Genomic DNA, 55,563 nt, shown 5'->3' with positions numbered 1-55,563 from the left:
CGCACATATCCGCTGACCGTTGCGGTGTTGAGGACGGTACGGACGCCCGAGCCCCCTGCGGTGCCGCCCGCTCCCCCGATGCCCGGCCCCGGCTCCGGCTCCGGCTCCGGCCCCAGGCACCGGCCCCCGCTCAGGCCAGCGCGGTCCGTACGAGCGCGAGGTCGGCGTCGGACGCCAGCCCGGCGTGGTACAGCCGCAGTTCGGTCGCCCCCAGGCCCGCCGCGCGGGCGGCGTCCTCGGCCAGGGTGGCGGGGCTGCCGCCCATGCCGGAGACGACGGTGAGATTCGCCGCGAGCACCGTGCGCTCCGTGCGGTGCACGGCGAAGGGGGCCAGCAGGGTGGGTCCGCCGGTGCACGGCACGACCACACCGTCGGCGACACCGAGGATGTGCTCCGGGTCCACGCCCGCGTTCGCACCGCAGTGGTGGGCGGCCGGGTCGGCGTGCAGCAGCACCTGGAAGCCGGGGGGCGCCGCGGCCCGTACCGCGGCGACCGCACGCTCCTGGAGCGTCGCGGCGGTGCGGGTGCGCCACTGGAGCACGGCGGCCGCGGTGTCAGCCCCGAGCAGCTTCTCCACCGCCGAGCCGCCCGCGTCGGGCGTCCCGCCGGTCCACGCCGGCTCCAGCGCCCGGCGCACGGCCGCGCTCAACTCGTCCGCGTCCAGGCCGAGTCCGCCGTATCCCCGCGCACAGTCCGGGCAGAAGCAGAGCGACATCAGATACTGGCCCGCGTCACCGAGCCCCACTCCGGCGATCTTGTCGTGGGCGTGCAGATGGGCGAGGCCGTACCAGCCGAGGGACTCCAGTTCGGTGCCGTCGGCTCCGGGGCGCACCGCGGCCTCCACGGCCAGATCGGTGAGGTAGGCGCGGGTGGCGGGCTGGGCGATGCAGGGCGCCCACGGGTAGCGGTCGCCGTAGGCGTTGACCACCGAGGTCTCCGGATGCTCGGCGCCCAGGCGGGAGTTGTGCGCCAGGACCACCCAGGTGTGGACCTCAAGACCGGTGGCGGCCAGCGCGGCGGCGGCCTCTCCGTACGGATCGGGGGTGGCGGCCCAGGACCCGGCCGCGTAAGGACGCAGCTCCCGTCCGGCCCACCGCTCCCGTGACGGCGGGTAGAGCACGGACGCGTGTCCCGCGGTGACGATCCGGTGGCGGGGGTGGCGTGGCGTCAGCGCGCGGGTCGAGTGGTAGGCGGAGGCGAGGGTGACCTGCTGGACGCCGAGGTCCGCGACGCGGTCCGCGGCGTCCGGGTCGCCGACGACGTCCCACGGGTAGAGGAAGGCCGAGGTCTTCACGCCCGCTCCCCCGCGCCCGCCGCGCCCGCCGGGACGGCCAGCGCCGCCCGGCCCCGCTCGATGATGGCGGCCAGCCGCGCGATGTGCCCGGACGACGGCTCGCCGAGCGGCGGGCGGACCTCGCCGACGTCCAGTCCGCCGAGCCGCACCCCCGCCTTGATCAGCGACACCGCGTATCCGCGCCGCTGGTTGCGCAGCTCGACGAGCGGCCGGTAGAAGGTGTCGAGCAGCCGGTTGGCCGTCGTGTCGTCGCCCGAGCGCAGGGCGCGGTAGAAGGCGAGCGCGATGTCCGGGGCGAAGCAGAAGGCCGCGGACGAGTAGAGCGTGACGCCGATGGCGCGGTAGGAGAGCGCGGTGAGTTCGGCGGTGGGCAGCCCGTTGAAGTAGAGGAAGTCCCGGCCGGGCAGCTCGGTGCGGACCGCGCTGATGATGCGCTGCAGCAGATCGAGGTCGCCGTGCCCGTCCTTGAGCCCGATGATCCCGTCGACCTGGGCCAGGGCCACCACCGTCTCCGGGGTGAACACCGCGTTGTCGCGCTGGTAGACGATGACGTCGAGCGAGGTGGCGGCGGCGAGCGCCGTGTAGTGACGGACCAGTCCGTCCTGTTCCGCGGTGACGAGATACGGCGGCATGGCGAGCAGCCCGTCGGCGCCCGCCTCCTGTGCGGTCCTGGCGAACTGCACGGCGAGGGCCGTGCCGTATCCGGCGCCGGCGACGACGGGCACCCGGCCCGCGCTCACCTCGACCGCGGCGGCGACGACCGCGCCGAACTCCTCGGGGGTGAGCGCGTGGAACTCGCCCGTGCCGCAGCAGGCGAAGACCGCGGCCGCACCGGAGTCGATGCCGCTGCGCACATGCGCGCGGAAGACATCGAGATCGACGGCGCCGTCCGGCCCGTACGGAGTCACGGGGAAGAACAGCAGACCGTCGAGTCGGCCGGCGAGCGGGGCTGAGGACACGGGCGCTCCCTGAGTCATCCAGTCGTGCATGGTTCCGAGCTGTGCATAGCTCTGATCAGTGTCTATATTTCTGAACATCGCCACGCTAAGCCAGCCGGGCGGGGGCGGTCAAGACGAGAAACGCCATGACAGAAGGTGAAATCGGCAGGTGAAATCCGCAGCTCCGCGCGCCACTTGACGAGGCCCGGAGCGGCTCCCTACTTTGTCCATGCATGTGAATGCCATCCACTCATGGACACGCTGGTCACACTGAACCCACTCACCTCCGCCACCGCGGCCGGCCGGTTCCGATTCACCGAGGAGAGACCCGCTCATGCCCGCTCCCCGCACGATCCTGCTCACCGGAGCCGCCGGAGGGCTCGGCACCCTGATGCGGGGCCTGCTGCCCGCCTACGGCTATGAGCTGCGCCTGTTCGACGCCGTACCGGTCGAGGGCGCACCGGAGGCGATCACCGCCGACCTGGCCGACCGGGAGGCTCTGCGCGACGCGGTGCGGGGCGTGGACGCCGTCATCCATCTCGCCGGCATCTCCCTGGAGTCGTCCTTCGACAAGATCCTGCGGGCCAACATCGAGGGCACGTACAACCTGTACGAGGCGGCGCGCGAGGCGGGCACCGGCCGGATCGTCTTCGCGTCGTCGAACCACGCGGTGGGCTACACCCCCAGCCCGGGAAGCGAAGTCCCTGCCCCCGAGGGCGCGTTGATCCCGATCGACACCCCGCGCAGGCCGGACACGTACTACGGGCTCTCCAAGTGCTTCGGGGAGGATCTGGCCCAGCTGTACTGGGACAAGTTCGGCCAGGAGACCGTGTCCGTGCGGATCGGCTCCTGCTTCCCCGAGCCGACCTCCGTACGGATGCTCTCGGTCTGGATGAGCCCGCAGGACGGCGCACGGCTCTTCCACGCCGCGCTGACCGCCGACGGCGTCGGCCACTCGGTGGTCTACGGATCATCGGCCAACACCCGGATCTGGTGGGACCTCTCGTCGGCGCGGGCGCTGGGGTACGAGCCGCGGGACGACTCGGAGCCGTACGCCGCGAAGCTCATCGCCGAGCAGGGCGAGCTCGACCCGGGCAATCCGGCCCACTCCCACCTCGGCGGACCGTTCCTCACCGACCCGCCGATCTGGCCGCACTGACCGGCCGCCCGCCGGTCCACCACACTTCGGGCGCCCGCATCCGGGCGGTGAACGGGCCCGTCCGGTACGCCGGGCGGGCCTTCGTCATGCCCGGACGGGCACACCGCACCAGGTGGGGCGGGTGACAGCCATTTCGGAAACGGACAGAAACGGGCATGATCAGGCCCGTTCCTGCCCTGTTCACACCATGCGGGCGGCTGTACAACTCTCCACACAGCAAGCGGAAGCCGAGGAGAACCAGTGTCAGTGAGCGCGGAGCAGCGCCGGCGGGAGATCGTCCGGGCCGCCCGGAAAGCGGGCTCGGTCGATGTCACCGACCTGTCCGCGCGGCTCGGCGTGGCCAAGGAGACCGTACGCCGGGATCTGCGCGCGCTGGAGGACCACGGACTGGTCAAGCGTACGCACGGCGGGGCCTATCCGGTGGAGAGCGCGGGCTTCGAGACCACGCTCGACTTCCGGACGACGATGCACGTACCGGAGAAGCGGCGGATCGCCGAAGCCGCGGCCCAGCTGCTCGGCGACGCCGAAACGGTCTTCATCGACGAGGGGTTCACCCCGCAGCTGATCGCCGAGTGCCTGCCGCACGACCGTCCGCTGACCGTGGTCACCGCCTCACTGGTGACGGCGGGGGCGCTGGCGCTCGCCGAGCGGACGACGGTCCTGCTGCTCGGCGGCCGGCTGCGCGCGGGCACCCTGGCCACCGTCGACCACTGGACGACCCGGATGCTGTCCGGGTTCGTCATCGACCTGGCCTTCATCGGTGCCAACGGGATCTCCCGCGAACACGGTCTGACCACACCCGACCCCGCGGTCGGCGAGGTCAAGGCGCAGGCGGTCAGGGCCGCCAGGCGCCGGGTGTTCGCCGGGAACCACACGAAGTTCGGCGCGTCGAGTTTCTGCCGGTTCGCCGATGTCACCGACTTCGAGACCATCGTCACCAGCACCCTGCTGCCCGCACCCGAGGCACACCGCTACTCCCTGCTGGGACCGCAGGTCATCCGGGTCTGAGCCCCTCCCCTCCCCTCGTACACGCCCGCTTGCCTGCCGGTCAGAGCCACCACCCCACCCCGAGGAGCGATCCATGCGAAGCCCGAGCCGACGGAGGCCGCGCGCACTGCTCGCGCAGGCCGCATCGGGGGCGCTGCTCATCAGCCTGTCCGGCTGCTGGACCGGCGCCGGAGGAAACGGGTCCGGCGGGGACTCGATCAATGTGCTGATGGTCAACAACCCGCAGATGACGGAGTTGCAGAAGCTCACCGCAGCCCACTTCACCCGGGAGACGGGCATCAAGGTGAACTTCACCGTGCTGCCCGAGAACGACGTACGCGACAAGATCAGCCAGGACTTCGCCAACCAGGCGGGCCAGTACGACGTCGCGACGCTGAGCAACTACGAGATCCCGATCTACGCGAGGAACGGCTGGCTGCACGACCTCGGCCCGTACGCGGCCAAGGACACCGCGTTCGACCAGAAGGACATCCTGCCCGCGCTCACGCAGTCGCTCACCGGCGACGACAAGAAGCTCTACGGCGAGCCCTTCTACGGCGAGTCGTCCATGCTGATGTACCGCAAGGACGTCTTCGCGAAGAAGCATCTGACCATGCCGGCCCACCCCACCTGGCAGCAGGTCGCCGCGCTCGCCGCCAAGGCCGACGGTGCGAAGCCGGGGATGAAGGGCATCTGTCTGCGCGGCCTGCCCGGCTGGGGCGAGCTGATCGCCCCGCTGACCACCGTGGTCAACACCTTCGGCGGCACCTGGTTCGACAAGGACTGGAAGGCCAGGCTGGACTCCCCCGCCTTCAAGCAGGCCGTCAACTTCTATGTCCAACTGGTCCGTGAGCACGGCGAGTCGGGGGCCGCGCAGTCCGGATTCGCCGAGTGCCTCAACGACCTCACCCAGTCCAAGACGGCCATGTGGTACGACGCGACGTCGGCGGCCGGATCGCTGGAGTCGGCCAAGTCCCCGGTCAAGGGCAAGATCGGCTATGTGCCGGCGCCGGTCGACAGGACGGACAACTCCGGGTGGCTCTACACCTGGGCCTGGGGCATCCAGAAGACCTCCCGCAACCCCGACAAGGCGTGGAAGTTCATCTCCTGGGCGTCAAGCAAGCAGTACGAGGAGCTCGTCGGCAAGGTGAGCGGCTGGTCCGACGCCCCGGCGGGCAAGCGTGCCTCCACCTACACCGACCCCTCCTACCGCAAGGCGTCGGCCGCCTTCGGGGATGTCACGCTCAACGCCATCAGAAGCGCCAAGCCCGGCGATCCGGGGGTGCAGCCGCGCCCCGCGCCCGGTATCCAGTTCGTCGGCATCCCCGAGTTCACGGACCTCGGCACCAAGGTCTCCCAGGAGATCAGCGCGGCCATCGCCGGGCGCCAGTCCGTCGACTCGGCCATCGCCGCATCGCAGCGGCTCGCCGCGAAGATCGCGAAGGAGTACGAGGGACGATGACAGCGACCACTGCTCCGACCGCGCCCCGCGCGGTGTCCCCTCCCAGCCCCAAGGCCCCACCGGGCAACCGGCTGCGCGCCTGGGCCACCCGGGCCCCGCTGCTGCCGGCCCTGATCTTCATGATCGTGGTCACCCAACTGCCCTTCGTGGCCACCGTGGTGATCTCCTTCTTCAACTGGAACGCGCTGTACCCGAAGGCCCGGCACTTCACCGGCTTCGCCAACTACTCCGATGTGCTCACCGACCCGGATCTGCGCAAGTCGGTCCTCACCACGGTGCTGCTGACGGTCGCCGTGGTGCTCGTCAGCCTGGTGCTGGGACTCGTCCTGGCGCTGCTGCTCGACCGCCGGTTCAAGGGCCGCGGGCTCGTCCGTACGCTGCTCATCGCACCGTTCCTGCTGGTCCCGGTGGCGGCCGCGCTGCTCTGGAAGCATGTGCTCTACAACCCGGAGTACGGGCTCTTCAACGGGCTGCTGCACTGGGTGGGCGGCGGGGGCGCACCGCAGCCCGACTGGGTGTCGAACACCCCGCTGCTCGCCGTCGAGGCGGCGCTGATCTGGCAGTGGACGCCGTTCATGATGCTGATCCTGCTGGCCGGGCTGCAGAGCCGCTCACCCGAACTGATCGAGGCGGCGCGGATCGACGGAGCAGGCAGCTGGCAGATCTTCCGCCATCTGACCCTGCCCCATCTGCGGCGCTATCTGGAGCTGGGCGCACTGCTCGGCTCGATCTACATCGTGCAGAACTTCGACGCCGTCTTCACCATCACCTCGGGCGGCCTGGGCACGGCGAACCTTCCGTACACCGTCTACCAGGCGTTCTACCAGGCGCACGAGAACGGTCTCGCGTCCGCCGCCGGTGTCCTCGTCGTCATCGGCACGATCATCATCGCGACCTTCGCGCTCCGCGTGGTCTCGTCCCTCTTCAGCGAGGAGGCATCACGCGCATGAAGTCCGCAGACACGACGGCGCCACGGGGCGCCGGCCGTACCGGGGGCGCGCTCCTCGGCCTGGTGGCCTGGCTGGCCGGGATCCTGTTCTTCCTGCCGATCGCCTGGATGGCACTCACGTCCTTCCACGCGGAGGCCGACGCGGCGACCAACCCGCCGTCGCTCGCCGCCTCACTCACCCTGGACGGCTACCGCGAGTTCTTCGGGGCGGGCGGCGGCGCGAGCCCCTGGCCCGCGCTGGCCAACTCGGCCGTGGCGTCCATCGTCTCGACGCTGTGTGTGCTGGTGCTGGCGCTGCCCGCCGCGTACGCGCTGTCCATCAGGCCGGTCAAGAAGTGGACGGACGTCCTGTTCTTCTTCCTCTCCACGAAGATGCTCCCGGTGGTGGCGGGGCTGCTGCCCATCTATCTGTTCGCCAAGAACACCGGGATGCTCGACAACATCTGGATGCTGGTCATCCTCTACACCTCGATGAACCTGCCGATCGCGGTGTGGATGATGCAGTCCTTCCTGGCGGAGGTGCCGGTCGCGGTCATCGAGGCGGCGCGGGTCGACGGCGCGAGGCTGCCGGTGATCCTCACCCGCATCGTTGCCCCGATCTCCGCGCCGGGGATCGCGGCCACCGCGCTGATCTGCTTCATCTTCAGCTGGAACGAGCTGCTGTTCGCCCGGGTGCTCACGGGTGTGGTCGCCGAGACCGCGCCCGTCTTCCTGACCGGCTTCATCACCAGCCAGGGCCTGTTCCTGGCGAAGGTGTGCGCCGCGTCGCTCGTCGTCTCCCTGCCGGTGCTCGCCGCGGGGTTCGCCGCCCAGGACAAGCTGGTCCAGGGCCTTTCGCTGGGAGCCGTGAAATGAAGGCAGCCATCGTCGAAGCCGTCGGCAAGGTCGTGTACGGGGAGGTGCCCGACCCCACGCCCGGTCCGCGCGACGTGATCGTCGAGGTGGCCGCGTGCGGGCTGTGCGGTACCGATCTGCACATCCTCCAGGGCGAGTTCGCGCCCACCCTGCCGGTGGTGCCCGGTCATGAGTTCGCGGGTACGGTCGTGGCGCTGGGCTCCGATGTCACATCGCTGGCCGCGGGCGACCGGGTGGCCGTCGACCCGTCCCTGTACTGCTACGAGTGCCGCTACTGCCGTGTCGGCCACAACAACATGTGCGAGAAGTGGGCGGCGATCGGGGTGACCACGGCGGGCGGCGCCGCCGAGTACGCGGTGGCGCCCGCCGCCAACTGTGTGAAGCTGCCCGACCACGTGAGGACCGAGGACGCGGCCCTGATCGAGCCGCTGTCCTGCGCGGTACGCGGTTACGACGTGCTGAACAGCAGGCTCGGCTCCCATGTGCTGATCTACGGGTCGGGGACCATGGGGCTGATGATGCTGGAGCTGGCCAAGCGGACCGGCGCGGCCAGCGTGGACATGGTCGACATCAACGAGGAACGGCTGACCACCGCCCGCTCGCTGGGCTGTTCGGCCGCGGCCGGCGGTGCGGACGAGCTGGACCGGGCCGGGCACGGCTGGGACGTCGTCATCGACGCGACCGGCAACGCGGCGGCGATCCAGGACGGTCTGGGGCGGGTCGCGAAGGCCGGGACGTATCTGCAGTTCGGTGTCGCCGACTATGCGACGCGGGCGACGATCGACCCGTACAAGATCTACAACCAGGAGATCACGATCACCGGTTCGATGGCGGTGCTGCACAGCTACGAGCGGGCCGCCGAACTCTTCGCCGCCGGGGTGCTGGACCCGGCGGTCTTCATCAGCGACCGGCTGCCGCTGGAGAGTTACCCGGACGCACTCGACCGCTTCAAGGCTGGCATCGGCCGGAAGATCGTGGTGCTGCCGGGGAAGTGACCGGCCTGCCGGGTCGGGCGTCCGGGAGGCGGGCGAGATTCAAGGAACCGTAAAGCCCTGCCGCTCGTTCCTCCGGACATGACCGCAATGACCCCAGGCTCGAACATCCCGCTTCCGATCTCCCGCGTCGCGGTGGACGTGGCAGCTCCGGTGCGGCTCGACGTGTCGGGCCTGCTGCTCACCGCCGACGGCAAGGTGCGCTCGGACGACGACTTCATCTTCTACAACCAGCCGTCGGGCCCCGGCGTCGGCCACCGCTCCGGCGGCGGTTCGGCGCCGGACGCCATCGTGGTGGACACGGCCGCCGTCCCCGCGGGCATCGACAAGATCGTGATCACCGCGAGCCCGGACGCGGCGGGCCAGACGTTCCAGGGCATCGAGCCGACCGCCACCGTCCGCTCCACGGACGACGGCAGTGTCCTGGCCTCCTTCACACCGCCCCGGCTGGGCACCGAGACCGCGCTGGTCATCGTGGAGATCTATCTGCGCAACGGCGCGTGGAAGGTGCGCGCCGTGGGCCAGGGCTATGCGAACGGCCTGGCCGGAATCGCGACGGACTTCGGGGTCTCGGTCGAGGAACCGGCCGCACCTGCGGCCGCACCCGCGGCCACGCCCGCAGCAGCCCCGCCCGCGGCACCTGCGCCCCCGCCGATGCCGTCCGCACCGCCGGTGGATCCCCGGGTCGCCGTCGCGGCCCCGGTCGCACCGCCCGCCGCGCCGCCGGCGCCGCCCGCACCGCCCGTCGGCGGACGGATCAATCTGGACAAGGGCCGGGTCAGCCTCCGGAAGAACCAGACGGTGTCCCTGGTCAAGGGCGGCAAACCGCTGCTGTCCAAGGTGAAGATGGGCCTCGGCTGGGAGCCGGCCTTCCGCGGCAAGGACATCGACCTCGACGCATCGGTCATCGCCTTCGGCCCGCAGCGCAACCACATCGACAGCTGCTACTTCGGCAAGCTCTCGATCCTCGACGGCGCGGTCAAGCACTCGGGCGACAACCTCACGGGCGAGGGCGCGGGGGACGACGAGGTGATCGTGGTCGACCTCGGCAGGATCCCCGCGGAGGCCACCGCCCTGTTCTTCACGGTCAACTCCTTCACCGGCCAGAAGTTCACCGAGGTGGCCAAGGCGTACTGCCGGCTGATCGACGCGGAGAGCGGCGAGGAGCTGGTCAGGTTCGATCTGACCGGGGCCGAACCGCAGACCGGGGTGCTGATGGCGAAGCTGATCAAGCAGTTCTCGGGTGAGTGGGAGATGACGGGGGTGGGCGACTTCGTGAAGTCCCGTACGGCCCGTGGCATGGTCAAGCCCGCCGCGCAGGCGCTCTAGGCGCTCTCCGCACTCTCCGCACTCTCGGCGCTCTCGGCGCTCTCGGCGCGCTCTCGGCGCTCTCGGCGCTCAGGAGACCGTCCGGTGGAGACCGCCCCGGGGTGGTCTCCACCGGGCCCCGGGCGGCTCCGCCGGATGGCGCGTCACTGGCGGTAGCCCGCCAGGAAGCGTCCGATGCGGCTGATCGCCGCGTCCAGGTCGTCGGCGTGCGGCAGCGTCAGGATCCGGAAGTGGTCGGGGCGCGGCCAGTTGAAGCCGGTGCCCTGCACCACCTGGATCTTCTCGCGGAGCAGCAGGTCGAGGACGAACTTCTCGTCGTCGTGGATCCGGTGGACCTTCGGGTCGAGCCGGGGGAACGCGTAGAGCGCGCCCTTCGGCTTCACACAGGAGACACCCGGGATCTCGTTGAGCTTCTCCCACGCCCGGTCGCGCTGCTCGTGCAGACGGCCGCCGGGCGCCGTCAGATCCCTGATGGACTGGCGGCCGCCCAGCGCGGCCTGAATCGCGTACTGGGCGGGGGCGTTGGCACACAGCCGCATGGAGGCGAGCATCATCAGCCCCTCCAGATAGCTCTTCGCGTGCTGCTTGGGCCCGGTGACGACCAGCCAGCCGGACCGGAAGCCCGCGACACGGTACGACTTGGACAGACCGCTGAAGGTGAGGACGACCAGGTCGGGTGCGAGGGCCGCCGCCGTGTGGTGGACGGCGTCGTCGTAGACGATCTGGTCGTAGATCTCGTCGGCGAAGACCATCAGCCCGTGGCGGCGGGCGAGATCGAGGATGCCCTCGACGATCTCACGCGGATAGACAGCGCCGGTGGGGTTGTTGGGGTTGATGATCACCACGGCCTTGGTGCGGTCGGTGATCTTCGATGCCATGTCGTCGAGGTCCGGGTACCACTCCGCCGACTCGTCGCACAGATAGTGCACCGCCCGCCCGCCGGCCAGTGTGGTGACGGCCGTCCAGAGCGGGAAGTCGGGCGCGGGGACGAGGATTTCGTCCCCGTCCTCCAGAAGGGCCTGGACCGCCATCGAGATGAGCTCGGAGACACCGTTGCCGAGGAAGACGTCGTCGACGGTGACATCGGGCAGCCCGAGCGCCTGATAGCGCTGGGCCACGGCGCGCCGGGCCGAGAGGATGCCGCGCGAGTCCGTGTAGCCGTGCGCCTGGGGCAGCATCCTGATCATGTCCTGGACGATCTCCTCCGGCGCCTCGAACCCGAAGAGCGCCGGGTTGCCGGTGTTCAGGCGCAGCACGCTGTGCCCGGCCTCCTCCAGTGCGTTGGCATGGTCGATCACCGGGCCCCGGATCTCGTAGCAGACCTCACTCAATTTGTTCGACTGGCGGAACTCCATGCCGTGGCCCTCCCAGGTCTCACTTGCTTCACTTGGTTTTACCAAGCTCCAGCTTGGAAAGTCCAACTTTCTGTCTAGACTGCGGTGCATGCCACGCCGAAGTTACGACCAGTACTGCGCCGCCGCCCGCGCGCTCGACGCCGTCGGGGACCGCTGGACCCTGCTGATCGTCCGCGAACTCCTGGCGGGCCCCCGCCGCTACACCGACCTCCACGCCGATCTGCCGGGCGTCAGCACCGACGTCCTCGCGTCCCGGCTCAAGGACATGGAGCGCGAGGGGATCGCGACCCGGCGCAGGCTGCCGCCGCCCGCGCCGGCCTCCGTGTACGAGCTGACCCCGCGGGGCACCGCGCTGCTGCCCGTCCTCACCGCGCTGGCCGACTGGGGCACCCCCGCAATGGGCGAGCGGCGGCCGACGGACGCCCTGCGGGCCCACTGGTTCGCCGTTCCGCTCGCCCGGCACCTGGCGGGGCTCGGTCCCCGGGTGGTCGAGGTCCGGATGGACGAGGGCGTCTTCCACGTCCGTACGGACGGCGGGGAGCCGCTCTACGGCGACGGACCGGCCGAGCGCCCCGATGCCCGGCTGACGCTGGACGCCGACACCTGTGTCGCGATCGGGGGCGGCGGCCTCTCGCTCGACCACGCGGTACGGGAGGGCCGCGCCAGGCTCGAAACGGTGTCGCACGGCGCGCCGCGGGAGGCACCGGCCGGGGCGGGAGCGCAGGGTCCGGAGTGAGCTGGATCGCACCCTCGCGGGGCAACCCCGCGGGCCCGAACTCCGTCTCCATAAAGGCCCGTTAAGGCCGCCGGACCCTCCGGCACCGGGCACAAGTGACGGACAACACGCCCTTATCCGGAACACGTGACCGATACCACGCGCAGATGAGGGTTAACTGTCAGTGGCAGGCCGTAGCCTTGTTCGTATGTCCACCACCCCTTCCGCCTCTCAGGCCAACGACGCCATCCGAAGGCTCGTCGACGCCCAGACGACGGACGGCGAATGGCCATCGGAGGACTACGAGGTGCTGCTGCTCGAATGGGCGGCCGCGATACAGGGCGGGATCGAGCCCGCGGCTTAGGGCCCGCCCGGCCACGGGGAAACACCAGCGGGAAACACCGCTGGGACACCCCACTGCGACATCCGACTGGGACATCCGACTGGGACATCCCGCTTCGACATAACGGCCCGAACCGGCCGTCCGGTGCCTCAGTCCAGGCCGGGGAGCGGATCCTGGTCCACCCCGTGCCGACGGGTCCGGATATCGGGTCCCGCCGGGTGCAGTTTCGCGTCGCAGGCCGGGCCCAGCCCGGTGCGCCGTGAGGCCAGTCCCGTCAGCGGCCTGCCGCACATCGCGCACAGCACCGTCCGGTCACGCACCCCGTCGCGCGCCGCCCCGTCGCGCTCCTCCGATCCGGCCCCGTCCGCCGTCCCGGACTCCCGCCCGGACCCGGTCACGACCCCGGGCATGACCCCCGGCAGCTCCTCGGCCTTCCCGCCCGCCCGACCGCCCCGGCTCACAGCGACATCGCCCGCCGGTCGTCACCGCAGATCCCCTCGATCATCAGCACGAGACAGCGGCGCACATCGGGCGGCCCGTCGGCGCCCAGCTCGGCCGCCATGGCCACCGCGTGCGTCAGCCGCAGCATCTCCGCGGTCTCCAGATCGGCGCGCGCCGCACCCGCCTGCCGCGCCGCCGTGAGCAGCTCGCCCGCCGCGTCCGTGAGCCGGCCGCTGCAGCCCGAGATCACCGGGGTGCTGCCGTCGGCCATCGCGGCGCCGAGCAGCGCCCTGAGTCCGCGCAGGCGGATCAGCTGCTCCGCGAGCTTCTGCAGCCAGTCGGCCAGCGCCTGGCCCGGCGGCCGCCCCGACGCGCCGAACTCGACCGCCTGGTCGGCCAGTTCGTCGATACGGTCCGCATAGACCTCGCCGAGGAGGTCCTGCCGGGTGGGGAAGTGGCGGTAGAGCGTGCCGGAGCCGACGCCCGCGCGCTTCGCGATGTCGTCCAGGGAAGCGTCCACCCCGTGCTCGGTGAAAGCCAGGGCGGCCTCCTTCAGGAGGCGTTCGTAATTGCGGCGCGCATCGGCCCGCATCGGCTTCGGCATCAGCTGCTCCTCGCGGACCGGGGACGTCTCCGTATCGTAGAGGCAGCAACCGGGGACAGCCCCCGCTCAGCCGTGCCCGGGACCGTACGGAACGGTGACCCGGCATCCCACCGGGTCACCTCACGCGGCCCTCATGGCCAGGGGCCGACGGCCGGTCCTCGGCCGGCCTCCCCGTCCTCGGCCGGCCTCCCCGGCCTGTTCTCCCTGTCCTCGCCGGACTCAGAGCTTGGTCAGCTTGGCGTAAGGGCTGAGGATCCTCCCCTGACGCCCGGAGAAATCGATGAGCACAGCGTCATTGTCGCCCTCGATTCCGATGACTCTTCCGAGCCCGAACTGATCATGCGAAACACGGTCGCCCACATCGAAGATCTCGATGGGTGCGGCCGCTTGGGCCGGGCGGTTGAAGGGACTGGAGGGCAGGTGGCGCCGGGATCCGGCTGACTTAGTCATTGCGTTCAGTATGCGCCCGCGAGACCTCCTCACGCCATGTCTGTCCCGCCGCACGGCTCCGGAGCGGGGATTCCCCGTGCGGATTTTCCCTGCGATGATCAGGGGATGGAATTCCCGGCAACCGACCGTCGTGTGCTCATCACCGGTGCCTCCCGCGGCCTGGGCCGCGCCGCCGCGCACGCATTCGCCGCCAACGGAGACCGGGTGGCGGTGCACTACGGCACCCGGGAGGACGACGCCAGGCACACACTTGCGGCGCTGCCCGGTTCCGGCCACGTCCTGGTCGGGGGCGATCTCTCGGACCCGGCGGTGGCGGCCGAAGTCGCCGGGCGCGCGGCCGACGGGCTCGGCGGCATCGACGTCCTGGTGAACAACGCCGCCGTGAACGTCCGCCACCCGCTGCCAGGGACCCCGTACGAGGAGTGGGTGGCCGTCTGGCAGCAGCACGTCAGCGTCAATCTGCTCGCCACCGCACATCTCAGCCATCTCGCGGGGCGCCGCATGATCGACGCGGGGAACGGCGGCCGGATCGTGAACATCGGCTCGCGCGGCGCGTTCCGCGGGGAGCCCGACCATCCGGCCTACGGCGCGACCAAGGCAGCCGTGCACGCGCTCGGCCAGTCGCTGGCCGTCTCCCTCGCGCCGTACGGGATCGGGGTGGCGTCGGTCGCCCCCGGCTTCTTCGGTACGGAGCGGGTGGCGGACCGGCTGAGCGGCGCCGAGGGCGAGGCCATCCGGGCGCAGTCGCCGTTCGGCCGGGTGGCGACGCCCGAGGAGATCGCGGCCGCGGTGCTCTGGCTGGCCTCACCGGCCGCCGAGTGGTCGTCGGGCACGGTGCTCGATCTCAACGGGGCGTCCTACCTGCGGACTTGAGGACCGGCTGCCCGGCCCGAACGGCCGGCCGCCCCTCAGGCCCGTGACCTGGCCTTGAAAGCCGCCTTGCGCGCGTCCTTCGCCGCCTTGCGGTCCGGGTGCAGCCGCCCCATCGCCTCCAGTACATCGGCCGTCGCCGGGTGCTCCACCCGCCAGGCCGCGTCGAAGAAGCCGCTGTGCTGTCCGGTCAGCCCCTCCACGAGCCCCTGCAGCTCCTCGACCTCACCGTCCGCGTCCAGCTGTGCGGCCAGCGTGTCGATCGCCAGCCAGAAGATCATCGACTCCGGCGGCGCGGGCACATCGGCCGCACCCCGCTCGGCGAGCCAGACCCGGGCGAGCCCGCCGAGCTGTGCGTCGTCGAGCACCTCACGGACCTCGTGCTCCGCCGCGCCGTCGGCCACCAGCGAGAGTGCCTGCTGGCAGTGCAGCCGGCGCAGCGGCGCGCCGCTGTCCTCGCCCCGCGCGGCGGACAGCAACTCCGCTGCGGCGGCGGCCGGTTCACGGCCGTCCAGCCAGAGCACGGTCTCGGCGCGCGCCGCACCCTCGGGGAAGCGCGCGAGGGCGTCGAGCAGGGCGCCCGCGTCCTTGTCGGCGAGCTCGCCGACCGCCGGCGCGTCGACACCCGCGTCGAGCATCCGGGCCCTGATCCCGTACAGACCGAGCGGGGTGAGCCGCACCATGCCGTACCGGGAGACGTCCTCGTCGTCCACGGGCCGCCCCTGACCCCCGTGCTCCTCCGCGTTCTCCGCCTCTTCGGCCATCAGAGCCTCGTCGACGGGGTGGTACTCGACCAGGCCGATCGGTTCGAGCAGGCTGAACTGGTCGTCCAGCCGCATCATCGCCTCCGACACCTGCTCCAGTACGTCGTCCGTGGGCTCGCCCATGTCATCGGGGACGATCATCGAGGCCGCCAGCGCGGGGAGCGGCACCGGGGCGTCCTGGGCGCCGGTCTCCGTCACGGTGAGCAGATAGAGGTTTCCCAGCACGCCGTCGAGGAACTCCGCCTCGGCCTCCGGGTCCCACTCCAGCTTCCCGAAGTCGATCTCGCCGTCGTCGCCGACCAGGTCGGCGAAGTCGTCGAACTGCGGGGCGATGGCGTCGGCGTGCACGGTCTCCAGACCGTCCAGCCAGAGCGCGAGGATCTCCTGGGGGCTGCCCGACGTGATCAGCGCCAGGTTCTCGCCGGGGGCCGCCGTCCCCTCGCTCTCCTCGCCGTCCTCCGCGCCGTCGCCGCTCCCGTCGCTGCCGTCGTCTTCGTCGTCGGCCGGCTCGATGTCGACGAGGCCGGTGTCGACGGCGAGCCGCCACGCCTCGCTGGCCAGCGCCGCGCCGTCCTCGTCGGCGCCGAGACCGAGCTCCGCCGCGGCCGCGGGCAGCTGCTCGTCGGCCAGCTCGCCCCCCACGCCGACGCGCGTGCCGGGACCGGCCCAGCGGGCCAGCCGTACGGCCCGTGTGAAGAGGGGCGCGGCCAGCGCGTCACGTGCGAGCTCCGCTTCGGAGTTCAGCCGCACCGGCGGCAGGGTGGGGCGGTCTCCGGACATCGGTGGTTCTCCTCGGGGCTGAGACCGACCGGCGAGAGGGCGCGGTCTTCGGGCATACGGTTCGGGCGCCCCAGCGTAGACGCATTTCGACCTATGCAACCTGGTTCATGTACCCGTCAGCCTCCGTCCACCTCACGGCCCTTGACAACTCCCCTCCGTACACAAGAGATTGACGCGCGTAGAACGTAGTCCACGCTCCACTCCACCCTCACCTCCGGAGTTCTGCAGATGCGCGCTCTCCCCGCTTTCCCCCTCGCCGGACCGACGGCCGTCACCGCTGTGGTCATGACCGCGCTCGCCGCCGGTCTGCTCGCCGTCACCCCCGCTTCGGCCGGTGCGGCCGAGGTCAGGATCCACGACATCCAGGGCAGCACCCGCCTCTCCCCGCTGGCCGGGAAGGCGGTGACCGGTGTGCCCGGCATCGTGACCGGTGTGCGGACGTCCGGTTCCAAGGGCTTCTGGTTCCAGGACCCGCACCCGGACGCGGACCCCGCGACCAGCGAAGGGGTCTTCGTCTTCACCAGCTCGGCGCCGACCGTCGCCGTGGGCGACGCGGTCACCGTCTCCGGCACGGTCGACGAGTACATACCCGGCGGTGCGGCGTCCGGGAACCAGTCGGTCACCGAGATCGGCAAGCCGGCCGTGACCGTCGTCTCGTCGGGCAACCGGCTGCCCGCGGCGGCCGTCATCAACTCCCGTGACGTACCGGGCACTTTCGCCCCCGCCGGCGACAAGGCCGCGGGCGGCAGCATCAACGGCCTCACTCTGAAGCCGGAGAAGTACGCCCTCGACCGCTACGAGTCCCTGGAGGGCATGAACGTCAGGATCGGCACCTCACGGGTCACCGGCGCGACCGACTCGTACGGAGAGCTGTGGGTCACCGTGAAGCCGGACGAGCGCCCGACCCCGCGCGGCGGCACCCTCTACAACGGGTACGCGTCGCAGAACACCGGGAGGCTGATGGTCCAGTCCCTGGCCCCCGCGTCCGCCGGGGCGTTCCCGGTCGCGAACGTCGGTGACTCGCTGACCGGGACGACCGAGGGCCCGCTCGACTACAACCAGTTCGCCGGTACGTACACGGTCGCCGCCCGGCAGCTGGGGACCGTCAAGGCGGGCCGGACCAAGCCCGAGGCCACCCGCAGACAGAAGAAGGACGAGCTGGCCGTCGCCACGTACAACGTGGAGAACCTGGACCCGACGGATCCGCAGAGCAAGTTCGACAAGCTGGCGGCCGGGATCGTCGGCCATCTCTCGTCGCCCGACATCGTGGCCATCGAGGAGGTCCAGGACAACGACGGCGCCAAGAACGACGGCGTGGTGGCCGCGGACGTGACGGTCGGCAAGTTCATCGACGCGATCGTCGCCGCGGGCGGCCCGCGCTACCAGTGGCGCTCCATCGACCCGGTCGACCTGGCGGACGGCGGTGAGCCGGGCGGCAACATCCGCCAGGGCTTCCTCTACAACCCGGACCGTGTCGGCTTCACCAGCCGTCCCGGCGGTACGGCCACCAACGCCACCGGTGTCGTCCGGCAGGGCGGCAGGGCGGCGCTGACCTACTCCCCAGGCCGCGTCGACCCCGCGAACCCGGCCTGGAAGGACAGCCGCAAGCCGCTCGCCGGGGAGTTCACCTTCCGCGGCAGGAAGGTCTTCCTGGTCGCCAACCACTTCGCGTCCAAGGGCGGCGACCAGGCGATCGACTCGCAGTACCAGCCCCCGGCGCGCAGCTCGGAGACGGAGCGGCACGAGCAGGCCCAGGCCGTGAACACCTTCGTGAAGAAGATCCGTTCGGTGCAGTCCGACGCCGAGGTCGTGGTGCTCGGTGACCTCAACGACTTCGAGTTCTCCGACACCGCGAAGATCCTCACCGGCGGGAAGGCGCTGTCGGCCACGGCGTACTCGCTGCCGGCGAACGAGCGGTACTCCTACGTCTACGAGGGCAATTCGCAGATCCTGGACCAGATCCTGGTGAGCCCGGCGGTGCGGAAGTACCAGCTGGACATCGTCCACATCAACGCCGAGTTCGCCGACCAGAACAGCGACCACGACCCGAGCGTGCTCCGCTTCCGCCCGTAGCGCGGCAAGCCGGCCGGTCCAGGGGCATCCCGGACCGGCCGGAGGGGCGCCGGGCCGGTCCGGGATGTGCACGGGATAAAGGGGCGAACCGGGCCGGGCGGGATGCGTGCGAAGATCTGGGTGTAGTGAGCAGGCTCCCGGATGAAGTGAGGGTGGGGGATGTGACGGTCGGCACGGAGTCAGGCCAGGAGAGCGACGCGTCGGACGCGCGGGACTCGGGCCACGGCAGGGCCACCAGAAGCACCCGGAGTTCCTTCTGGAAGGAACTCCCGCTGCTCGTCGTCATCGCGCTGGTCCTCGCGCTGCTGATCAAGACATTCCTGCTGCAGGCGTTCTCCATCCCGTCGGACTCCATGCAGAACACCCTGCAGACCGGCGACCGGGTGCTGGTCGACAAGCTCACCCCGTGGTTCGGCGCCGAGCCGCACCGCGGCGAGGTCGTCGTCTTCCACGACCCGGACGGCTGGCTCGCGGACGAGCCCGCCGCGAAGCCCAACCCGGTCCAGAAGGGCCTGAGCTTCATCGGGCTGATGCCGTCCGCCAATGAGAAGGACCTGATCAAGCGGGTCATCGGGGTCGGCGGCGACACCGTGGAGTGCAAGGGCACCGGCCCGGTGAAGGTGAACGGCAAAGCGCTCAAGGAGCCGTACGTCTTCCCCGGCAACACCGCGTGCAGCACGGACCCGCAGGGCCAGTTCAAGGTCAAGGTGCCCAAGGGCCACCTCTGGGTCATGGGCGACCACCGGCAGTACTCGGCCGACTCCCGCTACCACCAGGACCAGAAGGGCGGCGGCTTCGTCCCGGTGAAGGACGTCGTGGGGCGCGCCGAGGTCATCGCCTGGCCCCTCAACCGGCTGGACAACCTGCCGGTCCCCGCCACCTTCGGCCAGACCGGCCTCAGCGCGGCCGCGAGTTCGGCGCCCGCGGCGGCCGGCCTGCTGGGCGCCGTGCCGCTGGTGCTGTGGCGCAGGCGCAGGCGCGCCCCGGAGCAGACCCGCCGGGCGGACACGCCTTAGGGCCGAGGCGCACCGGGGACCGCGTACTCCGGACGGCTCTGCCGGGTGGCCCGCCGCCGCGAGTCGCGGTCAGGTGGATCCGGCGGCCCGCTCCGGGCCGGCCACCAGCGAGCCGCCCTTCCGGCGGCCGACCGGAGGAGCCTCCATGAGGAGCAGCATCAGTACAGCGGCCGCCGTAGCCGCGGCCGGCCTTGTCGCCGTGGCGGTGAGCGGTTGTTCCAGCTCGGCCGGGTCGAAGTCCCAGTCCACCGGGGCCGGGCCTTCGCAGTCCGCCAGTATGTCGGCATCGAGCAGCATGTCGGCGTCGAGCAGCCCGTCGTCCGCGGCCGCGCTCAGGACGGTCATGGTCAAGGACACCCCGCTGGGGAAGATCCTCGTCACCGGGAAGGGCCGGACGCTCTATCTCTTCGAGGCGGACAAGACCAGCAAGTCGACCTGCTCGGGCCCGTGTGCCAAGGCGTGGCCGCCGCTGCTGGCCAAGACGAAGCCGACCGCGGGCACCGGGGTGCAGACCAAACTGCTCAACACCTCGACCCGCAGCACGGGCGGCAAGCAGGTCACTTACAAGGGGCACCCGCTCTACACGTACCAGGGCGACCACAAGCGCGGCGAGATGAACGGCCAGGGCCTCACCCAGTTCGGCGCCAAGTGGTACGTCCTGGGCCCCGACGGCAAGGCGGTCACCGCGATGCCGAAGGCCAGCAGCTCCCCGTCGAGCAGCGCAAGCGCCAGCGCAAGCGCCAGCGCCAGCGCCAGCGCGAGCTCCAGCGCCTCGCCGTCGAGCAGTTCCAGCAGCGGCACGGGCTACTGATCCGCCGCCCCACCCTGACTGTTCAGCCATGCTTCGCACTCACCCGAAGCAGAACTAAGTGGACCTTCACTCTCCGCTGAGGCAAGACTGCCGTCATGAGCCCTTCACAGCCCTTCGGGCGTGCACTCTGCGCAATGATCACGCCGTTCACCGCCGACGGTGAGCTCGACCTGGAGGGTGCGCAGCGGCTCGCGGCCCATCTGGTCGACGCGGGCTGCGACGGGCTCGTCCTCAGCGGCACCACCGGAGAGTCCCCCACCACCACCGACACCGAGAAGACCGCGCTGGTCCGGGCGGTCGCGGAAGCCGTCGGCGACCGCGCGCACCTCGTGGCGGGCGTGGGCAGCGCGTCGACCCGGCACACCGTGGAGCTGGCCCGGTCGGCCGAGAGCGCGGGCGCGGACGGCCTGCTGGTGGTGACGCCGTACTACAGCCGCCCGCCGCAGGAGGCCGTCGAGGCCCACTTCCGTACGGTCGCCGACGCCACTGGGCTGCCCGTGATGCTGTACGACATCCCCGGCCGCACCGGAACCCGGATCGGGACGGGGGCGCTGCTGCGGCTGGCCGGGCATCCGCGTATCGCGGCCGTGAAGGACTGCGCGTACGACCTGCTGGGCTCCACCAAGGTCATCTCCCGTACCGGGCTCGCCTATTACTCCGGCTGTGAGGAGCTGAACCTCCCGCTGTACGCGGTGGGCGGATCGGGCTTCGTCAGCACGGTCGCGAATGTGGCCCCCCGGCAGCTGCGGGCGGTGCTCGACGCGTACGACACCCCGGACCCCGCCGAGGCCGCGCGGCTCAACCGGCTCAACACTCCCCTGGTGGAGCTGATGATGGCGTCCGGCCTGCCGGGCACGGTGGCCGCCAAGACCCTGCTCGGCGCGGCCGGGCTGCCGTCGGGGCCGGTACGTGAGCCCCTGCTGCCCGCCGGCCGCGCCGCGGTCGACGGGCTGCTGGGGGCGTACGCGGAGCTGCTGCCTGCCGCCGGGTGAGACCGGCACCGGGCGGCGGCAGGAGCGGCGTCCGCCGGAGCGGCGTCAGTTGTGGCTGTGCAGGATCTCGTTCAGACCGCCCCAGACCGCGTTGTTCGGACGGGCCTCCACCGTGCCGGTGACCGAGTTGCGGCGGAAGAGGATGTTCGAGGCGCCGGACAGCTCACGGGCCTTGACGACCTGCCCGTCGGGCATCGTGACCCGGGTGCCCGCGGTGACGTAGAGCCCGGCCTCGACGACGCACTCGTCGCCGAGCGCGATCCCGACGCCCGCCTCCGCGCCGACCAGGCAGCGCTCACCGACGGTGATACGTACATTGCCGCCGCCGGAGAGGGTGCCCATGGTGGAGGCGCCGCCGCCGATGTCGGAGCCGTTGCCGACGACGACGCCCGCGGAGATCCGGCCCTCGACCATGGAGGTGCCGAGCGTGCCCGCGTTGAAGTTGACGAAGCCCTCGTGCATGACGGTCGTGCCGTCGGCGAGGTGCGCGCCGAGGCGGACCCGGTCGGCGTCGGCGATCCGGACGCCCTTGGGCGCGACGTAGTCCGTCATACGCGGGAACTTGTCGATCGAGGTGACCTGGAGGTGCAGGCCCTCGGCGCGGGCGTTCAGCCGCACCTTCTCGATGTCGTCCACGGCGACCGGGCCGAGCGAGGTCCAGGCGACGTTGGCGAGCAGGCCGAACATGCCGTCCAGGCTCTGGCCGTGCGGCTGGACCAGCCGGTGCGAGAGCAGGTGCAGCCTGAGGTAGGCGTCATGCGCGTCCAGCGGCTTGTCGTCGAGCGAGGCGATGACCGTACGGACGGCGACGACCTCGACACCGCGGCGCGGGTCGGGGCCGACGGCCTTCGGAGCGGCGTCGCCCAGCAGCTCGGCCGCGCGCTCGGCGGAGAGCCGCTCGGTGCCGGCGGGGCCGGGCTCGGCGGAGAGTTCGGGCGCGGGGAACCAGGTGTCGAGGACGGTGCCGTCGGCGGTGACGGTGGCAAGTCCGGCGGCCACAGCGCCGGTGGAGCGGGCAGGGGTCTGCGAGAGCGTGTCGGTCATGACCAAAACCTAACCGGCCGGGCGCCGCACCGGCGAACCGGTCTCAGCGGTCGGCCGCTCCTTTCGAGTTCCCAACGGGAACTCACTGTGGCAGCATGAGCCCGCACACGGGGGACGGACGACGGGGCCGGGACGGAGCGGACATGACACAGCGCACCCGGCTGGACGACGCGGCCTGCGCGATCGCCCAGGCCTTGGACGTCGTGGGTGACTGGTGGACCCTGCTGATCGTGCGGGACACCGCGCGCGGGGTACACCGGTTCGACGCGCTCCAGCGGGAGCTGGGGATGTCCCGCAAGGTGCTGACGGAGCGGCTGCGCCTGCTGGTGGACGAGGGGGTGCTGCGGCGCGAGCCGTACCAGGACCGCCCCGTCCGGTACGAGTACCGGCTCACCCCGCGCGGCAGCGCCCTGCTTCCGGTACTGATCGCCCTCCAGGACTGGGGGGACACCTGGGTCCTGGGAGAGGGAGCGACGATGGCGACGGCCGGCGAGGCATCGAAGGAGGCGGAGCGGGTGCGCGGCCTGATCGGCACTCGCGTCCCCGAGCTGCGGCTCACCGGCCCCGGCGGGCGGCCGCTGGACCCGGTCGATCCGGCCGCGGCGCACACCGTCCTCTACTGCTTCCCCTCCGCGTACGCCGAGCGTGCTTCCTATCCGCCCGGCTGGGCCGGGATCCCGGGAGCCTCCGGCTGCACCCTGGAGTCGTGCACGTACCGCGACCGGCTGGCGGAGTTCACCGCCGCCGGGGCGGCCGTGCACGGGGTGTCCACCCAGCGCCCCGACGAGCAGCGGGCATTCGCCGGGAAGGAGCGGCTGCGCTTCCCGCTGCTGTCCGACGCCGGCCTCGAACTGGCCGCCGCACTGCGGCTGCCGACCTTCCGCACGGCGGGTGTCAGCAGGCTGAAGCGGCTGACGCTGGTGGTGGACCGCGACCGGACGGTACGCGAGGTGCTGTACCCCATCACGGACATCGAGGAGAGCGTGCGGGCGGCGCTCGCCGCGGTCAGCCGCTGACGCCCGAATCACCGGAGGCCGTTACCGCGCACCGCCACGGGAGGCCGTTATCCGGATGCCGGGACATCCCTGCCGCCGATGATCCGGCCAAACGCCTCCCGTACCTCGTCCGGGTCGAACGCCCGCCCGGTCAGGAGGAGTTGGATCAGCAGCCCGTCGATCAGGGCCACCAGGGCGCGCGCCGTGGCTGCGTCACCGCCGACATGTGCCCGGACGACCTCCACACAGGCGTCCAGCCACTGGGCCGCGACGGGCGCGAGCGCGTCACGGCGCAGGGCGGCGAGATACAGCTCGTACTCCAGCCGCACCCGGCTCCGGTCCCCCGCGACGAGCCGCCCGAGCAGCGCGGTGAGCCGGCCGGCGAGCCCGGGGCCCGGCGCGGCGAGCGCCCGCGCCCAGCCCTCGACCCCGGTACGCGGCTCGTCGGTGACCTTGCGCAGGGCGGCGACCAGCAGTTCGTCGAGCGTCGCGAAGTGGTACGTCGTCGAGCCGAGCGGCACATCGGCCTCGGCGGCGACCGAGCGGTGGCTCAGCCCGGCGATGCCCTGGTCGCCGACGACCCGGATCGCGGCATCGATGATCCGGTCCCGGCGGCCGGGGTCGTAACGCCGGGCCATCAGTGCGAGCCGCCCAGATTGAGCAGCACGACCCCGCCGATGACCAGGGCGATGCCACCGAGCTTCGCCACGCTCATCGACTCCCCCAGGAAGACCATGCCGATGGCCGCGATGGCGGCGGTCCCGGTGCCGGCCCAGATCGCGTACGCGGTCCCCACCGACAGGGACTTCAGCACCTGGGCGAGCAGGACGAAGGCGAGCACATACCCGGCCGCCGTCGCCAGCGAGGGCCACAGCCTGCTGAATCCCTCGCTGTATTTCATGGCGGTGGTCCCGCCGACCTCTGCGGCGATGGCCGCGGCGAGCAGTACATAGGGCATGCGTACGACCGTACACATCAGCTACCGGTACGGTGTGCCGTCCGGCGGAATCCGGTACAGAAATCCGGGCGGACGGCGTGAAGGACGGAGTGACGGTGGCACAGGACTCGGGGTGGGCAGGGGCGTACGGAGGTACGCCGCACGGGGGGCCTCCGGGATGGGGGCCGCCCCCAGGGGGTCCGGTGTGGGGTGTCCCGCCGGCGCCCCGGGCGCCCAAGCCGGGCGTGATACCCCTGGAGCCGTTGCAGCTCAGCGACATACTCAACGGCGCGGTCTCCACGGTCGGCCGCTACTGGAAGCAGCTGCTCGGCATGGCGGCCGCGGCATACGGGGGCGCCGCCGTGATCGTCGCGGCGGCGCTCGGCGTCGTCTACGCCTCGTTCTCCGGCCGGATCCACGGGATCACCCACGCGCCGAAGGGGTCCGACGTCGGCTGGGACCAGGCGGGTCCCGTGGTGCTGGGGTTCTCCGGGGTGCTGCTGGGCGCCGCGCTGCTGACCACGCTCAGCACGGCCCTGGTCAGCGCGGGCTGCGCCACCGTGCTCCAGGAGGCGGTGCTCGGCCGGCCGACGACGTTCCGGGCCGTCTGGCGGCGGGCCTGGTCGCGGGTGTTCCCGGTGATCGGCGCCGTACTGCTGAGCGGGCTGATCGTCCTCGTACCGCTGCTGCTGATCGCGGGCGCTTCGGTCGGCGTCGTCGTGGCGGCGGTCGGCGCGCACAGCCCGGCCGTGGCGATCGTGGTGGGTGTGCTCGGCGGTCTCGCCCTGGTGCCGCCCGCCGTCTGGCTGTGGGTGCTCTTCAGCCTGGCCCCGGCCGCCGTGGTGTTCGAGCGCCAGGGGCCCATCGGCGCCCTGCGCCGGTCGGCCCGGCTGGTCCGGGGCTCCTGGTGGCGGATCTGCGGCGTCTCACTGCTGGGCCTGGCCATCGGCTCCACGGCGGGCTCCTTCGTCCAGCTCCCGTTCACCATGGTGGGGATGTTCAACGGCTCGATGCTCGGCCTGACCAGCGGGACGGACCCGGACCCGTCCCGGCTGGTGGCCGGCCTCACCGGCTATCTGGCACTCACCCTGCTGGGCCAGACCCTCAGCCAGATCGTGTCGGTGACCTTTCCGCAGCTCGTGACCGGACTGCTGTACATCGACCGCCGGATGCGCCGGGAGGATCTCGGCCCGGCGCTCGTCGAGGCGGCCGCGGAGGCGGCGGGCCAGCAGCCGCCGGACGTCACTTCCCCACGGTGAACCAGGTGGCGCGGGACTTCTTCCACTCGTCGTGGGTGAGGTCCTTCGCCTCCGTGCCGTCCCCGTAGAGGTCGGCCGATCCGTCGTCGGTGATCAGCTGGGCGCGCGCCCCGGCCGCGTTCAGGTCGGGGACGTCCACCGCGGCCTCCCAGCCGCCCGGGTCGCTGGTCGGCAGATCGGCCCGCTTCACCGGGGCGTGCCCGGCGACACCGTCCCAGGAGTAGAGGGCGTACGGATCGGAGTTGTCGTCGGCGGCCCAGGAACCGGCGACGATCAGATACTGGTCGGCGGCGTTCTTCCGGATGTCCCGGATGGCGAGCCCTCCGAGGTCCAGCTCGATCGGTGTGCCGAAGGCGGCCTTCTTGCCGGTGACGACCTTGTCGATGTTGGTGACCGGGACGACCAGCGCCTTGCCGCCGTTCTCCGGCGGCACCAGCGGGGCGCGGAAGCCGAGGTAGGCCGTGGTGGAGGAACCGGGCGCGAATTCGAGGCCCTCGATGTTGAAGCCGTCGATCTGCTTGGGGACCTGGCCGTCCTTGGTACCGGCGGCGAACCCGTAGCGGTCGCCGTTGGCCTTGTCCCAGGCGACCAGGTCGTCACGGAGCTTCGCGTACGAGCCGCCGAAGGCGAGCTGGGTGGCGGCGCCCGACCCGGTGACCTTGGTGGTGAAGATCCGGTTGCGGTCGGACTTGTACTCGCCGTCCTTGTTGTTGCCCAGCGAGCCCGTCCAGTAGACCGTGTCGCCGACCCGGGCCGCGGCCTCGATGTCGACCTCCTTCTTGACCCCGAGCTCATCGCTGAAGTCCCAGGTCCGCACGGGCGCCCCGGACGTCGAACCGTCGTACAGGCGCAGCGTGTTGGACTCGTCGTCGGCCACCACCACATAGCCCCCGCCGACCGGGACGGCGGCCGAGGCGTCGGACGAGCCGGTGAAGTAGAGGGTGTCCGCGCTGTGCTGGACCGCGGCGGACGCGGCGTAGTGCAGGGTCTTGGTGGTGCTCCTGCCGCCGAGGCCGGTGACCTCGATGGTCAGGTCGGTATAGCCCTGCGCGCGGGCGCCGACGGTGAGCCGCCGGGTGGCGCCGGTGCCCGTGACGGAGACATCGCCGGTGCCCGCGACGGAGGACTTGGAGCTGGCCGACGCGGCCACCGTGAGCGCCGACGCGTCAGCGCCGCTCTGGCCGACGGTGACGGTGACGGCGGGGTCCCCGGTGGCGCCGACCGCGCCGGAGAGATAGGCGGCCGAGAGGGAGACCGTGGGCGTGCCGTAACCCGCCGCGTGCGCCGGGGCGTTGGCGCCGGTGAGGGCCAGGGAGAACAGCCCGCTCGCGGCGACGGCCGCCGCGACGGTCCTGGGGCGGAACGAGCGGCGGAACGGGGTGGCGGAGATCTGCACGGGGGCCCTCTCGTCGTGGGGGGGGGGATCGCGGTGAGGTGTCGTCGACGAGAAGGCTCCGGTCTCCGCGCCAACGGGGCGCGCACACCGTACGTACGGAACGCGAACAGCACAATACGGCCCCGGTGCGCGGAGCACCGGGGCCGTACTGGCAGGACCGCGAAGGCTGTTGGGGCGGCGGGACGGATCAGACGTTGAAGCCGAGCGCGCGCAGCTGCTCGCGGCCGTCGTCGGTGATCTTGTCCGGGCCCCACGGCGGCATCCAGACCCAGTTGATCTTCAGTTCGTTGACGATGCCCTCGGTGGCCGACTTCGCCTGGTCCTCGATGACATCGGTCAGCGGGCAGGCCGCGGACGTCAGTGTCATGTCCAGCGTGGCGATGTTGGCGTCGTCCACGTGAATGCCGTAGATCAGGCCGAGGTTGACCACGTCGATCCCCAGCTCGGGGTCGACGACGTCGTACAGCGCCTCGCGGACCTCCTCCTCGGAGGCCGGCTTCATCGTGGCGGTCTCGTTGTCGCTCATGCGGTCTTCCCTTCGGACAGCGCCTGCGCCGTCGCGTCCTTCCACGCCATCCAGCTCAGCAGCGCGCACTTGACGCGCGCCGGGTACTTCGAGACACCGGCGAACGCGACGGCGTCCTCCAGGATCTCCTCCATCGCGTCGTCCGGCTCGATCTGCCCCCTGGACTGCATCAGCTCCAGGAAGGTCGACTGGATCTTCTGGGCGTCGCCCAGCTCCTTGCCGACCAGCAGTTCGTTCAGCACGGACGCACTGGCCTGGCTGATGGAGCAGCCCTGACCCTCGTACGACACATCCGCGATGCGGTCACCCTCGTACCGCACACGCAGCGTGATCTCGTCGCCGCATGTGGGGTTGACGTGGTGCACCTCGGCGTCGCCGTCCCGGAGGCCGCGCCCGTGCGGGTGCTTGTAATGGTCCAGGATCACTTCCTGGTACATCGAATCCAGCTTCACGATCCAGTCCCTACCCGATGTCCTCGTCCGTATGACCGGCCCTGTCCGGCCCGGCATGATCCGGCCTGATCCACCTGATCCAAACGAAATGCCCTAGCCGAAGAAATTCCGTACGTGCTCCAGCCCGTCGGCCAGTGCGTCGACCTCTTCGGGCGTGGAGTACAGATAGAACGACGCTCGCGTGGTCGCAGGAATTCCGTACCGCAGGCAGACCGGCCGTGCGCAGTGGTGGCCGACCCGGACCGCGATGCCTTCCTCGTCGAGGACCTGGCCCACATCGTGCGGGTGGATGTCACCGAGCGTGAAGGAGATCGTCGCGCCGCGGTCCAGGGCCGTGGACGGTCCGATGAACCGCAGGTCCGGGATGTCGGCGAGACGCTTCATCGCGTACTCGGTGAGCGCGTGCTCATGCTCGGCGATCTTGTCCATGCCGATCGCCGAGAGGTAGTCCACGGCCGCGCCGAGGCCGACGGCCTGGGCGATCGGGGGCGTACCCGCCTCGAACTTGTGCGGCGCGGGGGCGTACGTCGACGAGTGCATCGACACGGTCTCGATCATCTCGCCGCCGCCGAGGAACGGCGGGAGGTCCTCCAAGAGCTCCTGACGGCCCCAGAGGACGCCGATCCCGGTCGGGCCGACCATCTTGTGGCCGGTGAAGGCCACGAAGTCGGCCTGCAGCGCCTGTACGTCGAGCACCATGTGCGGTGCTGCCTGGGAGGCGTCGATGCAGACCAGCGCACCGACCTCCTGGGCGCGCCGGATGATCGTCTCGACCGGGTTGACCGTGCCCATCAGGTTGGAGACCAGCGTGAAGGAGACGATCTTCGTCTTCTCGGTGATGATCTCGTCGACGTTGGACAGGTCGAGCCGGCCGTCGTCGGTGAGGCCGAACCACTTCAGCTTCGCGCCGGTGCGCTGCGAGAGCAGCTGCCACGGCACGATGTTGGAGTGGTGCTCCATCTCCGTGATGACGATCTCGGTCTCGTGGTCGACCCGGTAGGGCTCGTCGGCCCAGCCGAGCATGTTGGCCACGAGGTTGAGCGACTCGGAGGCGTTCTTGGTGAAGATGACCTCGTCGCGGCTCGGCGCGTTGATGAAGGCGGCGACCTTGTCGCGAGCGCCCTCGTACAGCGCCGTGGCCTCCTCGGCGAGCACATGCACGCCGCGGTGGACGTTGGCGTTGTGCTGCTCGTAGTACTCGTTCAGCGCGTCGAGTACCTGGCGCGGCTTCTGCGAGGTCGCCGCGTTGTCCAGGTAAACGATCTTCTTCCCGTCGTGGACCACACGATCCAGCAGGGGGAAGTCCTTGCGGATCGCGTCGGTGTCCAGGAGGCCCGGCAGCTGTGTCACGCGACGTCCTCCTCCGGGTTCGCTCCGCTCACGGGGCCAACCTTCGTGTATGCCTCGTAGCCCTCGTTCTCCAGCTTGTCGGCGAGCTCGGGGCCGCCGGACTCGGCGATCCTGCCGTTCGCGAAGACGTGCACGAAGTCGGGCTTGATGTAGCGCAGGATGCGCGTGTAGTGGGTGATCAGCAGGGTGCCGACCTCGCCGCCCTCACGGACGCGGTTGACGCCGTCGGAGACCTGGCGCAGCGCGTCGACGTCCAGACCAGAGTCCGTCTCGTCGAGGATCGCGATCTTCGGCTTGAGCAGCTCCAGCTGGAGGATCTCGTGGCGCTTCTTCTCACCGCCGGAGAAGCCCTCGTTGACGTTGCGCTCGGCGAAGGCCGGGTCCATCTGGAGGGTCTCCATGGCCGTCTTGACCTCCTTCACCCAGGTACGGAGCTTCGGCGCCTCGCCGCGGATGGCGGTGGCCGACGTACGCAGGAAGTTGGAGACGGAGACGCCGGGGACCTCGACCGGGTACTGCATGGCGAGGAAGACACCGGCGCGGGCCCGCTCGTCGACGGTCATCTCCAGCACGTCCTCACCGTCGAGGGTGACGGTGCCGCTGGTGATCGTGTACTTGGGGTGCCCCGCGAGGGAGTACGCCAGCGTCGACTTGCCGGAGCCGTTCGGGCCCATGATGGCGTGGGTCTCGCCCTGCTTCACGGTCAGGTCGACGCCCTTGAGGATCTCCTTCGTACCGTTCTCGGTTTCGACGGAGACGTGCAGGTCGCGGATTTCAAGCGTTGCCATGGGTGACTCAGGACTCCTGGGATACGGAGACGAGCACATCGTCCCCTTCGATCTTTACGGGGTAAACGGGGACGGGGCGCGTCGCGGGAAGGCCGGACGGCTTGCCGGTGCGGAGGTCGAAACTGGAACCGTGCAGCCAGCACTCGATGGTGCAGTCCTCGACCTCGCCCTCGGAGAGGGAGACGTTCGCGTGCGAGCAGATGTCGTTGATCGCGAACACCTCCCCTTCCGTACGGACCACGGACACCGGCGTGCCGTCGATCTCCACCCGCTTCGGGGTGTCGTCCTCCAGCTCGCTCAGCGCACAGGCCCTGACGAAGGCGGCCATCAGACGGCTGCCTGCAGCTCGGCGTCGATCTTGTCGAGCAGGCGCTCCTCGACGTCCGGCAGACCGATCTGCTGGACCAGTTCGGCGAAGAAGCCACGGACCACCAGACGGCGGGCCTCGGCCTCCGGGATGCCGCGCGACTGCAGATAGAAGAGCTGCGAGTCGTCGAAGCGGCCGGTGGCCGACGCGTGGCCGGCGCCGGCGATCTCGCCGGTCTCGATCTCCAGGTTCGGGACCGAGTCGACCCGCGCGCCGTCGGTGAGGACGAGGTTGCGGTTCAGCTCGTACGAGTCGGTGCCCTCGGCGGCGGCCCTGATCAGGACGTCGCCGATCCAGACCGCGTGCGCGTCCTGGCCCTGGAGCGCGCCCTTGTAGGCCACGTTCGACCGGCAGTGCGGCGCGTTGTGGTCGACGAAGAGGCGGTGCTCCTGGTGCTGACCGTGGTCGGTGAAGTAGAGCCCGAGGAGCTCGGCCTCGCCGCCGGGGCCCGCGTACTGCACGCGCGGGTGGAGGCGTACGACGTCGCCGCCGAAGGTGACCACGACCGACTTGAGCGAGGCGTCCCTGCCCACCAGCGCGTTGTGCTGCGCCACGTGGACGGCGGCGGGCTCCCAGTCCTGGACGGAGACGACGGTCAGCTTCGCGCCGTCGCCCAGGATGTAGTCGACGTTGGCGGCGAGCACCGCGTCGCCGGTGTGGTCGATGACCACGAGGGCCTCGGCGAAGGCGCCCAGCTCGATGACCTGGTGGCCGTAGGCGACACCGCCGGCGCCGCGCACGGCGATCCGGATCGGCTCGCTGAGCACGGTCTCCTTGGGCACCGAGACGACCGACGCCTTCTCGAAGGAGGAGTACGCCTGGGCGGCGACGCGGTCCACCGGGGTGCCGGCCCGGCCGATGCGGGCGTCGTCACGGCCGACGGTCTCGATGTGGACGCCCTCGGGGGCGGACACCTCGATCTCGACGCCGGAGCCGGTCGCGACGGCGGTGCCGTCGTGCAGGCCCCTGAGCCGCTCCAGCGGAGTGAACCGCCACTCCTCCTCACGGCCGTGGGGGACCGGGAAGTCCGCCACGTCGAAGGACGGCGGCGCACTCATACGAGTGGCGACGGTGGACTCGGCAGCCACCGCGATGGACCCGGCGGTAGTGGAACCCGCAGGAAGATTCTGAGCCTCAGCCATGGCTGTCGTCTTGCTCGCTTTCTGATGAATACGTCGGGGTCGGGCGAGGGCGGGCGGCTGCTAGCCGACCGATCCCTCCATCTGCAGCTCGATCAGCCGGTTGAGCTCCAGGGCGTACTCCATGGGGAGCTCCTTGGCGATCGGCTCGACGAAACCGCGCACGATCATCGCCATCGCCTCGAACTCCGTCATCCCGCGGCTCATCAGGTAGAAGAGCTGGTCGTCGGAGACCTTGGAGACGGTCGCCTCGTGGCCCATGGACACGTCGTCCTCACGGACGTCCACATAGGGATAGGTGTCCGAGCGGGAGACCGTGTCGACAAGCAGCGCGTCACAGAGGACGTTGGACTTGGAGCCCTCCGCGCCCTCGCCGATCTCGATCAGACCGCGGTAGGAGGTGCGGCCGCCGCCTCGCGCCACCGACTTGGAGACGATGTTGGACGAGGTGTTCGGGGCCATGTGGACCATCTTGGCGCCGGCGTCCTGGTGCTGGCCCTCGCCCGCGAAGGCGATCGACAGCGTCTCGCCCTTGGCGTGCTCGCCCATCAGGTAGACGGCCGGGTACTTCATGGTCACCTTGGAGCCGATGTTGCCGTCGACCCACTCCATGGTCGCGCCCTCGTACGCCACGGCACGCTTGGTGACGAGGTTGTAGACGTTGTTCGACCAGTTCTGGATCGTCGTGTAGCGGCAGCGGCCGCCCTTCTTCACGATGATCTCCACGACGGCGCTGTGCAGCGAGTCGGAGGAGTAGATCGGGGCGGTGCAGCCCTCGACGTAGTGGACGTAGGCGTCCTCGTCGACGATGATCAGCGTCCGCTCGAACTGGCCCATGTTCTCCGTGTTGATGCGGAAGTAGGCCTGGAGCGGGATATCGACGTGCACACCCTTCGGCACGTAGATGAAGGAACCACCGGACCACACGGCCGAGTTCAGCGAGGCGAACTTGTTGTCGCCGACCGGGATGACGGTGCCGAAGTACTCCTGGAAGAGCTCCGGGTGCTCCTTCAGAGCGGTGTCGGTGTCCATGAAGATGACACCCTGCGACTCCAGCTCCTCGTTGATCTGGTGGTACACGACCTCGGACTCGTACTGGGCGGCGACACCCGCGACGAGGCGCTGCTTCTCCGCCTCCGGGATGCCGAGCTTGTCGTACGTCTTCTTGATGTCCTCCGGCAGGTCCTCCCAGGACTCGGCCTGCTTCTCGGTGGACCGCACGAAGTACTTGATGTTGTCGAAGTCGATGCCCGACAGGTCGGAGCCCCAGCTGGGCATGGGCTTCTTGCCGAAGAGCTTGAGGCCCTTGAGACGCAGCTTCAGCATCCACTCGGGCTCGTTCTTCTTCGCCGAGATGTCGCGGACGACAGCTTCGGACAGGCCGCGCTTGGCCGCGGCACCTGCCACGTCGGAGTCGGCCCAGCCGAATTCGTACGTACCCAGGCCCTCGAGTTCGGGGTGGGCAGTCTCCGTGGGGAGAGTCATGCGGGGTTCCTCCCGGCCGTGCTGGCGGATGCTGAATCAGTTGCCTGATGGGCTTGATGGGCGTTCTTGGGAATGAACGTCGTGCACACACCGTCGCCGTGGGCGATGGTGGCCAGACGCTGCACATGGGTCCCGAGCAGACGGGAGAAGACCTCGGTCTCCGCCTCGCAGAGCTGCGGGAACTGCTCGGCGACATGGGCCACCGGGCAGTGGTGCTGGCAGAGCTGCTCGCCGACCGGGGCGCTTCGCGCCGTAGCAGCGTACCCGTCGGCGGTCAACGCCTTGGCCAGGGCCTCGGCGCGGCTCTCGGGTGCCGCGGCCTCGATGGCCTCGCGGTACACCTCGGCGCGCGGGGCGAGCCGGTCACGGGCGAACTCCATGACGGCCTCGTCGCCGGAGCGCTGGGCGATCCACCGCAGGGCGTCGGCCGCCAGCTGGTCGTAGGACTGGTCGAAGGCGTCGCGTCCGCAGTCGGTGAGCGCGAAGACCTTGGCGGGACGGCCCCGGGTCCTGGCGCCGTACACCCGCTGTTCGCGGGCGGCGACCACATCGTCGGTGACCAGGGCGTCGAGATGGCGGCGGACCGCCGCCGCGGTGAGCCCGAGGCGCCCCGCGAGTTCGGTGACGGTGGACGGGCCGTGGTCCAGGATGGAGCGCGCGACCCGGTTGCGGGTGGACCGCTCACCGGTCGCGAGTTCCTCCTGCGGAGCCTCGCCGACGTTTTTCACAACGTCATTGTTGCGTAATTCACCGGCCCGCGACAAGTAAAGATCGCGGACTCCGGCGGTGTCCTCGATCACTTAGGGTTACCTAAACAGTGCTCGATGCCTGTTCCCCCAAGGGCTCCGGCCCCTGTACGATCCGCCCGCCGCGGGCTTCGTAGACTCCCCCGTATGAGTACAGATCCCGCCGTTGAGGTCCGCGGCCTCGTCAAGCGGTACGGCGCCAAGACCGCTGTGGACGGCCTGGACCTCACGGTCGGCGCGGGCACCGTCACCGCCGTACTCGGGCCCAACGGCGCAGGCAAGACCACCACCGTCGAGACCTGCGAGGGCTACCGGCGCGCCGACGCCGGCACGGTCCGGGTCCTGGGCCTCGACCCGGTGGCCGACGCGGCGCGGCTGCGCCCCCGGATCGGGGTGATGCTCCAGTCCGGCGGTGTCTACTCCGGCGCCCGCGCCGACGAGATGCTCCGCCACATGGCGAAACTGCACGCGCACCCGCTCGACGTGGACGCGCTGATCGAGCGGCTCGGCCTGGAGAGCTGCGGCCGTACGACGTACCGCAGGCTCTCCGGTGGCCAGCAGCAGCGGCTCTCCCTGGCGATGGCCGTCGTGGGCCGCCCCGAACTGGTCTTCCTGGACGAGCCGACCGCCGGCCTCGACCCGCAGGCCCGCAGGTCCACCTGGGACCTCGTACGGGAGCTGCGCGCTGACGGGGTGACGACGGTGCTCACCACGCACTTCATGGACGAGGCCGAGCAGCTCGCCGACGAGGTGGCGATCTTCGACTCCGGCCGTGCCGTCGTGCACGGCACCCCCGAGGAGCTCTGCCGCGGCGGCGCCGAGAACACCCTGCGCTTCGGCGGCCGCCCGGGTCTCGACACCGGCTCACTGCTGAAGGCGCTGCCGGACGGCTCGTCCGCCGCCGAGCTGACCCCGGGCAGCTACCGGATCACCGGTACCGTCGACCCCCAGCTGCTCGCCACCGTCACCTCCTGGTGCGCCCAGCACGGGGTGATGCCGGACCGCATCTCGGTCGAGCGCCACACCCTCGAAGACGTTTTCCTGGAACTGACCGGCAAGGAGCTGCGCGCATGAGCGCCGGTACGTACACCCCCCGGCCGGGCGCGGCCCCGCTGTGGCGCATGATCGCCGCGCAGACCGCCTTCGAGACGAAGATGCTGCTGCGCAACGGCGAGCAGCTGCTGCTGACCGTGATCATCCCGTCGCTGCTGCTGGTCCTCTTCTCCGCCGTCGACATCGTCGACACCGGGGCCGGCAAGTCGGTGGACTTCCTGGCGCCGGGCATCCTGGCACTCGCCGTGATGTCCACGGCCTTCACGGGACAGGCCATCGCGACCGGCTTCGAGCGCCGGTACGGGGTGCTCAAGCGGCTCGGCGCGTCCCCGCTCCCCCGCTGGGCCCTGATGACGTCCAAGACACTGTCGGTGATCGTCACCGAGGTCCTCCAGGTCGTCCTGCTGACCGTGATCGCGCTGCTGCTCGGCTGGTCGCCGCACGGCAACCCGTTCGCCGTGGTGCTGCTGCTCGTCCTCGGTACGGCCGCGTTCTCGGGCCTCGGGCTGCTGATGGCGGGGACGCTCAAGGCCGAGGCCACGCTGGCCGCCGCCAATCTGGTCTTCCTGCTGCTGCTGGTCGGCGGCGGGGTGATCGTCCCGATGGACAAGTTCCCCGGCGGCGTCAGGTCCGTACTGGAACTGCTGCCGGTCTCGGCGCTCTCCGACGGCCTGCGGGACGTCCTGCAGCACGGCGCATCGATGCCGTGGGGCGATCTGGGGATCGTCGCGGTGTGGGCGGTGCTCGGACTGGGCGCGGCCGCCCGGTACTTCCGATGGGAGTAGAAAGCGCCCCCTCGTGAAAGTACGCACAAGCGCCCGGCCTACGATGTCTCCGTGCCGAAACTGACCCGCGCCGAAGCCGTTCGCGCCGTGCGCAACCCGCTCGCCTTCATCGCCGACCACTGGACTCCGCAGGACAGGACCGTCCGGCGCGCGGCGCTCTCCGCCGTGGTCATGTCGGTCGTCATCGTCGTCACCGGCGGCGCGGTGCGGCTGACCAGTTCCGGGCTCGGCTGCCCGACCTGGCCCAAGTGCTCCGACCAGAGCCTGACGGCGACCAGTGAGATGGGCTTCCACAGCGCCATCGAGTTCTCCAACCGGATGCTCACGTACGTGCTGTGCGCGGCGGTCGGCTGGGCGATCATCGCGGCCCGCTCGGCGAAGCCCTGGCGGCGCTCGGTGACCCGGCTCGGCTGGGCCCAGTTCTGGATCGTGATGGGCAACGCGGTGCTGGGCGGCATCGTGGTGCTGGTCGGCCTCAACCCGTACACCGTGGCCGCGCACTTCCTCCTGTCCACCACGCTGATCACGGTCGCCGTACTGACCTGGCAGCGCATCCGCGAGGGCGACGAGGCACCGCGCCCCCTGGTGGGCAAGGCGGTCGTCCAGCTGACCTGGCTGCTCGTCGTGGCGGCGGGCGCCCTGATCGCGGTCGGCACGGTCGTCTCGGGAGCGGGCCGGCACGCGGGCGACTCCAGCGAGGTGGAGCGCATCCCGGTCGACTGGTCGATGATCGCGCAGCTGCACGCCGACTTCGCCTGGGTCGTGGTGGCGCTGACCGCGGCGCTGTGGTTCGTACTGAAGGCGGTGGACGCGCCCGTCGGACCGCTGCACCGGGCCCGTGACCTCTTCCTGATCCTGCTGGGCCAGGGCGTGATCGGCTACGTCCAGTACTTCACGCACACCCCCGAGATCCTGGTCGGGCTGCATATGTTCGGTGCGACGCTGGTGTGGATCGGGGTGCTGCGGGTGCTGCTCTCGCTCCGCGAGCGGCCGGTCACCGGCGCGGGGATCCCGGCGCAGTCCGAGGACGCCGCACTCACCGCCGTCTAGGGCCTTTCGGGCAGGCCGTAGACCCGGTGGGCGTTGCCCGCGGCGATCATACCGGCGACCCGGGTGGCGTCCGTACGGGACCAGGCGCCGTCGTCGACCCAGCCGCCCAGCGTCCGGCTCAGCGCCTCCCGGAACACCCGCGCCCGCACCACATGCAGTTCGGGAAGCCCCTGGGCGCCGCTGGAGAACAGCACCTTCCCGAAAGGCGCGAGCTCCAGGATCTCCGCGAGCACCGTGGCGGCCCGCGCCCCCGTGTGGGCCAGCGCCGGGCCGAGGTCGGCGTACACATGCGGGTGGACGCTCGCCAGCTGGGCGGCCCGCCGGTGGTACGGAGAGCCGTTCAGCAGCACCAGATCGGTGCCGAGCCCGGTCGCCGCGACGATGAAGTCCGTCAGCAGCAGCGGATCGCCCGCCCCGATGTGCAGCTGGAGCGGGCGGCCGGAGGCGACGGCGTTCCACAGCAGATGGCGCAGCAGCACCGGATCGGTGAGGCTGCCGCCGACCCGGCGGTCCGCGAGCCAGCGCCCCGCGGCGCCGCGCACCTCACCGGCGCCCGGCGGGTCGGGCGGGAGCGCGAGCCCGTGCCGTAACGAGGCCACCGAGCTGAACGCCACGGCGGATCCGGCCGCTCCGTGCACCGCCTCGGCCACGTTCGCCAGGAAGGAGTCGACGGTGCCCGAGGTGTCGGCGACCTGCTCGGCGAGGGGTTCGAGCCGGACGATCTCATGGGCGTCGGCGCCTGCGGCCGCCGCGATCTCGGCCGGTCCTGTGAGGTCGCCCGGCAGCCCGGTGTCCACCAGATAGGTACTGATACCGCTGGAGCGCAGCAGCCGTCTGTCCACTTCGAGGACGCCGAGCTCCCGGCGCCTGGCGAGGTAGCGCGCCGGCGCGCAGTGCGGTTCGAGCCCCAGCAGCGGCGGGCACCAGCGGCGCACCGCGAAGCCGGTCTGGGTGTCGAAGAAGGTGGTGCCGGGGGCGGGCGGCCCGGGGGCCTTGCCGAGGTGTGCCTCGAAGGTCCCGAGACCGAGCTCGGTGCGGAGCACGCCGTGGCAGGACTGGTCCACCAGGCTGGGTGTCTCGATCATCCGGGCCTCCGCTTCGGGCTGTCGTCCTCAAGCCTTAACGGGGAAACCCGCCCCCAGGTGTTGCCCTCGGACGTTGCGGACGTGCGTCGAGGGCGGCGCGGTCAGCCGCCGGCGCCGGCCCGGGAGCCGCCGAGCTGGATGCCGGCCATCCGCTTCCACTCGTACGGGCCGGTGCGGACCTTGGCCGCGAGATCGCCGTCGAAGGACTCGTGGACGGTGACGCCCGCCTGCTCGACCGCGCTCTGCGCCATGGCGTACGACGGTGCCACCAGGTCTCCCCAGCCGCCGTCCTCGCCCACCAGCACGATGCGGGCCCCGCGCTCGCCGATGTACGCGAGCTGTGCCTCGGCGCCGCCGTGCTCCCGGCCGAATGCCTGGATCCGCCCGGCGAGCCTGGCCGTCTGCCGGGCGAGCCCGGCCGCCTTGCGGTCGGCCGCGGCGTCCCGCTTCTCGTCAACCTGCGTGTCTGCCATGGCCGCATGCTACTAGCGGGTAGCCGCATAAGCGACGGGCGGGCGCAGTGGCGTGAACCACTGCACCCGCCCGTCGCGGGAAGAAACAGGAGGAGCAGGAAAAGCAGGAGGAACGGAAGAACTACCGCAGGAAGGGGTCCACCGCGACCGCCACGAAGAGCAGCGAGACATAGGTGATGGACCAGTGGAAGAGCCGCATCTCCTTGAGCTTCGCGCCCGTCACGCCGTTCTTGGCGCGGCCGCGCAGCGCGTGCGCCTCCCGCAGCCAGAAGGCACCGGCGAGCACGGCCACCACCGTGTAGAACCAGCCCGTGTAGCCGAGCGGGGTCAGCAGCAGCGAGACCACGACCATCGCCCAGCTGTAGATGACGATCTGCTTGGCCACGACCTGGTTGGTGGCGATGACCGGCAGCATCGGGACCCCGACGCGGGCGTAGTCGTCCTTGACCCGCATCGACAGCGGCCAGTAGTGCGGCGGCGTCCAGAAGAACATCACCAGGAAGAGGATGACCGGGGCCCACGACATGGAGTCGGTGACCGACGACCAGCCGATGAGCACCGGCATACAGCCCGCGATGCCGCCCCAGACGATGTTCTGCGAGGTCCGGCGCTTGAGGATCATCGTGTAGACGACGACATAGAAGAGGAGCGCGCCCAGCGAGAGCGCCGCCGAGAGCCAGTTGACGAGCAGTCCGAACCAGAGCGTGGAGACCGCGGCCAGGGCGAAGGCGAAGACCAGGCACTCACGGGGCGAGACCATGCCGGTGACCAGCGGACGCTGCGAGGTGCGGTCCATGACCGCGTCGATGTCGCGGTCGATGTACATGTTGAACGCGTTGGCACCGCCGGCGGAGAGGTAACCGCCGAGGCAGGTCGCCAGGACCAGCCAGAGATTGGGCACGCCCTGCTTGGCCAGGAACATCACCGGGACAGTGGTGATCAGCAGCAGTTCGATGATCCGCGGCTTGGTCAGCGCCACAAAACCCTTGACCCTGGCCCCGAACGGCCGATGGGCCCCCGGGCTGGGAGTCAGGACGACCCCTGCGGGTCGGGACTCGACGGCCGTCACGTACACCCCTGACAGAGAAATTCCCAGCAAGTTCCGGCCGTGAAGAGCCGGTAAAGACTTGCGCGTACCACGCCACTCTAGACGTTGCCCCTACGTCGCCATCCCCGGGGGTGCGGTCGTGTTGGGCCCGTGGTTCCGGGATGGTTCCGGGCCGGTTCCGGGACGAAAGGGTGGCTCTTACGAGCGGACGCGCGCTCTTCGACGGGCGGATCGGCGGCCGCGACCGCACCCTGGGAAGTGTCTGTCTGCCACCGGCGGGAACTCGAAAAGACGGGCGTTGCGGCGGGGGTAGGCTCGACAACGCCCGGTACACCGAACGTCACCGGGATCACATATGTGGAGAGGAGCCCTGACCCAGGGTGAGTACCAAGCCGACCACCACTGAACTCGCGTGGACCGAATTGGACCAGCGGGCCGTCGACACCGCCCGCGTGCTGGCCGCGGACGCCGTACAGAAGGTCGGCAACGGCCATCCCGGTACGGCCATGAGCCTGGCCCCGGCCGCGTACACCCTCTTCCAGAAGGTGATGCGGCACGACCCGGCGGACCCCGACTGGACCGGTCGTGACCGGTTCGTCCTCTCGGCCGGCCACTCCTCGCTGACCCTCTACACCCAGCTCTACCTGGCCGGATTCGGTCTGGAGCTGGCGGACCTGGAGTCGTTCCGCACCTGGGGCTCGAAGACCCCGGGCCACCCGGAGTACGGGCACACCGCCGGTGTGGAGACCACCACGGGCCCGCTGGGCCAGGGTGTCGCCAACGCCGTGGGCATGGCCATGGCCGCCCGGTACGAGCGCGGCCTCTTCGACCCGGAGGCTGCCCCCGGCACCTCCCCGTTCGACCACTTCATCTACGCCATCGCCGGCGACGGCTGCCTCCAGGAGGGCATCTCCTCCGAGGCGTCCTCGCTCGCGGGCCACCAGAAGCTCGGCAACCTCGTACTGCTGTGGGACGACAACCACATCTCGATCGAGGGCGACACCGAGACCGCGGTGTCCGAGGACACCTGCGCGCGCTACGAGGCGTACGGCTGGCACGTCCAGCGTGTGGCGCCGAAGGCGAACGGCGACCTCGACCCGGCCGCTCTCTACGCGGCGCTGCAGGCCGCCAAGGCCGAGACCGGGCGCCCGTCGTTCATCGCGATGCGCTCGATCATCGCCTGGCCCGCCCCGCACGCCCAGAACACCGGTGCGGCGCACGGCTCGGCGCTCGGCGACGAAGAGGTCGCCGCGACCAAGAAGATCCTGGGCTTCGACCCGGAGAAGTCCTTCGACGTGTCGGACGAGGTCCTGACGCACACCCGCGCCCTGCTGGACCGCGGCCGTGAGGCCAAGGCGGTCTGGGAGAAGGGCTTCGCGGCCTGGCGCACCGCCAACCCGGAGCACGCGGCCCGGTTCGACCGGGTCAGGGCGGGCGAGCTGCCCGAGGGCTGGACGAAGGAGCTCCCGGCGTTCGAGGCCGGCACCTCCATCGCCACCCGCGCCGCCTCCGGCAAGGTGCTCGAAGCGCTCGGCGGTGCCATTCCCGAGCTGTGGGGCGGCTCGGCCGACCTCGCCGGGTCCAACAACACGACGATCGACAAGACGTCGTCGTTCCTGCCCGAAGGCAACCCGCTGCCGGGCGCCGAACCGTACGGCCGCACGGTCCACTTCGGGATCCGCGAGCACGCCATGGCCGCGGAGATGAACGGCATCGCGCTGCATGGCAACACCCGCATCTACGGCGGCACCTTCCTGGTGTTCTCCGACTACATGCGCAACGCCGTCCGGCTCTCCGCGCTGATGCACCTGCCGGTCACCTACGTGTGGACGCACGACTCGGTCGGCGTCGGCGAGGACGGCCCGACCCACCAGCCGGTGGAGCACCTGGCCGCCCTGCGCGCCATCCCGGGGCTGAACCTGATCCGCCCGGCGGACGCCAACGAGACGGTCATCGCCTGGCGCGAGGTCCTCCAGCGCTACACCAAGGTGTTCGGCAAGGGAGCCCCGCACGGCTTCGCGCTGACCCGCCAGGGTGTGCCGGTGTACGAGGCGAACGAGGGCGTCGCCAAGGGCGGCTACGTCCTGTTCGACGCCGAGGGCGGCGCGCCCGAGGTCATCCTGATCGGCACCGGGTCCGAGGTGCAGCTGGCCGTGGACGCGCGTGAGCAGCTCCAGGCCGCGGGTGTGCCGACCCGGGTCGTCTCGATGCCGTGCGTCGAGTGGTTCGAGGAGCAGGACCAGGCGTACCGCGACTCGGTGCTCCCGCCGTCCGTCAGGGCGCGGGTGGCTGTGGAGGCCGGTATCGGCCTGACCTGGCACCGCTTCGTGGGTGACGCGGGACGGATCGTGTCGCTGGAGCACTTCGGCGCCTCCGCCGACGGCAAGCTCCTCTTCCGCGAGTTCGGCTTCACCCCCGAGGCCGTCGCCGACGCCGCCAGGGAATCGCTCGAAGCCGCAGCGCGCTGACGCTTATATACGACTAGTAGGAGATGCAATTCCCATGACAGACGCACTCAAGCGCCTCTCCGACGAAGGCGTCGCGATCTGGCTCGACGACCTTTCGCGCAAGCGCATCACGTCAGGCAACCTCGCCGAGCTGATCGACCAGCAGCACGTGGTGGGTGTCACCACCAACCCGTCGATCTTCCAGAAGGCGATCTCGCAGGGCGACGGCTACGACACGCAGCTCACCGACCTCGCGGCCCGCAGGGTCACCGTCGAGGAGGCCGTCCGCATGATCACGACGGCGGACGTCCGTGACGCCGCCGACATCCTGCGCCCGGTCTTCGACGCGACGGACGGCCAGGACGGCCGGGTCTCCATCGAGGTCGACCCGCGGCTCGCCCACAACACCAGGGCCACCACGGCCGAGGCCAAGCAGCTCGCCTGGCTGGTGGACCGCCCGAACACGCTCATCAAGATCCCGGCGACCAAGGCCGGTCTGCCCGCCATCACCGAGACCATCGGCCGGGGCATCAGCGTCAACGTCACGCTGATCTTCTCGCTCGAGCGCTACCTCGCGGTCATGGACGCCTACCTGGCGGGTCTGGAGAAGGCCAAGGCAGCAGGGCTGGACCTCTCCAAGATCCACTCGGTCGCCTCCTTCTTCGTGTCCCGGGTGGACACCGAGATCGACAAGCGGCTGGACGCGCTGGGCACCGACGAGGCGAAGGCCCTCAAGGGCAAGGCCGCCGTCGCCAACGCGCGCCTCGCCTACCAGGCGTACGAGGAGGTCTTCTCCTCCGACCGCTGGGCCGCCCTCGACAAGGCGCACGCCAACAAGCAGCGCCCGCTGTGGGCGTCGACCGGCGTCAAGGACCCGGCGTACCGCGACACGATGTACGTCGTGGACCTGGTCGCGCCCAACACGGTGAACACCATGCCGGAGGCGACGCTCGACGCCACCGCCGACCATGGCGAGATCACCGGCAACGCCGTTTCCGGCACCTACGAGCAGGCCCGCGCCGCGCTCGATGCCGTGGAGAAGCTCGGGATCTCGTACGACGACGTCGTACAGGTCCTGGAGGACGAGGGAGTCGAGAAGTTCGCGACCTCCTGGAACGACCTGCTCAAGTCCACTGAGGCAGAGCTCGAGCGCCTCGCCCCTTCGGAGGGCTGAAACCTTGTCAAGCAGCAACCCGCTGCGTGACGCTGCGGACCGACGGCTCCCGCGTATCGCGGGGCCGTCGGGCCTGGTCATTTTTGGCGTCACGGGTGATTTGTCCCGTAAAAAGCTGATGCCCGCTGTCTACGACCTGGCCAATCGCGGTCTGCTGCCACCGGGCTTCTCGCTCATCGGCTTCGCGCGCCGCGACTGGGAGGACGAGGACTTCGCCCAGGTCGTCCACGACTCCGTCAAGGAGCACGCGCGGACACCGTTCCGCGAGGAGGTCTGGCAGCAGCTCATCCAGGGCATGCGCTTCGTCCAGGGCGACTTCGACGACGACGCCGCGTTCGCCACCCTCAAGTCGACCATCGAGGAGCTGGACAAGCAGCAGGGCACCGGAGGCAACTTCGCCTTCTACCTGTCGGTCCCGCCCAAGTTCTTCCCCAAGGTCGTCCAGCAGCTCAAGAAGCACGGACTCGCCGACCAGAAGGACGGCTCCTGGCGCCGTGCGGTCATCGAGAAGCCGTTCGGCCACGACCTGAAGAGCGCACAGGAGCTCAACCAGGTCGTGCACGAGGTCTTCCCGCCGAACGAGGTCTTCCGGATCGACCACTACCTCGGCAAGGAGACCGTCCAGAACATCCTGGCGCTCCGCTTCGCCAACACCCTCTTCGAGCCGATCTGGAACCGGTCGTACGTCGACCATGTCCAGATCACCATGGCCGAGGACATCGGGATCGGCGGCCGCGCCGGGTACTACGACGGCATCGGCGCCGCCCGTGACGTCATCCAGAACCACCTGCTCCAGCTGCTCGCGCTGACCGCGATGGAGGAGCCCGCCTCCTTCGACGCCCACGCGCTGGTGGCCGAGAAGACCAAGGTGCTGGGCGCCGTCCGGCTGCCCAAGGACCTCGGCAAGGAGACCGTGCGCGGCCAGTACGCCGCGGGCTGGCAGGGCGGCGAGCAGGCCGTCGGGTATCTCCAGGAGGACGGCATCGACCCCAAGTCGACGACCGACACCTACGCGGCCGTACGGCTGGAGATCGACAACCGCCGCTGGGCGGGCGTCCCCTTCTACCTGCGCACCGGCAAGCGCCTCGGCCGCCGTGTCACCGAGATCGCGGTGGTCTTCCAGCGCGCCCCGCACTCCCCGTTCGACCACACGGCGACGGAGGAGCTGGGCCAGAACGCGATCGTCATCCGCGTCCAGCCCGACGAGGGCATCACCATGCGGTTCGGCTCCAAGGTGCCCGGCACCTCGATGGAGATCCGGGACGTGTCGATGGACTTCGCGTACGGCGAGTCCTTCACCGAGTCCAGCCCCGAGGCGTACGAGCGGCTCATCCTCGATGTACTGCTCGGCGACTCGAACCTCTTCCCGCGCCTGGAGGAGGTCGAGCAGTCCTGGCGGATCCTCGACCCGATCGAGGAGTACTGGGACACCCACGGAAAGCCCGCGCAGTACGAGTCGGGCACCTGGGGACCGGCCGAGGCGGACGAAATGCTCGCACGAGAAGGACGGAGCTGGCGTCGGCCATGAAAATCGATCTGACGGAAACCACAGCCAGCAAGGTCAACAAGGCACTGGTGGAGGGGCGCCGCGCCGTCGGCACCCCCGCCGTCGGCATGGTGCTGACGCTCGTCATCGTGACCGACGAGGAGAACGCCTACGACGCGCTCAAGGCGGCCAACGAAGCGTCCCGCGAGCACCCCTCGCGCACCCTCGTCGTCGTCAAGCGGGTCTCCCGCTCCCCGCGCGACCGGGCCACGGCCCGGCTCGACGCGGAGATCCGGGTCGGTACGGACGCGGGCAGCGGCGAGACCGTCGTCCTGCGGATGTACGGCGAGGTGCTGCACCACGCCCAGTCGGTGGTGCTGCCGCTGCTGCTGCCGGACGCCCCCGTGGTGGTCTGGTGGCCGGTCAACGCGCCGCTCGACCCCGCGAAGGACCCGCTGGGCGCACTGGGCCAGCGCCGGGTCACCGACTCCTACGCGGCCGAGCAGCCCATCGCCGAGCTCACCGGCAGGGCCGCCGCCTACACACCGGGCGACACGGACCTGTCCTGGTCGCGCATCACCCCCTGGCGTTCGATGCTCGCCGCGGCCCTGGACCAGGTGCCGAGCCGGGTCAAGGGCGCCGAGGTGGAGGGCGAGGAGTTCAATCCGAGCTGTGAGCTGCTCGCGATGTGGCTCGCCGACCGGCTCGACGTACCGGTGACCCGTTCCGTCTCGTCCGGCCCCGGTCTCACGGCCGTACGGATGCAGACGGACCACGGCGAGATCGTGCTGGACCGTCCCGACGGTTCGCTGGCCACGCTCTGCATGGAGGGCCAGCCGGACCGCGCGGTGGCGCTCAAGCGCCGGGAGACCTCGGAGCTGCTCGCCGAGGAGCTGCGCAGGCTGGACCCGGACGACACCTACGCGGCCTCGCTGAAGTACGGCGTTGACCGGCTGGTCACCCCCGCGCCGAAGCAGGCCGGCAACGGGTCGGCCGCCGGGTCCGACGAGACGGCCGATGAGCCGGGCAAGGCCGCGCCGGCCGGAAAGAAGGCGCCCGCGAAGAAGGCGGCGTCGAAGTGAGTACGCCACAGCTCGCCGTCCACCGGGACAAGGAGCTGATGGCCCACACCACGGCGGCCCGGCTGATCACGAAGATCGTGGACGCCCAGGCCGCCCGCGGCTCCGCGTCGGTGGTGCTGACCGGCGGGCGCAACGGCAACGGGCTGCTCGCGGCCCTCGCCGAGGCGCCCGCCCGGGACGCCGTCGACTGGTCGCGGATCGATCTGTGGTGGGGCGACGAGCGCTTCCTGCCGGAGGGCGACCCCGAGCGGAACGTCACCCAGGCACGGGCCGCGCTGCTCGACTCGGTCGGGGTGAACCCCGAGCGGGTGCACGCCATGGCCGCTTCGGACGGCCCGTACGGCAGCGATGTGGAGGCGGCGGCCGCGGCGTACGCGGCGGAGCTGGCCGCCGCGGCGGGCCCCGGGGACCACGGCGATGTGCCGTCGTTCGACGTGCTGATGCTGGGGGTGGGCCCGGACGCGCATGTGGCCTCGCTCTTCCCCGAGCTGCCGGCCGTACGGGAGTCCGTACGCACCGTCGTCGGTGTGCACGGTGCGCCCAAGCCGCCGCCCGTCCGGCTGTCACTGACGCTGCCCGCGATCCGGGCCGCGCGCGAGGTGTGGCTGCTCGCGGCGGGCGAGGACAAGGCCGGGGCCGCGGCTCTCGCCCTGTCGGGGGCCGGAGAGGTCCAGGCCCCGGCAGCGGGTGCCAGGGGCCGCAACAGGACGCTGTGGCTGCTTGACGCGGCGGCCGCCTCGCATCTGCCGCCGCAGCTCTACGCGCCGGCCACCGCCTGACGGCGGGCACCGCGACAGAGGACCGGCCCGCACCCCCCCTGCTGGGGGTGCGGGCCGGTCCTCTGCGTGTCTCCGTACCGCTGCCGCTACTGCTTGGCCCGCAGCGCGCGGTAGGTGTCCACCAGCGTGGCGGTGGAGCTGTCCAGGTCCGCGCCGCCCTTGCCGCCGGTCAAAACCGACTCGATCTTCTTGGCGAGCACCTTGCCCAGCTCGACGCCCCACTGGTCGAAGGAGTCGATGTTCCAGATGGCGCCCTGGACGAAGACCTTGTGCTCGTAGAGCGCGATCAGCTGCCCCAGGACGGACGGGGTGAGCGTGTCGGCGAGGATCGTGGACGTCGGGTGGTTGCCGCGGAACGTCTTGTGCGGGACCAGCTCCTCCGCGACACCCTCGGCCCGTACCTCGTCGGGGGTCTTGCCGAAGGCCAGGGCCTGGGTCTGGGCGAAGAAGTTCGCCATCAGGAGGTCGTGCTGGGCCGCCAGACCGGGCGTCAGGTCATCGACGGGCCTGGCAAAGCCGATGAAGTCCGCAGGGACGACCTTGGTGCCCTGGTGCAGCAGCTGGTAGTACGCGTGCTGGCCGTTGGTGCCGGGCGTCCCCCAGACCACCGGGCCGGTCTGCCAGTCGACCGGGACGCCCTCGCGGTCCACGGACTTGCCGTTGGACTCCATGTCGAGCTGCTGGAGGTACGCCGTGAACTTGGACAGGTAGTGCGAGTACGGCAGGACCGCGTGCGACTGGGCGTCGAAGAACGCGCCGTACCAGACGCCGAGCAGGCCGAGCAGCAGCGGGATGTTCTCCTCGGGCGGCGCGGTGCGGAAGTGCTCGTCGATCAGGTGGAAACCGTCGAGCATCTCGCGGAAGCGGTCCGGGCCGATCGCGATCATCAGCGAGAGGCCGATCGCCGAGTCGTAGGAGTACCGGCCGCCGACCCAGTCCCAGAACTCGAACATGTTGGCCGTGTCGATACCGAAGTCCTCGACCTTCTCGGCGTTCGTCGACAGCGCCACGAAGTGCTTGGCCACGGCTTCCTGACCGGCCCGCAGATGCGTCAGCAGCCAATTGCGCGCGGACGTCGCGTTGGTGATGGTCTCGATGGTGGTGAAGGTCTTGGAGGCGATGATGAAGAGCGTCTCGGCCGGGTCCAAGTCCCTTACGGCCTCGTGCAGATCGGCACCGTCGACGTTCGAGACGAAGCGGACCGTCAGCCCGCGGTCGGTGAAGGAGCGCAGCGCCTCGTACGCCATCGCCGGGCCCAGGTCCGAGCCGCCGATGCCGATGTTGACGACGTTCTTGATGGGCTTGCCGGTGTGCCCGGTCCACTCCCCCGACCTGACCTTCTCCGAGAAGGCGGCCATCTTGTCGAGCACGGCGTGCACGGCGGGCACGACGTTCTCGCCGTCCACCTCGATGACGGCGCCGCGCGGGGCACGGAGCGCGGTGTGCAGCACCGCGCGGTCCTCGGTGGTGTTGATCTTCTCGCCGCGGAACATCGCGTCGCGCAGCCCGGCCACCCCGGCAGCGGCGGCCAGCTCACGGAGCAGGCCCAGCGTCTCGCCGGTCACCAGGTGCTTGGAGTAGTCGAGATACAGATCGCCGGCCCGGAGGGTGTAGGTGCTCCCCCGCTCCGGATCCCTGTCGAACAGCTCCCGGAGACGCGTGTCGCCCAGCTGCTCCCGGTGCTTGGCCAGAGCGGTCCACTCGGGCATCTGGTTGAGCCTGGTACGGCCTGCTGCGTTCATCTCGGACATCAGTCCATTCTTCTCGTACCTGCGTACATGCCCCGCTCCACCCAACCTAATTGATCCGGCGGGCGAGTGCCGCGACCGGAGCTCCCGGCGCACGGGCAGCGGCCACTACGCAGTCCGGCCGGGCACCCGAGTGGGTTCCGGCCGGAAATTCAGAGTATTCAGATCTCGCCCCGGAGCTTCGCCAGGGCCTCGGCGAGGATCGCTTCGCCGTCCTCGTCGCTGCGCCGCTCGCGCACATAGGCGAGGTGCGTCTTGTAGGGCTCGGTACGCGGTGGGTCCGGGGGGTTGTCGCTGTCCTGACCTGCCGGGAACCCACAGCGCGGGCAGTCCCAGGTCTCCGGGACCTGCGCGTCGTGGGCGAAGCTCGGCTGCGTCTCGTGCCCGTTCGAGCACCAGAAGGAGATGCGGAGGCGCGGTGCGGACTCGCCCCGCTCGGCCTCCCCCATCGGCCCCGCTCCGACCCGGCTTCCCCGGATCGCGTTGCCACTTGCCACGGTCGTAACTCCCTGCGTGATGGTGCTCGAAGATGCCCCAGTCTACGTAAGGCCCAACGCGCGTCCAGTGATTGGAGTTACACCCCCGCGCGGAAACGCGGGCGACACGCGGCGAGAACGTGGATACGGACGGTCAGTTCTTCAGCTTCATCAGCAGGCCGAGCACGACGATGCAGGCGAACCAGCAGAGGCCGAGCACCACGGTGATGCGGTCGAGGTTGCGCTCGGCGACCGAGGAGCCGCCGACGGACGACTGCATGCCGCCACCGAACATGTCGGAGAGGCCGCCGCCCTTCCCCTTGTGCATCAGCACCAGCAGCATCAGCAGCAGGCTGAAGACGATCAGGGCGATCGAGAACCCCAGAATCACGGCTGGACCAACTTCCTCGGAACTCATAACGGACGACGGGGCCGGACGGCTGGTGCCAGCCGTCTCGGCCCCGCAAGGGTACGACGGATCCGCGCTAGCGCATACTCACTGGTCGCGGAAGCGGACGATCTTGACGAACTCGTCGGCGTCGAGGGCGGCGCCGCCGATCAGCGCACCGTCCACATCGGGCTGGGCCATGATCGCGGCGACGTTCCCGGACTTGACCGAGCCGCCGTACTGGATACGGACCTTGTCGGCCAGCTCCTGCGAGTACAGCTCGGCCAGCCGGCCGCGGATCGCCCCGCAGACCTCCTGGGCGTCCTCGGGGGTGGCGACCTCGCCGGTGCCGATCGCCCAGACCGGCTCGTACGCGATCACGACGGACTCGGCCTCGTCGGCCGGGATGTCCTCGAGGCCGCCGTCGAGCTGCTTGAGCGTGTACTCGACCTGCTGGCCGGCCTTGCGGATGTCCAGGCCCTCGCCGACGCAGAGGATCGGGGTGATGCCGTGCCGGTAGGCGGCCTTGACCTTGGCGTTGCAGACCTCGTCGGTCTCGGCGTGGTACTGGCGGCGCTCGCTGTGCCCGACGGCCACATAGGCGCACTTCAGCTTGGCCAGCATCGGCCCGGAGACCTCACCGGTGTACGCGCCGGAGTCGTGCGCCGAGATGTCCTGGGCGCCGTACTTGATCTTCAGCTTGTCGCCGTCGACGAGGGTCTGGACGGAACGCAGGTCCACGAAGGGCGGCAGGACCGCCACCTCGACGGCGTCGTAGTCCTTGTCGGCGAGGGCGAAGGAGAGCTTCTGGACGTGGGCGATGGCCTCGAGGTGGTTGAGGTTCATCTTCCAGTTGCCCGCCATCAGCGGGGTGCGGGTGCTCTGATTTGTCATGAGGTTTGTCAGTTCTCCAGTGCGGCGAGGCCGGGAAGCGTCTTGCCCTCGAGGTATTCGAGGCTGGCGCCGCCACCGGTCGAGATGTGTCCGAACTTGTTCTCGTCGAAGCCCAGGATGCGGACCGCGGCTGCGGAGTCACCGCCGCCGACGACCGTGAAGGCCGGGCTGTCGAGGAGTGCCTGCGCGACGGCGCGGGTGCCGTCGGCGTAGTCGGGGTGCTCGAAGACGCCCATCGGGCCGTTCCAGAAGACGGTGGCCGCGTCGGCGAGCTTCGATGCGTAGAGCTTGTTGGTCTCGGGGCCGTTGTCCAGGCCCATCTGCCCGGCCGGGATCGCGTCGGCGGGCACGGTCTCGGGGTGCGTCGGCGCCTTGGCCTTGAGGTCGGGGAACTCCGCGGAGACCACGACGTCGACGGGCAGCACGAACTCCACACCCTTGGCCTTGGCGCGCTCCAGATACTCACGGACCACCGGGATCTGGTCCTCCTGGAGGAGGGAGCTGCCGACCTCGTGGCCCTGGGCCTTGAGGAAGGTGTACGCCATGCCGCCGCCGATGAGGATGCGGTCGGCGCGCTCCAGGAGGTGGTCGATGACGCCGAGCTTGTCGGAGACCTTGGCGCCGCCGAGCACCACCGCGTACGGGCGCTTGACATCGGAGGTCAGCTTCTTGAGGACGCCGACCTCGGTGGCGATGAGGTATCCGGCGGCGTGCGGCAGGCGCGCCGGGAGGTCGTAGACCGAGGCGTGCTTGCGGTGCACGGCGCCGAAGCCGTCACCGACGTAGAGGTCGGCCAGCTCGGCGAGCTGATCGGCGAAGGCGCCGCGCTCGGCGTCGTCCTTCGAGGTCTCACCGGCGTTGAAGCGGAGGTTCTCGATGACGGCGACCTGGCCGTCGGCGAGAGCGGCGACGGTGGCCCTGGCGGATTCGCCGACCGTGTCGGTGGCGAACGCGACGTCGGCGCCGAGGAGTTCACCGAGGCGCGCCGCCGCGGGGGCGAGCGAGAACGCCGGGTCCGGGGCGCCCTTCGGGCGGCCCAGGTGCGAGGCGACGACGACACGGGCGCCGGCCTCCGCGAGCTTGGCCACCGTCGGCTGGACCGCGCGGATCCGGCCGTCGTCGGTGATGGTGGTGCCGGAGAGCGGCACATTGAGGTCGGCGCGGACGAATACCCGCTTGCCCGCGACCCCTTCGGCGAGAAGTTCGTCGATGGTCTTCATGAGTTCCTGGACTCCTTGGACGTTCTGGACAGGCCACGGGGCCCGGACCGCGCTTCCTCGCGCGTGTCCGAGCCCCGTGCTCACATCGAGGCGCCTACCGGCCCGTGATCAGAGCTGGTTGCCGACAAAGACTGTCAGGTCGACGAGGCGGTTGGAGTAGCCCCACTCGTTGTCGTACCAGCCGATGACCTTGACGCTCTTGCCCTGGACCATGGTCAGGGAGGAGTCGAAGGTGCAGGACGCCGGCCAGTTGACGATGTCCGAGGAGACGATCGGGTCCTCGGTGTAGTCGAGGAGCCCCTTGAGCTGGCCCTCGGACGCCTTCTGGAACGCGGCGTTGACCTCGTCCTTGGTGACCTCGCGCTCCAGCTCGATGACCAGGTCGGTCACGGAGCCGGTCGGGACCGGGACGCGCATCGCGATGCCGTCGAGCTTGCCCTCGAGCTCCGGGATGACCAGCGCGGTGGCCTTGGCGGCACCCGTGGTGGTCGGAATGATGTTCTCGGCGGCGGCGCGGGCGCGACGCAGGTCCGAGTGCGGGTAGTCCAGGATGCGCTGGTCGTTGGTGTACGCGTGGACGGTCGTCATCATGCCCTTGACGATGCCGAAGTTCTCCAGGAGAACCTTGGCCATCGGCGCCACACAGTTGGTGGTGCAGGAGGCGTTGGAGATGACGTGGTGCTTCGCCGCGTCGTACTTGTCCTGGTTGACGCCCATCACGATGGTGATGTCCTCGCCCTTGGCCGGAGCCGAGATGAGGACCTTCTTGGCGCCGCCGGCGATGTGCTTCTCGGCGTCGGCCTTCTTCGTGAAGAAGCCGGTCGACTCGATGACGATGTCGACGCCCAGCTGACCCCAGGGGATCTCGGCCGGGTTGCGCTCGGACAGCACCTTGATGGTGTGTCCGTCGACGGTGATGGTGTCTGCGGTGTGAGAGACCTCGGCCTTGAGACGGCCCAGAATCGTGTCGTACTTCAGCAGATGCGCAGTGGTCGCGGTGTCACCCAGGTCGTTGACAGCCACGATCTCGATGTCAGCACCCTGCTCCAGCAGCGCGCGGAAGTAGTTACGACCGATGCGGCCAAAGCCGTTGATGCCTACGCGGATCGTCACGAACTCGATCTCCTCGTTGGTACGCCGGGTTTCGACGCCACGGCGAGATGTATGGGATGTCCCCGACCGCCTCCGACCCTACCTCTCGAAAGCCCTCAGGGTCATATCGAACAGGACCGTAAGGAAATTCATCCGCGGCACACGGACACCCGTACTCATCAGTACATTCCCCGGGGCTCATACGACGCTGCCGGTGCCCATATGGGCACCGGCAGCGTCGCGTTGTTCTCCGCGGGATCACAATGCCGAAATACGGGAATCGGGAATAGCGGAAACAGCTGTATTCGGCGGCTCAGCCGACCAGGCTGTCGTCCATCTCCTCGGAAAGCGTGGACTCCGTACCGGGAATCCCCAGATCCTGGGCCCGCTTGTCGGCCATGGCCAGCAGCCGTCGGATCCGGCCGGCGACGGCGTCCTTGGTCAGCGGCGGGTCGGCGAGCGCGCCGAGCTCCTCCAGCGATGCCTGCTTGTGCTCCATCCGCAGCCGGCCGGCCGCGGCGAGGTGCTCGGGCACCTCGTCGGCGAGGATCTCCAGCGCACGGCCGACCCGGGCCCCCGCGGCGACCGCGGCCCTCGCCGAGCGGCGGAGGTTGGCGTCGTCGAAGTTGGCGAGGCGGTTGGCGGTGGCCCTGACCTCGCGGCGCATCCGCCGCTCCTCCCAGGCCAGGACGGAGTCGTGTGCGCCGAGCCGGGTGAGGAGGGCGCCGATGGCGTCCCCGTCCCGGACGACGACCCGGTCCACACCGCGGACCTCACGGGCCTTGGAGGCGATCTGCAGCCTGCGCGCCGCGCCCACCAGAGCGAGCGCCGCCTCGGGTCCGGGGCAGGTGACCTCGAGCGATGAGGAGCGGCCTGGCTCGGTGAGTGAGCCGTGTGCCAGGAAGGCGCCGCGCCAGGCCGCCTCGGCATCGCAGGTGGCCCCCGAGACGACCTGCGGGGGCAGACCGCGGATGGGGCGGCCGCGGCCGTCCACCAGGCCGGTCTGGCGGGCCAGCTGGTCGCCGCCCGCCACGACCCGTACGACAAAACGGCTGCCTCTGCGCAGTCCGCCGGGGGCCATCACGATCAGTTCGGAATTGTGTCCGAAGATCTCCAGGATGTCCCGCTTGAGCCTGCGCGCCGCCATGGCGGTGTCCAGCTCCGCCTCGATCACAATCCGCCCGCTCACCAGGTGCAGCCCGCCGGCGAACCGAAGAATCGCCGAAACCTCCGCCTTCCTGCAGCAGGTCCGGGTGACGGGGAGCCGGGAGACTTCGTCCTTCACCGCTGCCGTCATCGCCATGGGCCGATCCTTCCATGCATCCGAAAAATACGGTCGTACGCGGCGGCCAGCAGCTCCCTGTCGTGTGTCGGGGAGCCGTCGGGCGAGGCCACGGGCGCCAGCTCGACCGCCGCACCGAGCCCTTTGGCGGCTTCGGCGAGACTCGCACGGTCGGGCACGGCGGCCTCGTCGGCAAGCACCACGTCCAGGGCGAGTTTAGGGGCGTGTCGGGCCAAAACCTCCAAATGACGCTGCGGTGAGAAGCCACTGGTTTCACCGGGTTGCGGCGCGAGATTGAGCGAGAGCACCTTGCGCGCCTTCGTTTCGACCAGCGCGTCGTGCAGTTCGGGCACCAGCAGATGCGGGATCACCGACGAGAACCAGGAGCCGGGGCCGAGCACCACCCAGTCCGCGTCGAGGACCGCGGCGACGGCCTCAGGGACGGCCGGCGGGTCGTTCGGCACCAGGTGCACGGACTGCACCTCGCCCGGGGTGAGGGCGACCGTGGCCTGGCCGCGGACCGTGTCGACGTCGTCGGGGCGGGCCGGGTCGTGGCCGCGGACCAGGGCCTGGAGCTCCAGTGGCACCGCGGACATCGGCAGCACCCTGCCGTGCGCCCCGAGCAGCTTGCCGACCAGGTCCAGGGCCTGTACGTGGTCGCCGAGCTGCTCCCACAGGGCGACGATCAGCAGATTGCCGACCGCGTGCTCGTGCAGCTCGCCCTGGGACTGGAAGCGGTGCTGGATGACGCGGGCCCAGGTCTGCCCCCAGTCGTCGTCCCCGCAGAGCGCGGCGAGCGCCTTGCGGAGATCGCCGGGCGGCAGCACGCCCAGTTCCTCGCGGAGCCGGCCACTGGAACCGCCGTCGTCGGCGACGGTCACCACGGCGGTCAGGTCCCCGGTGATGCGCCGCAGCGCGGCGAGCGAGGCGGAGAGCCCCATTCCGCCGCCCAGTGCGACGACCTTCGGCTGGGTGCCGCGCCTGATCCGGCCCGGTACCAGCCGTACGCGCCGCAGCTTGGCGGTACTTCGGCCTGTCACTCGCGCCCCATGTCGCGGTGGACGAGCACCGTCTCGATCCCTTCCGACGCCAACCGGGCGGCGAGCTTCTCGGACATCGCCACGGAACGGTGCTTGCCGCCGGTACACCCGACGGCGATGGTCACGTACCGCTTGCCCTCGCGCCGGTAGCCGGTGGCGATGATCTGGAGCAGCTCGCTGTACTGGTCGAGGAACTCCTTGGCGCCCGGCTGGTTGAAGACGTACGCCGACACCTCCTCGTTGAGGCCGGTGAAGGGGCGCAGCTCGGGCACCCAGTGCGGGTTGGGCAGGAAGCGGCAGTCGACGACCAGGTCCGCGTCGACCGGGAGGCCGTACTTGTAGCCGAACGACATCACGGTCGCCCGCAGCTCGGGCTCCTCGTCGCCGGCGAACTGGGCGTCCATCTTGGCCCGCAGTTCGTGCACGTTGAGGCTGGAGGTGTCGATCACCAGGTCGGCGTCGCCGCGCAGCTCGCGCAGCAGGTCGCGCTCGGCGGCGATGCCGTCGGTGATCCGGCCGTCCCCCTGGAGCGGGTGCGGTCTGCGCACGGATTCGAAGCGGCGCACCAGCGCGTCGTCGGAGGACTCCAGGAAGACGATCCGCCGGGTGACCTGCTTGGCGGCGAGGTCGGCGAGGGACTGGCGCAGATTGTCGAAGAAGCGCCGGCCGCGTACGTCGACGACGACGGCGATACGGGCCACGTTGCCCTGGGAGCGGGCGCCGAGCTCGACCATGGTGGGGATCAGGGCGGGCGGGAGGTTGTCGACGACGAACCAGCCGAGGTCCTCCAGGCACTTCGCCGCAGTGGAACGCCCGGCGCCGGACATCCCGGAGATGATCACCAGCTCCGGAATGGCCGCTTCCGCGGTCTCGGCCGGTGTGCCGGTGGTCGCACCGCCGGTGGTCGCACCGCCCGTGCCCGCACTGCCCGTACTCACGTGTGCTCCGTCCCGTTCCTGCTCGTCACTCATGTGTGTCGCCCCCGTCGTCTTCAATGATCTCTCCTGTTGCCGTGTTCACGGCAGGTGCGGCCGGCGCTGTCCCTGCGAGCGCGGCGACCACCGACTCGGCCGTCCTGCGGCCTATGCCGGGCACTTCGCAGATCTGGTCGATTGTGGCCTGCCTCAGCTTCTTGACCGAGCCGAAGTGCTTGATCAGGGCCTGTTTCCTGGTCTCCCCCAGGCCGGCGACGGAGTCGAGCGGGCCCGCCTTGAAGCGCTTGGCCCGCTTGGCCCGCTGATAGGTGATGGCGAAGCGGTGGGCCTCGTCCCGCACCCGCTGGAGGAGGTAGAGCCCCT

General features: G+C 70.4%; 57 protein-coding genes (1 of these 57 only partly in view). 24 read left to right on the top strand and 33 right to left on the bottom strand.

The features are described from left to right. Positions 1–130: 130 nt before the first annotated feature. Positions 131–1,294, bottom strand: a complete 1,164-nt coding sequence (locus OG510_RS29680) for a hypothetical protein (RefSeq protein WP_406140828.1) — start codon at positions 1,292–1,294, stop codon at positions 131–133. Next, positions 1,291–2,253, bottom strand: a complete 963-nt coding sequence (locus tag OG510_RS29675) for a 5-dehydro-4-deoxyglucarate dehydratase (protein WP_406140827.1) — start codon at positions 2,251–2,253, stop codon at positions 1,291–1,293. The genes OG510_RS29680 and OG510_RS29675 overlap by 4 nt, the downstream gene beginning before the upstream one ends. Before the next feature lie 313 nt (positions 2,254–2,566). Here OG510_RS29675 and OG510_RS29670 point away from each other — a divergent pair, with 313 nt between their 5' ends. The 7 genes from OG510_RS29670 to OG510_RS29640 all read left to right on the top strand — a co-directional run bounded on the left by OG510_RS29670 (position 2,567) and on the right by OG510_RS29640 (position 9,965). Then, the gene (locus OG510_RS29670) at positions 2,567–3,391 is read left to right on the top strand and encodes an NAD-dependent epimerase/dehydratase family protein (RefSeq protein ID WP_406140826.1); all 825 of its coding nucleotides are present in this window, start codon (positions 2,567–2,569) and stop codon (positions 3,389–3,391) included. 246 nt (positions 3,392–3,637) lie between these two features. After that, positions 3,638–4,399 (top strand): DeoR/GlpR family DNA-binding transcription regulator, encoded by a 762-nt coding sequence (locus OG510_RS29665; RefSeq protein WP_164265810.1) that lies wholly within the window; start codon positions 3,638–3,640, stop codon positions 4,397–4,399. Positions 4,400–4,472: 73 nt separating this feature from the next. Then, the gene (locus tag OG510_RS29660; RefSeq protein WP_406140825.1) at positions 4,473–5,840 is read left to right on the top strand and encodes an ABC transporter substrate-binding protein; all 1,368 of its coding nucleotides are present in this window, start codon (positions 4,473–4,475) and stop codon (positions 5,838–5,840) included. Continuing rightward, the gene (locus tag OG510_RS29655) at positions 5,837–6,790 is read left to right on the top strand and encodes a carbohydrate ABC transporter permease (RefSeq protein WP_406140823.1); all 954 of its coding nucleotides are present in this window, start codon (positions 5,837–5,839) and stop codon (positions 6,788–6,790) included. The genes OG510_RS29660 and OG510_RS29655 overlap by 4 nt, the downstream gene beginning before the upstream one ends. Continuing rightward, positions 6,787–7,644, top strand: a complete 858-nt coding sequence (locus OG510_RS29650) for a carbohydrate ABC transporter permease (protein WP_406140822.1) — start codon at positions 6,787–6,789, stop codon at positions 7,642–7,644. The genes OG510_RS29655 and OG510_RS29650 overlap by 4 nt, the downstream gene beginning before the upstream one ends. Beyond that, entirely contained in the window at positions 7,641–8,639 is a 999-nt protein-coding gene (locus tag OG510_RS29645; RefSeq protein WP_164265806.1) for a zinc-dependent alcohol dehydrogenase family protein, read from the top strand. Before OG510_RS29650 ends, OG510_RS29645 begins: the two co-directional genes overlap by 4 nt. A gap of 78 nt (positions 8,640–8,717) precedes the next feature. Next, on the top strand, positions 8,718–9,965 hold the full coding sequence (locus OG510_RS29640) for a TerD family protein (RefSeq protein ID WP_406140820.1): 1,248 nt from the start codon (positions 8,718–8,720) through the stop codon (positions 9,963–9,965). 143 nt (positions 9,966–10,108) lie between these two features. Here the strand turns inward: OG510_RS29640 and OG510_RS29635 are convergent, their stop codons facing one another. Further along, positions 10,109–11,320: a pyridoxal phosphate-dependent aminotransferase gene (locus OG510_RS29635; protein WP_164267528.1), complete on the bottom strand. Its 1,212-nt coding sequence runs from the start codon at positions 11,318–11,320 to the stop codon at positions 10,109–10,111. A gap of 88 nt (positions 11,321–11,408) precedes the next feature. Here OG510_RS29635 and OG510_RS29630 point away from each other — a divergent pair, with 88 nt between their 5' ends. Further along, positions 11,409–12,056 carry a winged helix-turn-helix transcriptional regulator gene (locus OG510_RS29630; RefSeq protein WP_406140818.1) on the top strand — a complete coding sequence of 216 codons (648 nt, stop codon included), beginning with the start codon at positions 11,409–11,411 and terminating at the stop codon, positions 12,054–12,056. 187 nt (positions 12,057–12,243) lie between these two features. Continuing rightward, positions 12,244–12,399, top strand: a complete 156-nt coding sequence (locus tag OG510_RS29625) for a hypothetical protein (protein WP_203600932.1) — start codon at positions 12,244–12,246, stop codon at positions 12,397–12,399. A gap of 128 nt (positions 12,400–12,527) precedes the next feature. Here the strand turns inward: OG510_RS29625 and OG510_RS29620 are convergent, their stop codons facing one another. The 3 genes from OG510_RS29620 to OG510_RS29610 all read right to left on the bottom strand — a co-directional run bounded on the left by OG510_RS29620 (position 12,528) and on the right by OG510_RS29610 (position 13,873). Beyond that, positions 12,528–12,788, bottom strand: a complete 261-nt coding sequence (locus OG510_RS29620; RefSeq protein ID WP_406140817.1) for a DUF6011 domain-containing protein — start codon at positions 12,786–12,788, stop codon at positions 12,528–12,530. Positions 12,789–12,835: 47 nt separating this feature from the next. Beyond that, on the bottom strand, positions 12,836–13,423 hold the full coding sequence (locus OG510_RS29615) for a TetR/AcrR family transcriptional regulator (RefSeq protein ID WP_406140815.1): 588 nt from the start codon (positions 13,421–13,423) through the stop codon (positions 12,836–12,838). A 219-nt stretch (positions 13,424–13,642) separates the two neighbouring features. Next, positions 13,643–13,873: a CarD family transcriptional regulator gene (locus tag OG510_RS29610; RefSeq protein WP_164267523.1), complete on the bottom strand. Its 231-nt coding sequence runs from the start codon at positions 13,871–13,873 to the stop codon at positions 13,643–13,645. 105 nt (positions 13,874–13,978) lie between these two features. On the opposite strand from OG510_RS29610, the gene OG510_RS29605 reads away from it, so the two are divergent. Further along, positions 13,979–14,746, top strand: a complete 768-nt coding sequence (locus tag OG510_RS29605; protein WP_406140813.1) for an SDR family NAD(P)-dependent oxidoreductase — start codon at positions 13,979–13,981, stop codon at positions 14,744–14,746. Between the two features lie 35 nt (positions 14,747–14,781). Here the strand turns inward: OG510_RS29605 and OG510_RS29600 are convergent, their stop codons facing one another. Further along, positions 14,782–16,287, bottom strand: a complete 1,506-nt coding sequence (locus tag OG510_RS29600; protein WP_406140812.1) for a hypothetical protein — start codon at positions 16,285–16,287, stop codon at positions 14,782–14,784. Between the two features lie 228 nt (positions 16,288–16,515). Between OG510_RS29600 and OG510_RS29595 the strand changes: the two genes are divergently transcribed. Together OG510_RS29595 and lepB are read left to right on the top strand one after the other, a co-directional pair. Continuing rightward, a complete protein-coding gene (locus OG510_RS29595) occupies positions 16,516–18,360 on the top strand; it encodes an endonuclease/exonuclease/phosphatase family protein (protein WP_406140810.1) in 1,845 nt (614 codons plus the stop codon). Between the two features lie 152 nt (positions 18,361–18,512). Next, positions 18,513–19,376: a signal peptidase I gene (gene lepB / locus OG510_RS29590; protein WP_406140808.1), complete on the top strand. Its 864-nt coding sequence runs from the start codon at positions 18,513–18,515 to the stop codon at positions 19,374–19,376. A 69-nt stretch (positions 19,377–19,445) separates the two neighbouring features. On the opposite strand, the gene OG510_RS29585 is transcribed toward lepB, so the two are convergent. After that, positions 19,446–19,721 carry a hypothetical protein gene (locus OG510_RS29585; protein ID WP_406140807.1) on the bottom strand — a complete coding sequence of 92 codons (276 nt, stop codon included), beginning with the start codon at positions 19,719–19,721 and terminating at the stop codon, positions 19,446–19,448. On the opposite strand from OG510_RS29585, the gene OG510_RS29580 reads away from it, so the two are divergent. Together OG510_RS29580 and dapA are read left to right on the top strand one after the other, a co-directional pair. Continuing rightward, positions 19,720–20,187 (top strand): hypothetical protein, encoded by a 468-nt coding sequence (locus OG510_RS29580; RefSeq protein ID WP_406140805.1) that lies wholly within the window; start codon positions 19,720–19,722, stop codon positions 20,185–20,187. The genes OG510_RS29585 and OG510_RS29580 overlap by 2 nt on opposite strands. 95 nt (positions 20,188–20,282) lie before the next feature. Further along, positions 20,283–21,179: a 4-hydroxy-tetrahydrodipicolinate synthase gene (gene dapA / locus OG510_RS29575; RefSeq protein WP_406140804.1), complete on the top strand. Its 897-nt coding sequence runs from the start codon at positions 20,283–20,285 to the stop codon at positions 21,177–21,179. A gap of 45 nt (positions 21,180–21,224) precedes the next feature. Here dapA and dapD read toward each other — a convergent pair whose 3' ends face one another. Then, positions 21,225–22,223 carry a 2,3,4,5-tetrahydropyridine-2,6-dicarboxylate N-succinyltransferase gene (gene dapD / locus OG510_RS29570; RefSeq protein ID WP_406140802.1) on the bottom strand — a complete coding sequence of 333 codons (999 nt, stop codon included), beginning with the start codon at positions 22,221–22,223 and terminating at the stop codon, positions 21,225–21,227. A gap of 143 nt (positions 22,224–22,366) precedes the next feature. Between dapD and OG510_RS29565 the strand changes: the two genes are divergently transcribed. Continuing rightward, positions 22,367–23,239: a winged helix-turn-helix transcriptional regulator gene (locus tag OG510_RS29565; RefSeq protein WP_406140800.1), complete on the top strand. Its 873-nt coding sequence runs from the start codon at positions 22,367–22,369 to the stop codon at positions 23,237–23,239. A 47-nt stretch (positions 23,240–23,286) separates the two neighbouring features. On the opposite strand, the gene OG510_RS29560 is transcribed toward OG510_RS29565, so the two are convergent. Both OG510_RS29560 and OG510_RS29555 read right to left on the bottom strand, forming a co-directional pair. Beyond that, positions 23,287–23,856, bottom strand: coding sequence for a TetR/AcrR family transcriptional regulator (locus tag OG510_RS29560; protein WP_406140799.1), 570 nt, complete (start codon positions 23,854–23,856; stop codon positions 23,287–23,289). Continuing rightward, positions 23,856–24,176 (bottom strand): multidrug efflux SMR transporter, encoded by a 321-nt coding sequence (locus tag OG510_RS29555; protein WP_164263437.1) that lies wholly within the window; start codon positions 24,174–24,176, stop codon positions 23,856–23,858. Before OG510_RS29555 ends, OG510_RS29560 begins: the two co-directional genes overlap by 1 nt. A gap of 242 nt (positions 24,177–24,418) precedes the next feature. Here OG510_RS29555 and OG510_RS29550 point away from each other — a divergent pair, with 242 nt between their 5' ends. Then, positions 24,419–25,414 (top strand): hypothetical protein, encoded by a 996-nt coding sequence (locus OG510_RS29550; protein WP_406140797.1) that lies wholly within the window; start codon positions 24,419–24,421, stop codon positions 25,412–25,414. Here OG510_RS29550 and OG510_RS29545 read toward each other — a convergent pair. The 9 genes from OG510_RS29545 to OG510_RS29505 form a co-directional block, all read right to left on the bottom strand. Further along, on the bottom strand, positions 25,398–26,810 hold the full coding sequence (locus OG510_RS29545) for a hypothetical protein (protein WP_406140796.1): 1,413 nt from the start codon (positions 26,808–26,810) through the stop codon (positions 25,398–25,400). The two genes, OG510_RS29550 and OG510_RS29545, sit on opposite strands and share 17 nt — an antisense overlap. Before the next feature lie 187 nt (positions 26,811–26,997). Next, positions 26,998–27,336 carry a metal-sulfur cluster assembly factor gene (locus OG510_RS29540; RefSeq protein ID WP_164263434.1) on the bottom strand — a complete coding sequence of 113 codons (339 nt, stop codon included), beginning with the start codon at positions 27,334–27,336 and terminating at the stop codon, positions 26,998–27,000. After that, positions 27,333–27,788 carry a Fe-S cluster assembly sulfur transfer protein SufU gene (sufU, locus tag OG510_RS29535; RefSeq protein WP_164263432.1) on the bottom strand — a complete coding sequence of 152 codons (456 nt, stop codon included), beginning with the start codon at positions 27,786–27,788 and terminating at the stop codon, positions 27,333–27,335. The genes OG510_RS29540 and sufU overlap by 4 nt, the downstream gene beginning before the upstream one ends. A gap of 93 nt (positions 27,789–27,881) precedes the next feature. Beyond that, positions 27,882–29,138 (bottom strand): cysteine desulfurase, encoded by a 1,257-nt coding sequence (locus OG510_RS29530; protein WP_164263430.1) that lies wholly within the window; start codon positions 29,136–29,138, stop codon positions 27,882–27,884. After that, positions 29,135–29,926: a Fe-S cluster assembly ATPase SufC gene (gene sufC, locus OG510_RS29525; protein WP_406140795.1), complete on the bottom strand. Its 792-nt coding sequence runs from the start codon at positions 29,924–29,926 to the stop codon at positions 29,135–29,137. The genes OG510_RS29530 and sufC overlap by 4 nt, the downstream gene beginning before the upstream one ends. A 7-nt stretch (positions 29,927–29,933) precedes the next feature. Then, positions 29,934–30,254, bottom strand: a complete 321-nt coding sequence (locus OG510_RS29520; protein WP_266858160.1) for a bifunctional 3-phenylpropionate/cinnamic acid dioxygenase ferredoxin subunit — start codon at positions 30,252–30,254, stop codon at positions 29,934–29,936. Continuing rightward, positions 30,254–31,435, bottom strand: coding sequence for a Fe-S cluster assembly protein SufD (gene sufD / locus OG510_RS29515; RefSeq protein WP_406140794.1), 1,182 nt, complete (start codon positions 31,433–31,435; stop codon positions 30,254–30,256). Before sufD ends, OG510_RS29520 begins: the two co-directional genes overlap by 1 nt. A 60-nt stretch (positions 31,436–31,495) precedes the next feature. After that, positions 31,496–32,917, bottom strand: a complete 1,422-nt coding sequence (gene sufB, locus OG510_RS29510; RefSeq protein ID WP_406140792.1) for a Fe-S cluster assembly protein SufB — start codon at positions 32,915–32,917, stop codon at positions 31,496–31,498. Beyond that, positions 32,914–33,645 carry a helix-turn-helix transcriptional regulator gene (locus OG510_RS29505; protein ID WP_406140791.1) on the bottom strand — a complete coding sequence of 244 codons (732 nt, stop codon included), beginning with the start codon at positions 33,643–33,645 and terminating at the stop codon, positions 32,914–32,916. Before OG510_RS29505 ends, sufB begins: the two co-directional genes overlap by 4 nt. Positions 33,646–33,810: 165 nt before the next feature. Between OG510_RS29505 and OG510_RS29500 the strand changes: the two genes are divergently transcribed. Genes OG510_RS29500 through OG510_RS29490 form a run of 3 tightly spaced genes read left to right on the top strand, consistent with a single transcriptional unit; the run spans position 33,811 to position 36,551 of the window. Next, complete coding sequence (locus OG510_RS29500; protein ID WP_406140789.1) at positions 33,811–34,737, top strand: ABC transporter ATP-binding protein; 927 nt, start codon at positions 33,811–33,813, stop codon at positions 34,735–34,737. Beyond that, positions 34,734–35,501 (top strand): ABC transporter permease, encoded by a 768-nt coding sequence (locus OG510_RS29495; RefSeq protein ID WP_406140788.1) that lies wholly within the window; start codon positions 34,734–34,736, stop codon positions 35,499–35,501. The genes OG510_RS29500 and OG510_RS29495 overlap by 4 nt, the downstream gene beginning before the upstream one ends. Before the next feature lie 51 nt (positions 35,502–35,552). Continuing rightward, a complete protein-coding gene (locus OG510_RS29490; protein WP_406140786.1) occupies positions 35,553–36,551 on the top strand; it encodes a COX15/CtaA family protein in 999 nt (332 codons plus the stop codon). Here OG510_RS29490 and OG510_RS29485 read toward each other — a convergent pair. The 3 genes from OG510_RS29485 to OG510_RS29475 form a co-directional block, all read right to left on the bottom strand. After that, a complete protein-coding gene (locus tag OG510_RS29485) occupies positions 36,548–37,636 on the bottom strand; it encodes an amidohydrolase (RefSeq protein WP_406140785.1) in 1,089 nt (362 codons plus the stop codon). The genes OG510_RS29490 and OG510_RS29485 overlap by 4 nt on opposite strands. 101 nt (positions 37,637–37,737) lie before the next feature. After that, positions 37,738–38,109 (bottom strand): hypothetical protein, encoded by a 372-nt coding sequence (locus tag OG510_RS29480; RefSeq protein WP_406140783.1) that lies wholly within the window; start codon positions 38,107–38,109, stop codon positions 37,738–37,740. Positions 38,110–38,230: 121 nt separating this feature from the next. Continuing rightward, on the bottom strand, positions 38,231–39,184 hold the full coding sequence (locus OG510_RS29475; protein WP_164263408.1) for a heme o synthase: 954 nt from the start codon (positions 39,182–39,184) through the stop codon (positions 38,231–38,233). A gap of 353 nt (positions 39,185–39,537) precedes the next feature. On the opposite strand from OG510_RS29475, the gene tkt reads away from it, so the two are divergent. Genes tkt through pgl form a run of 5 tightly spaced genes read left to right on the top strand, consistent with a single transcriptional unit; the run spans position 39,538 to position 46,125 of the window. Continuing rightward, a complete protein-coding gene (gene tkt / locus OG510_RS29470; protein WP_406140782.1) occupies positions 39,538–41,625 on the top strand; it encodes a transketolase in 2,088 nt (695 codons plus the stop codon). Positions 41,626–41,659: 34 nt separating this feature from the next. After that, positions 41,660–42,778: a transaldolase gene (gene tal / locus OG510_RS29465; RefSeq protein ID WP_406140781.1), complete on the top strand. Its 1,119-nt coding sequence runs from the start codon at positions 41,660–41,662 to the stop codon at positions 42,776–42,778. Between the two features lie 4 nt (positions 42,779–42,782). Further along, on the top strand, positions 42,783–44,306 hold the full coding sequence (zwf, locus tag OG510_RS29460; RefSeq protein WP_164263402.1) for a glucose-6-phosphate dehydrogenase: 1,524 nt from the start codon (positions 42,783–42,785) through the stop codon (positions 44,304–44,306). Next, positions 44,303–45,346 carry a glucose-6-phosphate dehydrogenase assembly protein OpcA gene (gene opcA / locus OG510_RS29455; RefSeq protein WP_406140780.1) on the top strand — a complete coding sequence of 348 codons (1,044 nt, stop codon included), beginning with the start codon at positions 44,303–44,305 and terminating at the stop codon, positions 45,344–45,346. Before zwf ends, opcA begins: the two co-directional genes overlap by 4 nt. Then, complete coding sequence (gene pgl, locus OG510_RS29450) at positions 45,343–46,125, top strand: 6-phosphogluconolactonase (protein ID WP_406140778.1); 783 nt, start codon at positions 45,343–45,345, stop codon at positions 46,123–46,125. The genes opcA and pgl overlap by 4 nt, the downstream gene beginning before the upstream one ends. A gap of 86 nt (positions 46,126–46,211) precedes the next feature. On the opposite strand, the gene pgi is transcribed toward pgl, so the two are convergent. The 10 genes from pgi to uvrC all read right to left on the bottom strand — a co-directional run. After that, positions 46,212–47,867: a glucose-6-phosphate isomerase gene (gene pgi, locus OG510_RS29445; RefSeq protein WP_406142617.1), complete on the bottom strand. Its 1,656-nt coding sequence runs from the start codon at positions 47,865–47,867 to the stop codon at positions 46,212–46,214. Positions 47,868–48,034: 167 nt separating this feature from the next. After that, positions 48,035–48,370: an RNA polymerase-binding protein RbpA gene (locus OG510_RS29440; protein ID WP_164263395.1), complete on the bottom strand. Its 336-nt coding sequence runs from the start codon at positions 48,368–48,370 to the stop codon at positions 48,035–48,037. 133 nt (positions 48,371–48,503) lie between these two features. Continuing rightward, a complete protein-coding gene (secG, locus tag OG510_RS29435) occupies positions 48,504–48,740 on the bottom strand; it encodes a preprotein translocase subunit SecG (RefSeq protein WP_343235085.1) in 237 nt (78 codons plus the stop codon). Between the two features lie 105 nt (positions 48,741–48,845). Beyond that, a complete protein-coding gene (tpiA, locus tag OG510_RS29430) occupies positions 48,846–49,631 on the bottom strand; it encodes a triose-phosphate isomerase (protein ID WP_406140777.1) in 786 nt (261 codons plus the stop codon). Between the two features lie 8 nt (positions 49,632–49,639). Next, positions 49,640–50,851 (bottom strand): phosphoglycerate kinase, encoded by a 1,212-nt coding sequence (locus OG510_RS29425; protein ID WP_406140776.1) that lies wholly within the window; start codon positions 50,849–50,851, stop codon positions 49,640–49,642. Between the two features lie 108 nt (positions 50,852–50,959). Beyond that, on the bottom strand, positions 50,960–51,964 hold the full coding sequence (gene gap, locus OG510_RS29420) for a type I glyceraldehyde-3-phosphate dehydrogenase (RefSeq protein WP_164263389.1): 1,005 nt from the start codon (positions 51,962–51,964) through the stop codon (positions 50,960–50,962). 292 nt (positions 51,965–52,256) lie between these two features. Beyond that, complete coding sequence (whiA, locus tag OG510_RS29415) at positions 52,257–53,246, bottom strand: DNA-binding protein WhiA (protein ID WP_406140774.1); 990 nt, start codon at positions 53,244–53,246, stop codon at positions 52,257–52,259. Beyond that, positions 53,237–54,265 (bottom strand): uridine diphosphate-N-acetylglucosamine-binding protein YvcK, encoded by a 1,029-nt coding sequence (gene yvcK / locus OG510_RS29410; protein ID WP_406140773.1) that lies wholly within the window; start codon positions 54,263–54,265, stop codon positions 53,237–53,239. Before yvcK ends, whiA begins: the two co-directional genes overlap by 10 nt. Continuing rightward, positions 54,262–55,236 carry an RNase adapter RapZ gene (gene rapZ, locus OG510_RS29405; RefSeq protein WP_406140771.1) on the bottom strand — a complete coding sequence of 325 codons (975 nt, stop codon included), beginning with the start codon at positions 55,234–55,236 and terminating at the stop codon, positions 54,262–54,264. Before rapZ ends, yvcK begins: the two co-directional genes overlap by 4 nt. Then, positions 55,229–55,563 carry the 3' end of an excinuclease ABC subunit UvrC gene (uvrC, locus tag OG510_RS29400; protein WP_406140770.1) on the bottom strand. It continues 1,645 nt past the right edge of the window, so only the last 335 of its 1,980 coding nucleotides appear in the window; its start codon lies off the right edge, out of view; the stop codon is at positions 55,229–55,231. Before uvrC ends, rapZ begins: the two co-directional genes overlap by 8 nt.

It is taken from the genome of Streptomyces sp. NBC_01089 (assembly GCF_045162975.1).
In the GTDB taxonomy this organism is placed as follows: domain Bacteria; phylum Actinomycetota; class Actinomycetes; order Streptomycetales; family Streptomycetaceae; genus Streptomyces.
This window is presented reverse-complemented; position numbering and strand designations above follow the sequence as displayed.

Bases quoted from the DNA above. Each gene is read 5' to 3' on its own strand.
- OG510_RS29670 (WP_406140826.1), top strand. From the start codon at position 2,567: ATGCCCGCTCCCCGCACGATCCTGCTCACCGGAGCCGCCGGAGGGCTC.
- OG510_RS29660 (WP_406140825.1), top strand. From the start codon at position 4,473: ATGCGAAGCCCGAGCCGACGGAGGCCGCGCGCACTGCTCGCGCAGGCC.
- OG510_RS29655 (WP_406140823.1), top strand. From the start codon at position 5,837: ATGACAGCGACCACTGCTCCGACCGCGCCCCGCGCGGTGTCCCCTCCC.
- OG510_RS29650 (WP_406140822.1), top strand. From the start codon at position 6,787: ATGAAGTCCGCAGACACGACGGCGCCACGGGGCGCCGGCCGTACCGGG.
- OG510_RS29645 (WP_164265806.1), top strand. From the start codon at position 7,641: ATGAAGGCAGCCATCGTCGAAGCCGTCGGCAAGGTCGTGTACGGGGAG.
- OG510_RS29640 (WP_406140820.1), top strand. From the start codon at position 8,718: ATGACCGCAATGACCCCAGGCTCGAACATCCCGCTTCCGATCTCCCGC.
- OG510_RS29635 (WP_164267528.1), bottom strand. From the start codon at position 11,320: ATGGAGTTCCGCCAGTCGAACAAATTGAGTGAGGTCTGCTACGAGATC.
- OG510_RS29630 (WP_406140818.1), top strand. From the start codon at position 11,409: ATGCCACGCCGAAGTTACGACCAGTACTGCGCCGCCGCCCGCGCGCTC.
- OG510_RS29625 (WP_203600932.1), top strand. From the start codon at position 12,244: ATGTCCACCACCCCTTCCGCCTCTCAGGCCAACGACGCCATCCGAAGG.
- OG510_RS29620 (WP_406140817.1), bottom strand. From the start codon at position 12,788: ATGCCCGGGGTCGTGACCGGGTCCGGGCGGGAGTCCGGGACGGCGGAC.
- OG510_RS29615 (WP_406140815.1), bottom strand. From the start codon at position 13,423: ATGCCGAAGCCGATGCGGGCCGATGCGCGCCGCAATTACGAACGCCTC.
- OG510_RS29610 (WP_164267523.1), bottom strand. From the start codon at position 13,873: ATGACTAAGTCAGCCGGATCCCGGCGCCACCTGCCCTCCAGTCCCTTC.
- OG510_RS29605 (WP_406140813.1), top strand. From the start codon at position 13,979: ATGGAATTCCCGGCAACCGACCGTCGTGTGCTCATCACCGGTGCCTCC.
- OG510_RS29600 (WP_406140812.1), bottom strand. From the start codon at position 16,287: ATGTCCGGAGACCGCCCCACCCTGCCGCCGGTGCGGCTGAACTCCGAA.
- OG510_RS29595 (WP_406140810.1), top strand. From the start codon at position 16,516: ATGCGCGCTCTCCCCGCTTTCCCCCTCGCCGGACCGACGGCCGTCACC.
- OG510_RS29580 (WP_406140805.1), top strand. From the start codon at position 19,720: ATGGTCAAGGACACCCCGCTGGGGAAGATCCTCGTCACCGGGAAGGGC.
- OG510_RS29585 (WP_406140807.1), bottom strand. From the start codon at position 19,721: ATGACCGTCCTGAGCGCGGCCGCGGACGACGGGCTGCTCGACGCCGAC.
- dapA (WP_406140804.1), top strand. From the start codon at position 20,283: ATGAGCCCTTCACAGCCCTTCGGGCGTGCACTCTGCGCAATGATCACG.
- dapD (WP_406140802.1), bottom strand. From the start codon at position 22,223: ATGACCGACACGCTCTCGCAGACCCCTGCCCGCTCCACCGGCGCTGTG.
- OG510_RS29565 (WP_406140800.1), top strand. From the start codon at position 22,367: ATGACACAGCGCACCCGGCTGGACGACGCGGCCTGCGCGATCGCCCAG.
- OG510_RS29560 (WP_406140799.1), bottom strand. From the start codon at position 23,856: ATGGCCCGGCGTTACGACCCCGGCCGCCGGGACCGGATCATCGATGCC.
- OG510_RS29555 (WP_164263437.1), bottom strand. From the start codon at position 24,176: ATGCCCTATGTACTGCTCGCCGCGGCCATCGCCGCAGAGGTCGGCGGG.
- OG510_RS29540 (WP_164263434.1), bottom strand. From the start codon at position 27,336: ATGAGCGACAACGAGACCGCCACGATGAAGCCGGCCTCCGAGGAGGAG.
- sufC (WP_406140795.1), bottom strand. From the start codon at position 29,926: ATGGCAACGCTTGAAATCCGCGACCTGCACGTCTCCGTCGAAACCGAG.
- OG510_RS29520 (WP_266858160.1), bottom strand. From the start codon at position 30,254: ATGGCCGCCTTCGTCAGGGCCTGTGCGCTGAGCGAGCTGGAGGACGAC.
- sufD (WP_406140794.1), bottom strand. From the start codon at position 31,435: ATGGCTGAGGCTCAGAATCTTCCTGCGGGTTCCACTACCGCCGGGTCC.
- sufB (WP_406140792.1), bottom strand. From the start codon at position 32,917: ATGACTCTCCCCACGGAGACTGCCCACCCCGAACTCGAGGGCCTGGGT.
- OG510_RS29500 (WP_406140789.1), top strand. From the start codon at position 33,811: ATGAGTACAGATCCCGCCGTTGAGGTCCGCGGCCTCGTCAAGCGGTAC.
- OG510_RS29495 (WP_406140788.1), top strand. From the start codon at position 34,734: ATGAGCGCCGGTACGTACACCCCCCGGCCGGGCGCGGCCCCGCTGTGG.
- OG510_RS29485 (WP_406140785.1), bottom strand. From the start codon at position 37,636: ATGATCGAGACACCCAGCCTGGTGGACCAGTCCTGCCACGGCGTGCTC.
- OG510_RS29480 (WP_406140783.1), bottom strand. From the start codon at position 38,109: ATGGCAGACACGCAGGTTGACGAGAAGCGGGACGCCGCGGCCGACCGC.
- tal (WP_406140781.1), top strand. From the start codon at position 41,660: ATGACAGACGCACTCAAGCGCCTCTCCGACGAAGGCGTCGCGATCTGG.
- opcA (WP_406140780.1), top strand. From the start codon at position 44,303: ATGAAAATCGATCTGACGGAAACCACAGCCAGCAAGGTCAACAAGGCA.
- pgi (WP_406142617.1), bottom strand. From the start codon at position 47,867: ATGAACGCAGCAGGCCGTACCAGGCTCAACCAGATGCCCGAGTGGACC.
- tpiA (WP_406140777.1), bottom strand. From the start codon at position 49,631: ATGACAAATCAGAGCACCCGCACCCCGCTGATGGCGGGCAACTGGAAG.
- OG510_RS29425 (WP_406140776.1), bottom strand. From the start codon at position 50,851: ATGAAGACCATCGACGAACTTCTCGCCGAAGGGGTCGCGGGCAAGCGG.
- whiA (WP_406140774.1), bottom strand. From the start codon at position 53,246: ATGGCGATGACGGCAGCGGTGAAGGACGAAGTCTCCCGGCTCCCCGTC.
- rapZ (WP_406140771.1), bottom strand. From the start codon at position 55,236: ATGAGTGACGAGCAGGAACGGGACGGAGCACACGTGAGTACGGGCAGT.